This window comes from Kluyvera genomosp. 2, assembly GCF_036759865.1.
GTDB lineage: Bacteria > Pseudomonadota > Gammaproteobacteria > Enterobacterales > Enterobacteriaceae > Kluyvera > Kluyvera ascorbata_B.
Map to the genome: position 1 here is coordinate 229,545 of NZ_JAPKIA010000002.1, position 57,247 is coordinate 286,791.

Annotated in this window: 54 protein-coding genes (2 of these 54 only partly in view); 21 read left to right on the plus strand and 33 right to left on the minus strand. The window is 56.1% G+C overall.

Annotated features, from left to right (window positions below; all coding sequences use genetic code 11):
- The 3 genes from fimA to V6942_RS02930 form a co-directional block, all read right to left on the minus strand.
- Nucleotides 1–421: the 5' portion of a type 1 fimbrial major subunit FimA gene (gene fimA / locus V6942_RS02920; protein ID WP_106929741.1), read on the minus strand. The gene continues 131 nt to the left of window position 1, outside the view; the window shows 421 of its 552 coding nt (coding positions 1–421); it begins with the start codon at nt 419–421; its stop codon lies beyond the left edge, outside the window.
- A 1,342-nt stretch (nt 422–1,763) separates the two neighbouring features.
- Nucleotides 1,764–2,393 carry a deoxynucleoside kinase gene (locus V6942_RS02925; RefSeq protein ID WP_106929737.1) on the minus strand — a complete coding sequence of 210 codons (630 nt, stop codon included), beginning with the start codon at nt 2,391–2,393 and terminating at the stop codon, nt 1,764–1,766.
- A 48-nt stretch (nt 2,394–2,441) separates the two neighbouring features.
- On the minus strand, nt 2,442–2,783 hold the full coding sequence (locus V6942_RS02930; protein WP_106929735.1) for a DUF1971 domain-containing protein: 342 nt from the start codon (nt 2,781–2,783) through the stop codon (nt 2,442–2,444).
- Between the two features lie 191 nt (nt 2,784–2,974).
- Here V6942_RS02930 and murQ point away from each other — a divergent pair, with 191 nt between their 5' ends.
- The 5 genes from murQ to V6942_RS02955 are packed head-to-tail and all read left to right on the plus strand — an operon-like array spanning nt 2,975 to nt 6,772.
- Complete coding sequence (murQ, locus tag V6942_RS02935; RefSeq protein WP_106929733.1) at nt 2,975–3,889, plus strand: N-acetylmuramic acid 6-phosphate etherase; 915 nt, start codon at nt 2,975–2,977, stop codon at nt 3,887–3,889.
- Nucleotides 3,879–5,234, plus strand: coding sequence for a PTS transporter subunit EIIC (locus V6942_RS02940; protein ID WP_333500795.1), 1,356 nt, complete (start codon nt 3,879–3,881; stop codon nt 5,232–5,234). The genes murQ and V6942_RS02940 overlap by 11 nt, the downstream gene beginning before the upstream one ends.
- 58 nt (nt 5,235–5,292) lie before the next feature.
- On the plus strand, nt 5,293–6,153 hold the full coding sequence (locus V6942_RS02945) for a MurR/RpiR family transcriptional regulator (RefSeq protein WP_333500796.1): 861 nt from the start codon (nt 5,293–5,295) through the stop codon (nt 6,151–6,153).
- Nucleotides 6,150–6,485: a YidH family protein gene (locus tag V6942_RS02950; protein ID WP_106929727.1), complete on the plus strand. Its 336-nt coding sequence runs from the start codon at nt 6,150–6,152 to the stop codon at nt 6,483–6,485. The genes V6942_RS02945 and V6942_RS02950 overlap by 4 nt, the downstream gene beginning before the upstream one ends.
- Entirely contained in the window at nt 6,482–6,772 is a 291-nt protein-coding gene (locus V6942_RS02955; protein ID WP_106929725.1) for a DUF202 domain-containing protein, read from the plus strand. Before V6942_RS02950 ends, V6942_RS02955 begins: the two co-directional genes overlap by 4 nt.
- On the opposite strand, the gene V6942_RS02960 is transcribed toward V6942_RS02955, so the two are convergent.
- The 3 genes from V6942_RS02960 to gss form a co-directional block, all read right to left on the minus strand.
- Nucleotides 6,769–9,066 carry an FdhF/YdeP family oxidoreductase gene (locus V6942_RS02960; protein WP_182967023.1) on the minus strand — a complete coding sequence of 766 codons (2,298 nt, stop codon included), beginning with the start codon at nt 9,064–9,066 and terminating at the stop codon, nt 6,769–6,771. The two genes, V6942_RS02955 and V6942_RS02960, sit on opposite strands and share 4 nt — an antisense overlap.
- A gap of 464 nt (nt 9,067–9,530) precedes the next feature.
- Nucleotides 9,531–10,712 (minus strand): PLP-dependent aminotransferase family protein, encoded by a 1,182-nt coding sequence (locus V6942_RS02965; RefSeq protein ID WP_106929721.1) that lies wholly within the window; start codon nt 10,710–10,712, stop codon nt 9,531–9,533.
- A gap of 134 nt (nt 10,713–10,846) precedes the next feature.
- On the minus strand, nt 10,847–12,712 hold the full coding sequence (gss, locus tag V6942_RS02970) for a bifunctional glutathionylspermidine amidase/synthase (RefSeq protein WP_106929719.1): 1,866 nt from the start codon (nt 12,710–12,712) through the stop codon (nt 10,847–10,849).
- 252 nt (nt 12,713–12,964) lie between these two features.
- Here gss and yghU point away from each other — a divergent pair, with 252 nt between their 5' ends.
- The gene (gene yghU, locus V6942_RS02975; protein WP_106929717.1) at nt 12,965–13,831 is read left to right on the plus strand and encodes a glutathione-dependent disulfide-bond oxidoreductase; all 867 of its coding nucleotides are present in this window, start codon (nt 12,965–12,967) and stop codon (nt 13,829–13,831) included.
- 30 nt (nt 13,832–13,861) lie between these two features.
- Here yghU and V6942_RS02980 read toward each other — a convergent pair whose 3' ends face one another.
- Complete coding sequence (locus V6942_RS02980; protein ID WP_106929715.1) at nt 13,862–14,152, minus strand: DUF2623 family protein; 291 nt, start codon at nt 14,150–14,152, stop codon at nt 13,862–13,864.
- A 199-nt stretch (nt 14,153–14,351) separates the two neighbouring features.
- Here V6942_RS02980 and V6942_RS02985 point away from each other — a divergent pair, with 199 nt between their 5' ends.
- Nucleotides 14,352–15,392 carry an aldo/keto reductase gene (locus V6942_RS02985; protein WP_182930021.1) on the plus strand — a complete coding sequence of 347 codons (1,041 nt, stop codon included), beginning with the start codon at nt 14,352–14,354 and terminating at the stop codon, nt 15,390–15,392.
- Nucleotides 15,393–15,609: 217 nt separating this feature from the next.
- Here the strand turns inward: V6942_RS02985 and V6942_RS02990 are convergent, their stop codons facing one another.
- On the minus strand, nt 15,610–16,107 hold the full coding sequence (locus V6942_RS02990; protein WP_106929711.1) for a TIGR00645 family protein: 498 nt from the start codon (nt 16,105–16,107) through the stop codon (nt 15,610–15,612).
- Between the two features lie 70 nt (nt 16,108–16,177).
- Nucleotides 16,178–16,687 (minus strand): ESA_00282 family adhesion-associated protein, encoded by a 510-nt coding sequence (locus V6942_RS02995; protein ID WP_182928514.1) that lies wholly within the window; start codon nt 16,685–16,687, stop codon nt 16,178–16,180.
- Nucleotides 16,688–16,790: 103 nt separating this feature from the next.
- On the opposite strand from V6942_RS02995, the gene V6942_RS03000 reads away from it, so the two are divergent.
- Both V6942_RS03000 and V6942_RS03005 read left to right on the plus strand, forming a co-directional pair.
- The gene (locus V6942_RS03000) at nt 16,791–17,186 is read left to right on the plus strand and encodes a hypothetical protein (RefSeq protein WP_106929707.1); all 396 of its coding nucleotides are present in this window, start codon (nt 16,791–16,793) and stop codon (nt 17,184–17,186) included.
- Nucleotides 17,187–17,188: 2 nt separating this feature from the next.
- Nucleotides 17,189–17,632, plus strand: a complete 444-nt coding sequence (locus V6942_RS03005; protein WP_182930020.1) for a cytoplasmic protein — start codon at nt 17,189–17,191, stop codon at nt 17,630–17,632.
- Here V6942_RS03005 and V6942_RS03010 read toward each other — a convergent pair.
- The 5 genes from V6942_RS03010 to exbB all read right to left on the minus strand — a co-directional run bounded on the left by V6942_RS03010 (nt 17,605) and on the right by exbB (nt 23,567).
- Nucleotides 17,605–19,137, minus strand: a complete 1,533-nt coding sequence (locus tag V6942_RS03010; RefSeq protein ID WP_333500797.1) for a glycoside hydrolase 43 family protein — start codon at nt 19,135–19,137, stop codon at nt 17,605–17,607. The genes V6942_RS03005 and V6942_RS03010 overlap by 28 nt on opposite strands.
- A gap of 10 nt (nt 19,138–19,147) precedes the next feature.
- Nucleotides 19,148–20,566 carry a glycoside-pentoside-hexuronide (GPH):cation symporter gene (locus V6942_RS03015; RefSeq protein WP_182930018.1) on the minus strand — a complete coding sequence of 473 codons (1,419 nt, stop codon included), beginning with the start codon at nt 20,564–20,566 and terminating at the stop codon, nt 19,148–19,150.
- A gap of 153 nt (nt 20,567–20,719) precedes the next feature.
- Nucleotides 20,720–22,171, minus strand: coding sequence for a methyl-accepting chemotaxis protein (locus V6942_RS03020; protein ID WP_333500798.1), 1,452 nt, complete (start codon nt 22,169–22,171; stop codon nt 20,720–20,722).
- A gap of 232 nt (nt 22,172–22,403) precedes the next feature.
- The gene (gene exbD / locus V6942_RS03025; protein WP_106929701.1) at nt 22,404–22,829 is read right to left on the minus strand and encodes a TonB system transport protein ExbD; all 426 of its coding nucleotides are present in this window, start codon (nt 22,827–22,829) and stop codon (nt 22,404–22,406) included.
- Nucleotides 22,830–22,835: 6 nt separating this feature from the next.
- On the minus strand, nt 22,836–23,567 hold the full coding sequence (gene exbB / locus V6942_RS03030) for a tol-pal system-associated acyl-CoA thioesterase (RefSeq protein ID WP_106929699.1): 732 nt from the start codon (nt 23,565–23,567) through the stop codon (nt 22,836–22,838).
- A 250-nt stretch (nt 23,568–23,817) separates the two neighbouring features.
- On the opposite strand from exbB, the gene metC reads away from it, so the two are divergent.
- Complete coding sequence (metC, locus tag V6942_RS03035) at nt 23,818–25,005, plus strand: cystathionine beta-lyase (RefSeq protein ID WP_182928513.1); 1,188 nt, start codon at nt 23,818–23,820, stop codon at nt 25,003–25,005.
- Between the two features lie 243 nt (nt 25,006–25,248).
- Entirely contained in the window at nt 25,249–25,908 is a 660-nt protein-coding gene (gene yghB / locus V6942_RS03040) for a DedA family general envelope maintenance protein YghB (RefSeq protein WP_106929693.1), read from the plus strand.
- Between the two features lie 113 nt (nt 25,909–26,021).
- On the opposite strand, the gene V6942_RS03045 is transcribed toward yghB, so the two are convergent.
- Nucleotides 26,022–26,912 (minus strand): AraC family transcriptional regulator, encoded by an 891-nt coding sequence (locus V6942_RS03045; RefSeq protein WP_106929691.1) that lies wholly within the window; start codon nt 26,910–26,912, stop codon nt 26,022–26,024.
- Nucleotides 26,913–27,108: 196 nt separating this feature from the next.
- On the opposite strand from V6942_RS03045, the gene yqhD reads away from it, so the two are divergent.
- The 4 genes from yqhD (at nt 27,109) to V6942_RS03065 (ending at nt 30,767) form a co-directional block, all read left to right on the plus strand.
- Nucleotides 27,109–28,272: an alcohol dehydrogenase gene (yqhD, locus tag V6942_RS03050; RefSeq protein WP_182930015.1), complete on the plus strand. Its 1,164-nt coding sequence runs from the start codon at nt 27,109–27,111 to the stop codon at nt 28,270–28,272.
- A 102-nt stretch (nt 28,273–28,374) separates the two neighbouring features.
- Nucleotides 28,375–29,202, plus strand: a complete 828-nt coding sequence (dkgA, locus tag V6942_RS03055) for a 2,5-didehydrogluconate reductase DkgA (protein WP_182930014.1) — start codon at nt 28,375–28,377, stop codon at nt 29,200–29,202.
- An 81-nt stretch (nt 29,203–29,283) separates the two neighbouring features.
- A complete protein-coding gene (locus tag V6942_RS03060; RefSeq protein ID WP_106929683.1) occupies nt 29,284–29,760 on the plus strand; it encodes an HIT family protein in 477 nt (158 codons plus the stop codon).
- Between the two features lie 47 nt (nt 29,761–29,807).
- Nucleotides 29,808–30,767 (plus strand): DUF3828 domain-containing protein, encoded by a 960-nt coding sequence (locus V6942_RS03065; protein WP_182930013.1) that lies wholly within the window; start codon nt 29,808–29,810, stop codon nt 30,765–30,767.
- Nucleotides 30,768–30,791: 24 nt separating this feature from the next.
- On the opposite strand, the gene V6942_RS03070 is transcribed toward V6942_RS03065, so the two are convergent.
- The 6 genes from V6942_RS03070 to V6942_RS03095 form a co-directional block, all read right to left on the minus strand.
- The gene (locus V6942_RS03070; protein ID WP_182967013.1) at nt 30,792–33,008 is read right to left on the minus strand and encodes a YgiQ family radical SAM protein; all 2,217 of its coding nucleotides are present in this window, start codon (nt 33,006–33,008) and stop codon (nt 30,792–30,794) included.
- Nucleotides 33,009–33,144: 136 nt separating this feature from the next.
- Entirely contained in the window at nt 33,145–34,557 is a 1,413-nt protein-coding gene (gene ftsP, locus V6942_RS03075) for a cell division protein FtsP (protein WP_106929677.1), read from the minus strand.
- A 97-nt stretch (nt 34,558–34,654) separates the two neighbouring features.
- Nucleotides 34,655–35,392, minus strand: coding sequence for a 1-acylglycerol-3-phosphate O-acyltransferase (locus V6942_RS03080; RefSeq protein ID WP_106929675.1), 738 nt, complete (start codon nt 35,390–35,392; stop codon nt 34,655–34,657).
- A gap of 217 nt (nt 35,393–35,609) precedes the next feature.
- A complete protein-coding gene (parC, locus tag V6942_RS03085) occupies nt 35,610–37,868 on the minus strand; it encodes a DNA topoisomerase IV subunit A (RefSeq protein WP_333500799.1) in 2,259 nt (752 codons plus the stop codon).
- Between the two features lie 110 nt (nt 37,869–37,978).
- A complete protein-coding gene (locus V6942_RS03090) occupies nt 37,979–38,845 on the minus strand; it encodes an AraC family transcriptional regulator (protein WP_333500800.1) in 867 nt (288 codons plus the stop codon).
- A 73-nt stretch (nt 38,846–38,918) separates the two neighbouring features.
- On the minus strand, nt 38,919–39,314 hold the full coding sequence (locus V6942_RS03095; RefSeq protein ID WP_106929671.1) for a YgiW/YdeI family stress tolerance OB fold protein: 396 nt from the start codon (nt 39,312–39,314) through the stop codon (nt 38,919–38,921).
- Between the two features lie 149 nt (nt 39,315–39,463).
- Here V6942_RS03095 and qseB point away from each other — a divergent pair, with 149 nt between their 5' ends.
- The 4 genes from qseB to V6942_RS03115 all read left to right on the plus strand — a co-directional run bounded on the left by qseB (nt 39,464) and on the right by V6942_RS03115 (nt 42,502).
- A complete protein-coding gene (gene qseB, locus V6942_RS03100) occupies nt 39,464–40,123 on the plus strand; it encodes a quorum sensing response regulator transcription factor QseB (RefSeq protein WP_182930010.1) in 660 nt (219 codons plus the stop codon).
- A complete protein-coding gene (gene qseC / locus V6942_RS03105) occupies nt 40,120–41,469 on the plus strand; it encodes a quorum sensing histidine kinase QseC (protein WP_333500801.1) in 1,350 nt (449 codons plus the stop codon). The genes qseB and qseC overlap by 4 nt, the downstream gene beginning before the upstream one ends.
- Before the next feature lie 106 nt (nt 41,470–41,575).
- Nucleotides 41,576–42,157, plus strand: coding sequence for an NAD(P)H-dependent oxidoreductase (locus V6942_RS03110; protein WP_106929666.1), 582 nt, complete (start codon nt 41,576–41,578; stop codon nt 42,155–42,157).
- Nucleotides 42,158–42,187: 30 nt separating this feature from the next.
- On the plus strand, nt 42,188–42,502 hold the full coding sequence (locus V6942_RS03115; RefSeq protein WP_035896943.1) for a putative quinol monooxygenase: 315 nt from the start codon (nt 42,188–42,190) through the stop codon (nt 42,500–42,502).
- Between the two features lie 64 nt (nt 42,503–42,566).
- Here the strand turns inward: V6942_RS03115 and V6942_RS03120 are convergent, their stop codons facing one another.
- On the minus strand, nt 42,567–43,259 hold the full coding sequence (locus V6942_RS03120) for an HAD family hydrolase (RefSeq protein ID WP_182930009.1): 693 nt from the start codon (nt 43,257–43,259) through the stop codon (nt 42,567–42,569).
- 130 nt (nt 43,260–43,389) lie between these two features.
- On the opposite strand from V6942_RS03120, the gene V6942_RS03125 reads away from it, so the two are divergent.
- Nucleotides 43,390–44,274: a LysR family transcriptional regulator gene (locus V6942_RS03125; protein WP_182930008.1), complete on the plus strand. Its 885-nt coding sequence runs from the start codon at nt 43,390–43,392 to the stop codon at nt 44,272–44,274.
- A gap of 54 nt (nt 44,275–44,328) precedes the next feature.
- Here the strand turns inward: V6942_RS03125 and V6942_RS03130 are convergent, their stop codons facing one another.
- The 3 genes from V6942_RS03130 to V6942_RS03140 form a co-directional block, all read right to left on the minus strand.
- Complete coding sequence (locus V6942_RS03130) at nt 44,329–45,519, minus strand: glycoside hydrolase family 88 protein (protein WP_182967005.1); 1,191 nt, start codon at nt 45,517–45,519, stop codon at nt 44,329–44,331.
- 25 nt (nt 45,520–45,544) lie between these two features.
- The gene (locus tag V6942_RS03135) at nt 45,545–46,813 is read right to left on the minus strand and encodes an oligosaccharide MFS transporter (protein ID WP_106929661.1); all 1,269 of its coding nucleotides are present in this window, start codon (nt 46,811–46,813) and stop codon (nt 45,545–45,547) included.
- 96 nt (nt 46,814–46,909) lie between these two features.
- Entirely contained in the window at nt 46,910–48,748 is a 1,839-nt protein-coding gene (locus tag V6942_RS03140; RefSeq protein ID WP_420107830.1) for a DUF2264 domain-containing protein, read from the minus strand.
- Nucleotides 48,749–48,900: 152 nt separating this feature from the next.
- Between V6942_RS03140 and V6942_RS03145 the strand changes: the two genes are divergently transcribed.
- Nucleotides 48,901–49,809, plus strand: coding sequence for an AraC family transcriptional regulator (locus V6942_RS03145; protein ID WP_182930006.1), 909 nt, complete (start codon nt 48,901–48,903; stop codon nt 49,807–49,809).
- Here V6942_RS03145 and V6942_RS03150 read toward each other — a convergent pair.
- The 8 genes from V6942_RS03150 to nudF all read right to left on the minus strand — a co-directional run.
- Entirely contained in the window at nt 49,760–51,049 is a 1,290-nt protein-coding gene (locus tag V6942_RS03150; protein ID WP_106929656.1) for a TRAP transporter large permease, read from the minus strand. The two genes, V6942_RS03145 and V6942_RS03150, sit on opposite strands and share 50 nt — an antisense overlap.
- 12 nt (nt 51,050–51,061) lie before the next feature.
- On the minus strand, nt 51,062–51,610 hold the full coding sequence (locus V6942_RS03155; protein ID WP_106929655.1) for a TRAP transporter small permease: 549 nt from the start codon (nt 51,608–51,610) through the stop codon (nt 51,062–51,064).
- A gap of 57 nt (nt 51,611–51,667) precedes the next feature.
- Entirely contained in the window at nt 51,668–52,645 is a 978-nt protein-coding gene (locus tag V6942_RS03160) for a TRAP transporter substrate-binding protein (RefSeq protein WP_333500802.1), read from the minus strand.
- A gap of 291 nt (nt 52,646–52,936) precedes the next feature.
- Nucleotides 52,937–54,832, minus strand: coding sequence for a DNA topoisomerase IV subunit B (parE, locus tag V6942_RS03165; RefSeq protein ID WP_106929651.1), 1,896 nt, complete (start codon nt 54,830–54,832; stop codon nt 52,937–52,939).
- Between the two features lie 27 nt (nt 54,833–54,859).
- Nucleotides 54,860–55,435 (minus strand): esterase YqiA, encoded by a 576-nt coding sequence (gene yqiA / locus V6942_RS03170; protein WP_106929649.1) that lies wholly within the window; start codon nt 55,433–55,435, stop codon nt 54,860–54,862.
- Entirely contained in the window at nt 55,435–56,262 is an 828-nt protein-coding gene (gene cpdA, locus V6942_RS03175) for a 3',5'-cyclic-AMP phosphodiesterase (RefSeq protein WP_106929647.1), read from the minus strand. The genes yqiA and cpdA overlap by 1 nt, the downstream gene beginning before the upstream one ends.
- Nucleotides 56,263–56,354: 92 nt before the next feature.
- Nucleotides 56,355–56,780, minus strand: a complete 426-nt coding sequence (locus V6942_RS03180) for a DUF1249 family protein (protein WP_106929646.1) — start codon at nt 56,778–56,780, stop codon at nt 56,355–56,357.
- Nucleotides 56,777–57,247, minus strand: the 3' portion of a protein-coding gene (gene nudF / locus V6942_RS03185; protein ID WP_106929644.1) for an ADP-ribose diphosphatase. It continues 162 nt past the right edge of the window; 471 of the gene's 633 nt are visible here — the last part of the coding sequence; its start codon lies off the right edge, out of view; its stop codon occupies nt 56,777–56,779. Before nudF ends, V6942_RS03180 begins: the two co-directional genes overlap by 4 nt.

Sequence of the window (57,247 nt, forward strand, 5' to 3'; positions counted from 1 at the left end):
TTGCGCCATCCAGCGCCAGCGGCGTACCTTTGTTATCCAGGATCTGCACGCCTACGTTGGTCGCGCCGCCGGAGGCGGAGCCCTGCAGAGCCAGCACGGTGGTATTGGTGGTATCAATCGCCGTACCGGAGAAGGCAACGGACGCCTTGGTCGATACGTTGGTATCACAGTCGTTCAACTGGATATTGAAACCGACCGCCGAGCTGGTGCTGCCCGCCGTTGCCAGTTTTGCTGAACGCACCTGACCCATCTGTACGGTCTGATCAACAGAGCCCGCATCGACGGCGCAGGCCGCGTTAACCACTTCCCCTTTAAAATGAACGGTGCCGCCGTTAACGGTGGTAGTATCTGCCGCCAGCGCAGCCGCTGAACTCAGAGACAGCGCAGAAATAATTACCAGCGCAACTTTATGAAAGCCCATAAAACCTACTCCTTATTAATTGAGAATATTATTCTCAGCGTGTTACAAACAACGATGAAGGCGGGCACCAAAGGCTCCACCTGACGTACTAAATTTATTTATGTAAAAACGACTCGTTCCCAACAATAGGCATGATTATCCGGATGGCTGCAATAGCGCTACCATCGAGGGTTTAGCTTTGATATATTCAGATAAAACGAGATTGTCGCGGCACTATTCCCACGCAGACCAAACATCTTTTTGGTCTTCTGCCTCAAATAATAAATATGCTTTTCGCTGAGTCCTGCCAGTTTATTTATTTGTGAGACGGAATACCCTTCGCAGAGATAGCGAAAGACAATCATCTCTTGTTCAGAGAAACCTCTCTGGTCAAAAATAGTTTTACTCGCCTTGTACAGGCATGAGTAAAGCTCTGAAAAGCTAATCTTTTCAGAGACTAGCCAAGGAAACGGCCCCTGAAAAGCATAGCTGGAGGAAACATCCATCTTGTATAACAGTATAATTCGGCAATGAGACGTAGACGAAGCCAATAAGCCGAGTATCCGATGTCGCTCAACGATATCAGAAATATAAACAATAAAAATGTCGCTGATCGAGGTGCGTAAATAGCACTTCGACCGCAGCTGCCAGGAGTGGATTGTCGAAACGTTACCATCCTGAATAACTTCGTCGTCTTGCAATGCCAAAAGAAAAAAACTGTTATCCGAGATAATACACTGCCTCATATATTACCCCAACGACCATGTCCGAATTTTTTATTTAGTATCCATAATTCCTGATTCTAAAACTGAGTTACCTAAACTTCGGTTTAATTATATACACAGCCAATATATATCGTCAAAAACGATCAATTCATTATTATTGATAGATATCATCAATTGATTTTATGAATATAGATCGCCCTAATCGATCAATTGCTTAATAAAAACAAGAAGATCAATGAAATAGAGAATTTGTTTTTAGGATTTTTCTAAGAATAAGAAGTTATACGTATTGATATACGCCACGCGCAAATTGTAATTTTATGTAAAATTTATATCCTGATGCGCAATTTAACTTAATTTTTACAAACATATAAATTGATCCAGATCAATTAACGCCATTTAAACAAAAATACCATAATTGATTCGCAAGGGATTCGCGCTGCAGAATTTACCCCTGAAAGCGTATCTATTACGACAGCTAACTACCTGATAAAGAGTATAGACGTCGTTTTACGACCTGGATAAACGCGTGCAGGCTGGCGTGGCGATGCGGGAATAACAAAGAGGGGGGTTACAATCTAATAACAGAAATGACCAGGCATAGCGTCCCATGATAAACGCCACGCCTGAAGAAACGATTAGCGCAGTTGTTGCAGCACCTCGCCGGCCAGCGATTCCGGGTTGGCAAATCCTGCGCCTACCCGATGCGTCAGCAGTTTCGAACCGTACTGGCGGGTGATTTGCGGCAGACAGGCATCATGAAACGCCTTAAGATCGGCAAAGTAGTCCAGCGAATACTGGCTTTCTCCGGGTCGACCTCTTGCCCGGCAGGCATCAAAGCAGGCCCTTGCATCACGGTCGATATACACCACCAGATCGATCGGCGGGTAACACTTAAGATAATGCTTAATTTGATAAAAGTAGGACATATAGCGGGCCGACGGTTGCTCGGTGGTCAGAAAATTCGCGTGGCAGAACACAATATCGCTAAATAGCGAACGCTCAATCACATAATTTCCCTCCGCAATATTGCTCAACAGCGCCTGGCGGCTGCGAGTGATATATAGCTGAAAAGCCACCCGGGCATCCGCATCATTGGGGCTTTCCACAAAAAGCTGAAGCAGTTCCAGAAATACCGGGTCTTCATCGACAGGCTCCCGAACAACCGTCCAGACGCTACCCGTCTGTTTCGACAGCGCCTGGGCCAGCGGTTCAAGCAGCGTGGTTTTTCCTGCGGCGATATTCGCCTCAATGGCAACAATCTGCATTGCACTATCCTTAGGCAGGCTCCCCCTCTTTACAGGGGGAGCGTCGGGCTATGATTTTTTCGCGCTGTATACGTCTTCGCCGGAGAATGTCGGCTCGGCCCAGAAGTTGATATTAAACTGCGCATCGTCGGTCATCTCGATACGGTGCCAGTACTGCGGAGGACTGGTTGCGAAGCTGCCGGCGTTGATGACCACTTTCACTTCCGGCTCGGTTGCCTGCTCGTCGGCGAAACCATAGTAGGTCACGGTCCCTTCCATCACGCACAGCTGACCAAAAATGCCGGCGGCAGTATTGTGGTGGCTCAGCAGCGCCGCAGGAACATTATCTTTGGTAAAAAACGGGGTTGAACGTTTGATGGTCCAGTTTTTCGGGATTCTGCGATGGCTCATATTCACCTCCAGCTCTATAAGATGCATTTAAAATACATCTTATAATTTTGCCTGTAAAGCCATTTTGATAATAAATCTCATTATCAAATGAACAACATTCTTCGTCAGCCATCACACTTTTGCACATCGCCATTTGTCGACAATCGACATTTATATACAATTTAAATGTCGAAAAACAACAGAGGCTACGCATGAATCCGCTCGCTTTTACCATCTCGCAAGAACAGAACGTCGATACCTGCCACCTGGCTGACCTGCCGCTGGCCGAAATGCTGTCGCTGCTGAACGAACACGACGCTCGCGTACCGCAGGCCATTAGCCGCGTGCTCCCGCAGGTTGAACAGGCTGTACGGCTGATTGTCGCGCAGATGAAAAGCGGTGGCCGGCTGTTTTACGTCGGCGCCGGTACCAGCGGTCGCCTGGGCGTACTGGACTCCGCCGAATGCCCGCCAACCTTTGGCACCGACCCGGATCGGGTACAGTCGGTCATTGCCGGTGGGCTGGACGCCATGCTGCGCGCCGTGGAAAACGTCGAAGATGACACCGAAGCATCGGTAGCCGAACTACGTGCTCGCGGGCTGAACGCGCAGGATGTTGTTCTCGGTATTGCCGCCAGCGGGCGCACGCCGTTCGTGATGTCGGCGCTCGACTACGCGCGCCAGATTGGCGCAAAAACCATTGCCCTCACTACCCGTGGCCCAGGTCTCATCTCGCAGCAGGCAGATGTCGCGGTAGCCCCGGACGTCGGAGCCGAAGCGCTGGCCGGTTCAACACGGATGAAAAGCGGTTCCGCGCAAAAAATGCTGCTCGGAATGATCAGCACCGCCACCATGATTCAGCTGGGACGCGTTCACGGCAACCTGATGATTGACGTTAAAGCCTCCAACGAAAAGCTGCTGCGCCGGGCTGAACATATGGTGGCGCAGATTTGCGATGTCGATAATGCCGAGGCGCAATCGCTACTACGCCCGGTGAACTACAACGTACGTGCGGCGGTGCTGAGCAACCTGCTGAATCTCTCCCCGCAGGCAGCGCTGGCGTTAGCCGCTCAACCCTTTGTCGCCCTAAAAGATCAGCTATTATCAGGAGCCGCTCATGGCCAATAAAATAGAACATCTGGAGCATATCGCTGACGCCATTGAGGAACATATTGGCGGCTTCGACAACGTCGTCACGCTGACCCACTGTATGACCCGCGTGCGCGTGGTGCTGCGCGATCGCGGCCGGTTTAACGCCGAAGCGCTGCGTAAAACCGACGGCGTGAAGGGCGTGGTAGACGCCGGGGAGCAATTCCAGATTATTGTCGGTGCGGGTACCGCCTCGAAAGTGACCGGCATCCTGACCAAACGCCTGAATCACGCCGGCGTCACGCCAGCGGTAGACGACAATGTGCGTAAACCCTTCTCCATTCGCCGCAGCCTGAATATCCTGGCCGCCATTTTTGTCCCCACGATCCCCGCGCTGATCGGCTGCGGGCTGATCCTTGGGCTGGTCAACGTCTGCCGCTTGATTGGCCCCGAGTTTGTCGCCAGCCATCAGGATCTGTTTGCGCTACTGACGTTGATGGGTAAAGCGGTCTTTACCGTACTGGCGGTGATGATCGGCATGAATACGGCGAAAGAATTGCAGGCCTCCCCCGCTATCGGCGCGGTGATGGCGGCAGTGCTTGCCGCGCCGGATCTGGCCAATATTAAACTCTTCGGCAGTGCGTTGACGCCGGGCGGCGGCGGGATTTTCGCCGTGCTGCTGGTCTGCGTCTTTGCGGCAAAATTTGAGCTGTGGTTCCGTCGTTACTGCAAAGAGAGTCTCGATCTGATTTTAACGCCGATGGTCACGATCCTCGTGTCATCGCTCGCCGCGCTGTTGATTCTCCAGCCGCTGGCGCACGCGGTTAACCAGTGGCTGGGCGATCTGGTGGCGCTGTCTTTGCTGAATAACTCCGCGGGCTCGGTCGCCGTTGGCGCGCTGCTCGGCGGCGGCTTCCTGTTCCTGCTGTTGACCGGCTTACACCAGGGGCTGATTCCGATTCATGCGCAGATCCTCGACACGTTCGGGCTCAACTATCTGTTCCCGATTCTGGCGATGGGCGGCATGGGTCAGGTTGGCGCAGCGGCCTACGTTTATTTGAAAACGAAAAATCCGCGCCTGAAAAAAACCATCTCCGGCGCGTTACCGGTCGGCATCATCGGCGTCGGCGAGCCGCTGCTGTTCGGCGTCTCTCTGCCGCTGGGTAAACCGTTTATCGCCGGCTGCATCGGCGGCGCGGCGGGCGGCGCAGTGATGGCGGCCTGCAAAGTGGGCATTATCATTCCCTTCGGCACCGCCGGGCTGTCGCTGCTGCCGCTGGTTGGCGCCGGACAAATTCTGCCTTTCCTGCTGGCGGTACTCAGCGCATGGGTTGTAGGTTTCATCGCCGCCATGATCCTGGGCTTTACCGATCCGCAAGAATAGTCATAATCAGGCACTGGGCGCACCGCGCCCATTCCCACGACGAGAGATAAGGTACGTAATGGAATCGATCATCAGCAAAATTCAGGCCCTGGCAAATGCCAAAACCAGCGGCGATCGTCGTATCTCGACGTTCCTGATTGCACGAAATTTTGATATTTCCGATCTCAGCGCTACCCGTATGGGGCAAGAATTGGGCATCAGCGACTCGTCGGTTATTCGCTATGCCAAGGCGCTGGGCTGTAGCGGTTTCCCCGAGCTGAAGCTGCGGCTTGCCGCCGCCAGCCGCCCCCAGCAAAACGCTGGCCGGCAGGAAATCTATGAGGGTATTGAGGCGGACGATCCCACCGATCTGATGATTGAGAAGGCCAGAGTACTGTTCGCCAGTAAGATCGAACGGTCGCTGGATCTTCTCGACGCGCCCATTATCGACACCTGCGCCCGGAGACTGATCGACAGCCGTAAGATCGTGCTGGTCGGTATTGGCACCTCGGCGCTGATCGCACTGGATATCAACCACAAGCTGATCCGCTGCGGTCTGAACGTCCAGTTCAACTACGATTACCATACGCAGATTGTGCAGGCTTCTCTGCTACAGCCCGGCGACGTCCTGCTGGCGGTATCCGCGCGCGGCGAAACGGTGGAAGTGGTTGAGGCGCTAAGCCTGGCCCGCGAGCGCGGGGCGCACACGATGGCGATTACCCGCTACGGTAAAAACAAAGTTAGCCAGCTTGCTGAATATGTGATCCCCTATTGCTATAGCGAGGCGCACGAGAAGCTCGGCATGGTCACGCCGCAAATCTTACAGATGATCGCCTTCGATATTCTGTTCTTCCGCATCAACAGCCTGGTCTCGCCGGACAGCATGTCCACCGCGCTGCGCACCATCGATCGACGCCAGCAAAAAGGCGGCACGTCATGAAAATGGGCAAAGATCCCGACTACCGATTTTCGCTCGCCAATGAGCGCACGTTCCTCGCATGGATACGGACCGCGCTGGCGTTTCTCGCCACCGCAATCGGCGTCGATATCTTGCTGCGCGAGCATCATCTGGGGGTCATGCGTCACGGCCAGTGGCTGGTTATTCTGCTCGCGCTGGTCGCCATTTTCGCCGGTGGCTGGGCGTTTTTGCGCTGGTATCAAAACGAAAAAGCAATGCGGCTGGAACAGGCTTTTTGCTATAGCCGCAGCCTATCGCTATTGACTGGCGTACTGATGCTGCTGGGCGCGCTGGTGATTGGCCTGGCGCTATGATCTCGCGCGACCCAGGGTTACAAAAAGAGCGCACCCAGCTTTCCTGGGGGCGCAGCTCGTTGGTACTGGCGGCGATGGTGATGATGCTGGTCAAGCTCGGCGCGTTTTCTGCCTTTCAACTGGCGCTGGTCCTGATAGGGCTACGGCTGATTCTGGGCGCCGTCAGCGCCCGCAAAAAGGAGCTGGCCCAACCGGAAATCTGCGTCAACGCGCGAGTGATAGGCCGACACTTATGGCTGTCCCTGAGCGTGGTACTCGCCGGTATCTGGTTCCTGTTGCACCGCTAGCGAGCCGACGCTTTAGCAATCACCACCGGTACGCTTTTATACGCTGGCGTCAGGCTTTGGCTGTCTACCGCGTCCAGCGAGAGCAATACATTGGCTTCCGGCAGATAGGCGCCGAGCGATCCCGCGGCCATACTGTAAATCACCACGGTCAGACCGTACATCGCGCGATCGACGCTCGGCGTTCCGCTCTCATCCAGCGCCTGGATGTTAATCACGTCGCCTTCCGCCAGCCCGCGCGCGTCGGCTTCCTGCTGGCTTAAAAACGCCACATCGCGGCGGCCGCTAATACCCCGATAGCGATCGTTCATACCATAAATGGTGGTGTTGTACTGATCGTGGCTGCGCAGCGTTGCCAGCACTAAGGCTTCGGCGGGCTGCTGCTCGCGCTCGACGGCGCGCCGCTGGCTGACCACAAAATTGGCCTTGCCCGTCGACGTATGCCATTCGCGGCGCGATGCCGGCGTATCCATACGGAAACCACCCGGCGCGACAATGCGGGCATTGTAATCGGCGAACGCCGGAATCACGTCGGCAATCGCTTCGCGAATCAGGTCGTAGTTGCCCACCAGCGCTTCCCAGTTGACCGGCGAGTCCGGCAGCGTGGCCCGCGCCAGCCCGGCGACAATGGCCGGTTCCGACTTCAACCAGCGCGAGGCCGGTTTGAGCGCACCGCAAGAGGCGTGCACCATCGACATGGCGTCCTCCACGGTGACAGACTGAATGCCGCCTGCCTGTATATCGCGCTCGGTGCGGCCCAGCGCCGGTAGCAGATAGTTATGCTGTGCCATCAGCAGATGCGAGCGGTTCAGCTTGGTCGCCACATGAACCTGGAGATCCAGCTTTTTCATCGCCTCAAAAGTACGCTGCGGCTGCGGCATCGCCACCGCCAGGTTACCGCCCAAGCAGATCAGCGCCTTCGCCTCGCCGCGTTCAATCGCGCGAATGCTCTCTACGCTGGCGCGCCCGTGCTCACGCGATACCTGAATACCAAAGCGTGCTTCCAGACGCTGAAGGAAATCCTCTGAAGCGGCTTCGTTGATGCCTACCGAACGATCGCCCTGCACGTTTGAGTGGCCGCGCAGCGGGCAAATCCCCGCGCCGGGTTTGCCAATATTTCCCTTCAGCAGCAGCAGATTGATCAGCTGCTGAACGTTTTCGGTGCCGTTCTTATGCTGCGTGATCCCTAAGCCATAGCAAATGATGGTGGCGTTAGATTTATCATAGCGGTAGGCAAGATCCTCCATCTGGCTGCGGGTCAGGCCGGAATCCTGCTCCAGATCCGCCCACTGGCAGCGGTGCAGATCATCATACAGCGCCTGATAGCCGTGGGTATGCTCAACCAGAAACGCGCGGTCGAGGCACGGTTCCTGGCCAAGCAAAATACGGGCTTCATCCATTTCAATCAGCGCTTTCATCACCCCTTTTAGCAGCGAAGCATCGCCACCCATTTTGACCTGATAATAGTCATGGCTGAGCGCCGTGAAATGGCCTTTGAACATGTCGGTCGGGCTTTGCGGGAAACTAAAGCGTTCCAGGCCACGCTCTGCCAACGGGTTGATCGCGATGATGCGTGCGCCGCGCTGCGCAACTTCCCGTAAGGTGCTCAGCATGCGCGGGTGGTTAGTCCCCGGGTTATGACCAATACAAATGACCAGCTCGCAATGTTCAAAATCCGCCAGCTCAACGGTGCCTTTGCCCAGGCCAATCGCCTGCGTCAGCCCGACGCTGGTCGGCCCATGGCACATGTTGGAGCAGTCAGGGAAGTTGCTGCTGCCGTATTCCCGGGCAAAAAGCTGGTACAGAAACGCCGCTTCGTTGGAGGTACGCCCGGAGGTATAAAACTCGACCTGCTGCGCAGAGGCATAGCTGCGCAGGCGCGCGCCGATTTCCGCGAAGGCAACCTGCCAGTCAACCGGCTGCCAGGTATCGCTTTCACGATCGTACTTCATCGGATGGGTTAACCGGCCGCTGTTTTCCAGCTCATAGTCACTGTATTGCCACAGTTCAGCGACGGTATGCTGGCGAAAAAATTCCGCCGAGGCTTTCTTGCTGGTCGTTTCCCAGGAAACGGCTTTTACGCCGTTCTCGCACAGCTCCATCGGCGAACGATGGCCCGGGTCAGGCCAGGCGCAGCCGGGGCAATCAAAGCCCTTCACCTGGTTCATGCGGAACATGGCGATAATATCGCGCGCAACGGCCTTTTGTGAAAATACCGAAGCGGCGACCGCTTTCACCGCCCCCCATCCCCCTGCTGGCCCTTGATAACCGCTTACACCCGGAACGCCGTTGTTCATTTTTACCGCTTATTTTTTACGCCCTTTCAATAGCGAATACGGTAGCAAGTTCCCTTGCCTAATGATTTCCTCTTCACGGGGTACGGTGGGCGTACGCTCAACGGGTTAGTGCGCTGCCCCCAACGGGTGGCATAGTGCGCGCGTTTTTGCCTGGTCATGACGTAAAACACGCACGGACTCCACATGAAAAAAGGGGTTGATCTGATACGAACAACCTCTTATTTTCTTGTCTCTTTTTTCACTGGGCCCTGTGATGTCGACGATGATAAAATCGAACACGTTGGTAAGCAGCAGAATAATAATAAAAATAAGCTGAGGAATTTCTTATGTTGTTATTTATTGGCACCGCCGCCGTCGCCTTTCTGGCATCGCTGATGCTGATCTGGCTTGACGACAGAATTGCCGAACCGGAATAAATTCGGGGAGGGGGTTCCGCGCCAGCCATTGGCGCGGAATATCAAATACTACAGTGACTTAGCCAGACGTTCTACGGCGGTCATCAGCCCGTCTTGCGACACCGTTGAGTAGGATAAACGCAGCGTGCGGGTATCCGGATTGTCGTTATAGAACGCTTCACCCGGCACATACACCACGCCATTTTCCAGCGTTTTTTCCAGCCATTTCATGGTATCAAACGGATAGCGGAAACGCGCCCACAGGAACATCCCGCCTTTCGGACGACTGAATTCCAGATGCTCGCCCAGACGACTTTCCAGCGCGTCGGCCAGCGCATCGCACTTCTTACGGTAATCTTCACGAATCAGCGCGATCTGGCTTTCCAGGCGATTCATGGTGAGATACTCCGCGGTAATCACCTGTGACAGCATGTTGGTATGCAGATCCGCCGCCTGCTTCACGATCACCGTTTGCTGTGCCAGCCAGTCCGGCATCACGATCCAGCCGATACGCATTCCCGGCGCAAGAATTTTCGAGAAGGTTGAGGTGTAAACCACGCGATCTTCACAGCCCAATTCCAGCGCGTGCTGGTACAACGGGCGTTGCACTTCGTCCGTAAAGCTGATTTCACCGTACGGATCGTCTTCAATAATGACAAAGTCATACTGCTTCGCCAGCTCAACCAGACGGCGGCGGCGATCGTCACTCAGGGTTTTGCCGCCCGGGTTGCCGAAAGTGGGCACCAGGTACACGGCTTTAACCCGCGTGGTCGCCAGCCGTTCGGCGAGCTGTTCTACCAGCATTCCGTTGTCGTCGGTATCAACGCTCAGAATATTGGCCTGCGCCAGCTGGAACACCTGTAGCGCCGCCAGATAGGTCGGGCGTTCAACAACAATCGTGTCGCCCGGATCGAGCAGGGTGCGCGCCACGATATCGAGCGACTGCTGCGAACCGGAAGTGATGTAAACATGGCTTGCCTGACAGGCCACGCCGCGCGCCTGACACAGTTCGCTGACGGCCTGACGCAGCGGCGGATAGCCTTCGGTCAGCCCATACTGGAACGCATCGTTGAAGCGTTCGCGCATCACCTTCTGCACCGCCAGCTCCAGCCCTTCGGTATCAAAAAGCTCCGGTGCCGGAATGCCGCCGCCGAGCGAAATAACGCCGGGCAGTTTACTGTGTTTGAGGAGTTCGCGGACGGCGGAGGGTTTAAGCTCCCGCGCGCGGGCGGCGAGTCGCCTGTCGTGCATACTATGTTCCTTTTCTGTCTTGTTGTTGTGTTGATTGCAGGCTTTCTTTACGTCGGCCTGATAAGCGAAGCGCCATCAGGCAACCCAACACAGATTGCCGGATGGCGGCTCCGCCTTATCCGGCCTGCTTGCCTTTATTCGTTATCTTTAATGACCACCAGCGGTTCGATATCACTCTCTTTTTTTATCACCAGAGAATCATCGCCGCGCAGGCAGGTGCCGCCGTAGTTACCGCCGACGGTAAAGGTACATACCTGAATATATTTTCCGGCCACGTTTGGCAAGCACCAAAGTTGCTGGTAAATATTTTTCCGATCGACGAATTTCCCGCTGGTCTGATCCAGCAGCTGGTCGTGGCCGCTGACCAGATCGATATTGCTGCCGCAGCGCCCGGAAATCGGCTTAATGGCGTAGCCCGTTTTCGCCAGATGCTCGCTGACTTCAAAGTCGGTATCCAGCAGGTATGGGTGGTTCGGGAACAGTGACCACAGCACCGGGAGGATCGCTTTGTTGCCGGGGATCACCGTCCATAGCGGTTCAAAGACCATCACTTCCGGGCGTAGCAGCACGTCGATCAGGCGGACTTCGCCATCAGGGCTGCCGGTACGAATCGGCACCGCCGCGTACTCGTCTTCGCTGACCTCGCGCACCTGCTCAATGGCCGTTTCCCATGCCCAGGTTTTCCACACGCAGTTCACCAGCCGTCCGTCGCCGTCAATCAGCTGGCCGGCAGCATCCCAGTGCAGTTCATCAAGACCGTGAAGAATTTTGCTCTCAAAGCCCGCCTGCTCCAGCGCACGCTGCATAAACTGCGCGTGGTAGTTCTCTTCCAGATCCTTGTCCTGCATGATGTGCACGAACGGCCGTGCCAGGCTGTGCTTCCACGCGCCGACCAGCTCACCCAGCAGATCTTCCGCTGGGTTATGGCCGTTGCCGCGATAGCCAGTTTTCAGCCACTGTTCGAGGATCAGCCCGCCTTCGGTATGACAAGAGGCGGAGTCGGCGTTGTACTCGTACACCTTCAACCCGCGCTCATCCATGCAGAAGTCCATGCGCCCGGTAATCATGTCGTGGCGGCGGCGCTGCCACGAAAGGCGCAGACGCGGCCAAAGAATTTTCGGAATATCAAACAGCGCCAGCAGGTTATCGTCGCGCATGACTTTATCGGTGGCGTGGAGATACATCAGATGCATCTCGTTAGTCGCCTTGATGAGCTCCTGCTCCGCGCTCTCGGTCATGGTGAAGTACTGGTACGGATCGCGGTTAATCACGTGGCCGTTTGCCGCGATATAGGCCTGCTGGAGCGAGTCTTTTTCGTTCAACCATTCACCGTCGAACTGACCGTGGTTGTCGAGGCGTGCGCCGCCCAGCTTCAGCGCTTCACCGGCAATGGCCGGCTGGGGCAGGCTGTAACGCGCATCGTCGGTCTGGATCATCCAGCCCAGAATCGTCGTGTCGTCGAAGGTATCATGCAGCGTGTAGTGCCCGTCTTTTACTTCCAGCGTCAGCTCGCGCGTCCACTGCTGCCCTGCCGGCAGCGGCGAATGCAGCACGTTCTGTTCGGCGATACGCACCTTATTCCCCAGCAACTGGGTAATCACCGCCACGTGGCCGGTTTCGTTAAACTCGCCGCCTTTCTGCCAGATAAGCAGCGAGCCGACGAGCGGCGGGCGACGGGAGCCGTTGGCAAAAGCCTGTAGCGGCAGGATGGCGTCGTTCACCACCTGGCGCAGATAGCGCAGGGAGAAGATTTCATAGGCCATGCTGACGTCGGTGAAGACAAAACCGTAGGTGATAAACAGGAAGCGGCGGGCAAACTCAACGCACTGCCATTTGTGGCCCATGTATTCGTTATCAATGTAGCTACGAAACGAGGCGTCGTCAGGCATGTCGCCCGGTTTTAAGCTGCTGTAATTCGAAGAGTAAATCGCTACGCCACCCGGCGCATACCCCAACAACGTGCCAAATGGGGCGTCACTATTGGTACTTCCCGTGCTCATGAACCTTCCTCAAACGCGCGTCGCGATTTTTATCGCCCCGCACGTTGAAATTAATCCAACAAAAGTGGATTAATCATACACCCGTGCAGGCGAGGATGACCGCTGCGGAGGAAAAATATTCATCTGAAAAATGGGCATCCACAATACCTGGTGGTTTCAGTACGCGGGATGCGCGGCAGGTTGGCGCGGATTTTTGCCTGAGGCTGCTAAACTTGATTGTCCAAACACATCATCAATATAAGGCGAGCGATTATGTCAGAGAACACCTATCAGCCACCCAAAGTCTGGGAGTGGACGCAAAACAGCGGCGGCGCATTCGCCAATATTAACCGCCCCGTCTCCGGCGCAACGCATGAACAGACGCTGCCGGTTGGCCATCATCCGCTACAGCTATACTCCCTCGGCACGCCGAACGGTCAGAAAGTCACTATTATGCTTGAGGAACTGCTGGCACTGGGCGTTACGGAGGCTGAGTACGATGCGTGGTTAATCCGTATTGGTGAGGGCGACCAGTTCTCCAGCGGTTTTGTCGAGGTGAACCCGAACTCGAAAATCCCGGCGCTGCGCGACCACTCGACCACCCCGCCAACCCGCGTGTTTGAGTCCGGCAATATTCTGTTGTATCTGGCGGAAAAGTTTGGCCACTTCCTGCCAAAAGATCCGGCCGGGCGTACTGAAACCCTTAACTGGCTGTTCTGGCTTCAGGGCTCTGCGCCGTTCCTCGGCGGCGGCTTTGGCCACTTCTACAACTATGCGCCGGTGAAAATTGAGTACGCAATCAACCGCTTCACGATGGAAGCCAAACGCCAGCTCGACGTGCTGGATAAACAGCTGGCACGCGGTCGCTACGTGGCGGGCGAAGAGTACACGATCGCCGACATCGCCATCTGGCCATGGTACGGTAACGTGGTGCTGGGCAACGTGTACGGCGCGGCGGAGTTCCTCGATGCCGAAAGCTACAAGAACGTAATGCGCTGGGCAAAAGATATCGCCAGCCGCCCGGGCGTGCAGCGCGGCCGCATGGTGAACCGCACCAGCGGCCCGTTGAATGAACAGCTGCACGAGCGGCATGACGCTAGCGATTTTGACACCAACACGGAAGATAAGCGTCAGCAGTAGCGGCGTTAATCGGGCGCTCTGCGCCCGGTTTTATTGCCCTTCCAGACGGTATCCCGCCATAAAATAACGCACGGTAGTACTGGAATCGTGCTCTCTGAAAAAATCCATGACCATCTCTTTGTCGAGGCCATAGCGCCGCGTCAGAATTCCCGCTTCCCAGGCGCTCAGCTGGCGGTCCCCCGTCTTCTCAAACATCCGGTGCGAAAATCCCAGCACAAACCCGCGTTTATAATCGGTGCAAAAACCAATCACTTTTTGCGCGCTGTCGGCATAAGGCGCCTTCAGACCCGCGATTAACCCTTTGCCAAAATGGTTATCCATCGACGTCCCCCTCAATCGTTGTATATAAAATTATATAGCGATTTTTTAAGCGATGGCTAGCGCTATTTCGGCGCTACCCCCAAAGGGGAAAGCCGCGCCTTTTCGTGCGCCAATTCGCGGCAGTGTGATCGCGACGACGGGCGGCCTGGCGTAAAGCCAGTATTCTGGAAACAGCGTTTCAAAAAAAGAAGGAGAAACTATGGCCTGGCAAGCAAACCCAGCCCGTTATGAAGACATGCAGTATCGCTACTGCGGCCGCAGCGGTTTACAGCTCCCTGCACTGTCCCTTGGCCTATGGCACAGTTTTGGCCACATCCACGCGTTAGAAGGCCAGCGCGCGCTGCTGCGTAAAGCCTTTGACTGCGGGATCACCCATTTCGATCTGGCGAATAACTATGGCCCGCCGCCGGGCAGCGCCGAAGAGAACTTTGGCCGCCTGCTGAAGGAGGACTTCGCCAGCTACCGGGACGAGCTGATCGTCTCCACCAAAGCCGGATACGACATGTGGCCGGGGCCTTATGGTTCCGGCGGCTCGCGCAAGTATCTGCTGGCAAGCCTCGACCAGAGCCTCCAGCGGATGGGGCTGGACTACGTCGATATTTTCTATTCTCATCGCGTTGATGAGAAAACGCCGATGGAAGAGACCGCCAGCGCGCTGGCTCAGGCGGTACAGAGCGGTAAGGCGCTGTACGTCGGCATTTCCTCTTACTCATCTGAGCGTACGCAGGCGATGGTCGCGCTGCTGCGCGAGTGGAAAATCCCCCTGTTGATTCACCAACCTTCTTATAACCTGCTCAACCGCTGGGTCGATAAGAGCGGTCTGCTGGATACGCTAGCGGACAACGGCGTCGGCTGCATCGCGTTTACCCCGCTAGCGCAGGGGCTATTGACCGGCAAATACCTTAACGGCATTCCGGACGGTTCGCGCATGCAAACGGAAGGCAAAAAGGCGCGCGGCCTGACGGAAAATATGCTGAGCGAAAGCAACCTCAGCAGCCTGCGCCTGCTCAACGAAATGGCGCAACGGCGCGGGCAGTCGATGGCGCAGATGGCTCTAAGCTGGCTGCTGAAGGACAGCCGCGTGACATCCGTGCTGATTGGTGCCAGCCGGCCGGAACAAATCGAAGAGAACGTGAAGGCGCTGGCGAACCTGAGCTTCTCAGCAGAGGAACTGGCGCAGATTGACAAGCATGTCGCCGATGGGCAGTTGAATTTGTGGCAGGCGTCGTCGGATAAGTAAGCGCGCCCGGGAGTATCTGTAGGCCTGATAAGCATAGCGCCATCAGGCATTTCGGCGCACTCTGCCGGATGGCGGCGTGAACGCTTTATCCGGCCTACATGTCGTGCATATCACCACAGCCGCGCCGGGAGTATCTGTAGGCCTGATAAGCGTAGCGCCATCAGGCATTTCAGCGCACATTGCCGGATGGCGGCGTGAACGCCTTATCCGGCCTACATCACGACTTTTTCCCGCGGGTCAGGCTATCGAGATAGCCCATCACAAAGGCCGACAGAACAAAGGTCAGGTGAATAATCACGTACCACATCAGTTTGTTATCCGGTACGTTTTTAGCGTCCATAAACACCCGCAGCAGGTGAATAGACGAGATAGCAACAATCGACGCCGCCACTTTATTCTTCAGCGAAGTGGCATCCATTTTGCCCAGCCAGCTCAGCTTCTCTTTGTGCTCGCTGATATCCAGCTGCGAGACAAAGTTTTCATAGCCAGAAAACATCACCATCACCAGCAGGCCACCCACCAGCGTCATATCCACCAGCGACAGCAGCGTCAGGATCAGATCGGCTTCCGCCATGCTGAAAATGTTCGGCAGTACATGCAGAATCTCCTGAAAGAACTTCAGGGTCAGGGCCAGCAGCGCCAGAGAAAGACCGAAATAAACCGGGGCCAGAAGCCAGCGCGATGCGTACATCGCATTTTCCAGAAAGCGTTCCATAATATCCTGTTTTTGAGTCAGATTCGCCCTAGTATATCTCAATCAGGCAACATCACATCAACACTTCAGATCACACATCATGTGTGCGGACAAACGGTCGCTGTAAGTCCGGCCACACCAGCGCCACCAGCTCGGGATAGGCCTCCTCGGCAAACTCCTCGTAGCACTGCTGCAGGCCAAGCACCACCGGGTCAACGTCGGTGACCCGCTCGCCTTTCAGGCAGCGGCGCTTAATCTCATCGTAATATTCATAAACTGCGCCGTTGAGATTGCGACAGCGTTCCTGCGCTTCAAACAGGCCGGGGGTCTCTTTCAACCGTTCGGTGGACATACGCTTAATCGTCGACTGGACAAAATCGATATATTCATGATTAATACGCCAGTACCAGGCAGGCGTGATCCGACTCATCAGCGCGGCAAAATGGTTTTCGCCTTCGTCTTTGTCCAGCGGTGCCGCCGCCGGGGAGGGAACGGTTTCATTATTGGTTTCAGATGTTTCGTTATTTTGGCCATACATAAAAATTAAAATAACGACGGTAAGTAACAGCAACAGCATCACAAAATAAATAATACCGCTCATGGCTTTCTCCACTTTTTTTGATTTTAAAAGTGCACCATGTTAATGTCAACGAACCTCACTATAATAAAAAACACGCCCCAGCCATTCGACAAACGACGCCTATATGATTGCTGAAACCCTTATCCCAGCCCGTTTCTGCATACCGGCATTGGACGCAGAAAACAAGGATGCACAGGCCAGCCAGGGGGGCGAGCCTGAGAAAGTCTCGCTCGCGTTCTGGCAGGACGACGTCTTGATTGGCGGCGGCCAGTCACGTAACCCGCTGCTGGAAGAGCGCGATCGTCATATAAAAGACAGGTTATATCGTATTGCAAAAATTGAAGCTTTTGCACTTATGCTAAATAACCTGGTGGTTCAGGGGGAGATCTCCGCGCTGGAGCTAAGCCAAATTATGGAGATAAAAACCCAGGAGATAAATGAAGACGGTAATAAAATCTGGCTTAATTTAATGACCCAGGAAAGAACCGTTCCCTTATTTTATAATCTGACGGATAAGTGAACATGAAACTTGTCGATGTTAGTGCGGCTAATATACCGTTAAGCCCACAGATCAGTGATGAGACTATCCTTCAGCGTAATCTCCAGACGTTACGCGAGGAAAAAAACTCCGAAGGACGGCGTATTTCCGGCCTCTCTGAGCCTATCCCCGCAGCGCTGGTCAAGATGAAGTGGCAGCATCGCCACGAAATATACGCCTACCAGGTAAAAGAAGAGATTCTGGGCGCCGCGCTGTGTGAAGTGATGGCCCGCTACCCGCACCTGCGCGACAAAATTCTGGCACATACCGAATCCTGCTATCAGCACGTGCTGAACCGCGAGGCCGCGACCCTTGAGATCAGCCGCGGCCTTGCAGATGGTGATTACCGCACTTCAAACGTGATCCTGAAGACCGAAAAAGAGGGCGAAAAACGCCCGGATCAGCCGATTATCTCCATGGCGAAGTGATCGAACGCGCAGTGACCCCGACGCTCGTGTTCCTCCAGCGACACCGCCAGCAGCCCCACTTTTGCCCCCACCCATTTGCCCTTACCGGCGGCGAAAGGCTGAGACAGCGTCTGCCACGGGGAGCTTTCCTCACGCCAGGCAAAGCGACAAATGCCGCCGTAAGATACGTCGACTTTTAGCGCGCAGGCCGCAACCTCAAGCTGGGCCACCGTCTGACGATGCTCACGGACAACGCCCGCATCGCTCATCCAGCCCGTCACCCATAGCAACTGATACGCTGCACCGCGTTTTTCCAGCAGCAGCGCGGCATAGCGCTCACCGTAAACGATCAATCCACCGGCATCACCGCTGGCACCATCGCACAGCTTCAGCGAGGTTTCAGCGCTGAACCGCCAGGCCGGGAACTTTTGCAGCAGCAAATTGGGCTGCCAGTAGATGCTGCGTTTCGTTTCCGGCTGCGGCAGCGAGACGCAGCGGAGATTCAGCGTATTCGTCCCCGGCAGCAGCCAATGCGAGTTTGGGTTCGCCTGCCACTGCCACTGTAACCCGGGTAAACCAGCGGTAAAGTTATCGCTGGTTTGTGGCCTTATCGTCGGCGACGGCAACAGGCTGGCCGGGCGCGGCCAGCGTAGTACCGGCTGCCCTTCTCCATCGTCCCCCAGCGGTTCTCCCAGACGCGGCCAACCGTCAGCCGCCCAGCGCATCGGCTGTAAATGCACAACACGGCCATAAAGATGCGCGTCCTGGAAATGAACAAACCAGCACTCGCCGTCGTCGAGTTCAACCCAACCGCCCTGGTGCGGACCGTTAACCGACGTATTGCCCTGGAACAGCACATTCTTCGCCACCCAGGGACCGGTCATACTGCGAGCGCGCAGCACCGTCTGCCAGCCGGTTTCCACGCTGCCCGCCGGAGCGAAAATATAGTACCACTCGCCGCGCTTGTAGACCTTTGGCCCTTCCAGCGTCGGCTGGTCGCAGCAACCGTCGTAGATAATTTGCCCTTCGCCGCGCAGCGTTGTGCCGTCTGGCGCCATGGCAAAAAGTTGAAGCTGATGCTTGATTCCGCTGCGGCTATGGGCGAAAGCATGCACCAGCCAGGCGTCGCCGTTGTCGTCCCAGAACGGACAGGGGTCAATCCAGCCTTTGGCGGGCTGCACGCAGTGCGGCGCGCTCCACTGGCCCCACGGGTCATCGGTGTGACACATAAAAATGCCTTCATCCGGCGTGCTGAAAAAGACCCACAGCTTATGGTCATGCCAGCGAAGAGAAGGGGCCCATACCCCTTTTCCTGGCTGGTATTCATCATATCCGGCCAGCGGTAACGCCTGGAAAACGTGGTTGATAATCTGCCAGTTGATCAGGTCAGTCGAGTGCAGTATCGGCAGCGCAGGCATATGGTTAAAGCTGGATGAGACCATAAAGAAGTCATCGCCAACCCGTACAATGTCCGGGTCTGAATAATCAGCGCAGAGAATGGGGTTCTGGTAGTCATTCGGTATCATTTCATCTTCCTCAGGCTTTATGCAAAACGCCGCTGACGGTTTCAGGCTCAGCGACGGTCGCCGCCTGTTGGCGCGCGGAAAGATCGCGTTGGATGGTCGCCATTGCGCGGTCGTCCAGCGTATAGAAGCGCGACAGCCACCACAGCACCAGATAGGAAAGCGATGGCCCCAGCGTTAGCAGGCCAACAATGCCCATGGTCGCCATCGGCGTTTGTTCAGCCACGCCAGCCTGATAGCCAAACAGCCCCAGCGAAAAGCCGACCACCGCGCCCGCGACCGCCATGCCCATTTTGAGCGCAAACAGGTTGCCCGAGTACGAAAGGCCGGTGATGCGACGACCAAACTTCCACTCGCCGTAGTCGGCGGCGTTGGCCATCATGTTCCACTTAAACGGTTGATACATTTGATGGAAGAAGCCCACCAGGAAATACAGCGGGAACACCACCGGCAGCCAGGTCGGCGGCACAAAGAACATCACGACGCCCACCGCCACCAGCAGCAGGTTGATGTTTTTAAACAGCGACACCGCACGATAGCGCTTCGCCAGCCAGCCCGCCGCGAGGCTGCCGACAATGGTGCCGACCACGCTGGTTGACACAAACGCCGATTTCATCGCCGTACCGGCGGCAGACTCAACGCCGCCCATCATCAGGTAGGTGGCGTAATACAGCGTCGCCGCGCTGCGCATCACCCCAGCCATACTGGAAAAGAAGGTAATGATTGCCACGATCCGCCACTGATCGTTCGCCAACAGCGAGCGCAGATCTTCACGAATACTCCCCTGCTGTTCCACCGCAGGCGCCACGCGCTCGTTGGTGGAAAAGAAACAGAACGCCAGCATCACAATGGCGATCGCCCCCATAATGCCCATGGTGGCCTGAAAGCCGAACTGTTTGTCTTCTTTGCCCAGATAGTCCACCAGGAACAGCGTGGCGACTGAAACCATCAGCCCGGCGATCGACGAAATGGTAAAGCGGTAGGACTGCGCCGACAGGCGATCTTTTTCATCGCGGGTGATAACACCGCCTAACGCGCAGTACGGAATATTGATAAAGGTGTAACACAGCATGAGTAAGGTGTAAGTCAGGTAGGCGTAAACCAGCTTACCCGATGCGCCAAAGGCGGGGGTGGTGAAGGTCATCACCGCCAGCACGGCGTAGGGAATAGCGAACCAGATAAGCCAAGGGCGGAAGTGGCCCCAGCGGGTTTTCACCCGGTCGGCAACGATGCCGGTGAGCGGGTCGGTAATCGCGTCCAGCACGCGCGTTACCAGGAACATCACCCCCACCGCCGCCGCGGAGAGGCCGTAAATATCGGTGTAAAACCAGGTTAAAAACATCGTGACCGATGAATAGACGATGCCGCAAGCAGCATCGCCCATGCCGTATCCCAGCTTTTCGGTGAAAGACAATTTCCTCTCGTTTACCATGCGTAATTCCTCCTGAATTGAAGAGGCTTCAATGTAGGAGGATGAAAATGGCAATCCTATTGTCATTTTTCATACTGGCATTACGTTTTCTGGCAACTGCGAAAGTTGTCACATAACTGGACGATTTGTCATACACCTTTCGATTTTGTGAGCCTACACCAGCCTGAATACCGAAATCGCCGACTTCAGTTCCCCGGTTTGCTGCTGCTGCTGATGCGCCACCTGAATAGTTTGCGCCACGTGCTGTGCATTCTCCTGCACGCTGGCATCAATGTGGGCAATACTGCCCTTCATCTGGAGAACGCTGACGCGCTGCTGGTCGCTCATGGATGAAAGCACGTCGACGCAGGATTGCAGACTATCAATGTTGCTGATGATCGCCGCCATGGTTTTCCCGGCCCGCTCAACCTGCTCACTCCCCTGATGCGTACGCTCGACTGAGGCGGAAATGAGCTGGCGGATATCGCGTGCAGCGCCTTCACAGCGGAGCGCCAGCGTGCGCACTTCGGCAGCCACGACGGCAAACCCTTTGCCGTGCGCGCCGGCTCTGGCCGCTTCAACGGAAGCATTGAGCGACAGAATATTCGTCTGGAAGGCGATGCCGTCAATCATCTCCAGAATGCCGCTGATCTTTTGCGATTCATCACGGATGTGCGTCATGGACGCCATCGCCGCGCGGATATTCTCTCCCCCTTCTCGCGCTACGCCGCTGGCCTGCTCTGCCAGCGATCGCGCTTCGCTGGCCTTCTCGCTGGTGAGCGAGGCGGCGGCGGCGAGCTGTTCCATGGCGCTGGCGGTGACTGCCAACGAACGCGCCTGGCTGTCCGTACGTTCAGACAGCGCCGTATTGCGCTGCAGCAGCGTTTGCGATGCATCCAGCAGTTGAGAAACGTTGCCGCTTACCTGCTCCAGCGTCGTTCGCATGGCGTCGAGCGTCAGGCTAAAGGTACGGGCAAAAGGCGAACGGCTGGTTTTGCTGTCGCGCTCAAGCGTCAGGTAACCCGACTCGCGGTTAATCACCGCCGCCAGCTTCGCCACCTCGCTAGCCGAGCGAGCATCCTGCTCCATGCGTACTGCCAGAAAGACCAGGAATACCGTCTGCACGACCACAAACAGGCCGTGCATAATCACCATATGCAGGCCGGGGTGCATAAAGACGGCAATATGAAATAAGCCATATTGCTGTAAATAATTAAACACCAGATGATGCAGCGCAATCACCGCCGCGCCCATAATTAACGGCCGCCAATCACGCCAGGCCAGCAGCGCAGAGAGCAGTACAAATACCGAAAAATGATATTCAGTTTCCCCTTCACCAAGCTGAATAAGTAGCGCAGAGTAGGCCATCAAAATAACAGCATAAACCAGCCGGGCGATCAGTCTGCCGGAGAAAAGCAGCGTCATGATGGTGCCAAGGACAGTCAGACAGCTTGCCACCAGCAACGCCAGAGCAGGATTATCATGGCGCCATCCCACCGCGAGCGAAATAAACCACATAACCCAAACCAGCACCAACAGCAGGCGGTCCGCCCTCTGACGAATTGTCGATAACGAGATGAGGTCACGATGCGTACCTTTAGCTTGTCGCAAAGATATTATGGCCATGATAATGTCCGTCCGCTGCAGGTTTATATATTATTGTTAGCGTTCAGAATTAAGCGTAGAAAGGTTATTTCAGGCTAGCCACTCTAACGTTAAAAATATATAACGCGAATGAAGCACTGCTAAATAACATTTAAATATCAGCAGAAATGCCGTGCAGAAAATAAGACTTAAGATAAATATGATATTACCAGGGAGATATAACGGATGGCGCAGAGCGCGCCATCCGGTGTGATTATTTTTTCGCGACGGTCTCTTCGCCAACCAGGCCAATCTTCAGATAGCCCGCCTGATGAAGCGTATCCATAACCTTCATCATCGTTTCATAGTCCACCGTTTTATCGGCGCGGAAGAAGATGGTGGTGTCTTTCTTGCCTTCCGTCAGCGCTTCCAGCGCCGTGACCATGTTGTCATCGGTGATGGGATCATTACCGAGGAACATCGATTTATCCGCTTTCACCGACAGGTAGACCGGTTTTTCCGGGCGTGGCTGCGGTTGGCTAGAAGACGCCGGCAGATTCACTTTGACATCGACGGTCGCCAACGGTGCGGCAACCATGAAGATAATCAAGAGCACCAGCATGACGTCGATAAACGGCGTCACGTTGATTTCATGCATTTCGCCGGTGTCGTCCAGATTTTCATTAAGACGCATTGCCATGGGGCATTAACCTACTCGTAATTTCTGGGCGGTACGGACCGGATGCACGCCGCTGGCGCTGAGATCCAGATCGCGACTCTGCAGCAGCAGAACCTGGGCGGCCACATCGCTAAGGTTGGCCTTGAAGCCGCCGATGAGACGCGCGAAGACGTTATAAATCACCACCGCCGGAATCGCGGCAAACAGGCCAATCGCAGTCGCCAGCAGGGCTTCTGCGATACCCGGTGCCACCACCGCCAGGTTAGTGGTTTGGGTCTGGGCGATACCGATAAAGCTGTTCATGATGCCCCATACGGTGCCGAACAGGCCGACGAACGGAGAGATAGCACCGATGGTCGCGAGGAAGCCGTTACCGCGTCCCATGTGACGGCCTACCGCCGCAACGCGACGTTCAAGACGGAAACCGGTACGTTCTTTAATGCCTTCGTTGTCTTGCGAACCGGCCGAAAGCTCGAGTTCGTTCTGCGCTTCATTAATCAGCTGGCTGCTCAGGCTGCGGGCGTCGAATGCGGCGGCCGTTTCGTGCGCCTGATTGAGTGAACGCGCATCGGCTAACAGCTTCTGTTCGCGCTTGAGGCGGCGCTTGTGAGAAATGAGCTCGGCGCCCTTGCTGAAGAAAATAGCCCAGGTGACGACGGATGCCAGTATCAAGCCAATCATGACCACTTTAACCACGATGTCGGCATGATGATACATACCCCAAACGGAGAGATCCGCCTGCATCAAATTATTACCCACTGTGTATCTCCAGGACATAAATCACAAAATCTGAGACCAATAATATCAAAACAACGTCGAATTGATAGTAGTTCTCATTAGTATTTACATATTGACTCAAATCACACTTATTTTCCTTGCGCTTACGCAGTAAAAAAGTTTTCTGCGCGCTTTTTGGCAAAATTTTCTCCTGTATGCGTTTGCAACGCGCCATCGCATGAACAATCGTGATAGTTTAGACGTCCAGACGTATAAAACAGGTAGACCCAAGATGGCAGACAAGCACCTTGATACCGCGCTGGTTAACGCCGGACGCAGCAAAAAATACACCCAGGGATCGGTAAACAGCGTGATTCAGCGCGCCTCTTCGCTGGTTTTCGAGACCGTTGCCGCCAAGAAACAGGCAACCCGTAACCGCGCCAACGGCGAGCTGTTTTATGGCCGTCGCGGGACGCTCACGCATTTCTCACTCCAGGAGGCCATGTGCGAGCTGGAAGGCGGCGCCGGCTGCGCGCTCTTCCCCTGCGGCGCGGCGGCGGTCGCCAACACCATTCTGGCCTTCGTCGAGCAGGGCGATCACGTCCTGCTGACCAACACCGCCTATGAGCCGACGCAGGATTTTTGCACCAAAATTCTTGGCAAGCTGGGCGTAAGCACCGGCTGGTTCGACCCGTTGATTGGCGCCGACATTGCTGGCCTGATCCAGCCCAACACCAAAGTGGTGTTCCTGGAATCACCGGGTTCGATCACCATGGAAGTGCATGACGTGCCGGCGATTGTTGCCGCCGTGCGCAGCGTTGCGCCCGAGGCGATCATCATGATCGACAACACCTGGGCGGCGGGGATTCTGTTCAAAGCGCTCGATTTCGATATCGATATTTCCATTCAGGCCGGCACCAAATATTTAATTGGTCACTCAGACGCCATGGTCGGTACGGCGGTAGCCAATGAACGCTGCTGGGCGCAGCTGCGCGAAAATGCCTACCTGATGGGTCAGATGCTCGACGCGGATACCGCCTATATGACCAGCCGCGGCCTGCGCACGCTGGGCGTACGCCTGCGCCAGCACCATGAAAGCAGCCTGAAAATTGCCGAATGGCTGGCACAGCAGCCGCAGGTGGCGCGCGTTAACCACCCGGCGCTGCCGGGCAGCAAAGGCCATGAGTTCTGGCAGCGCGACTTCACCGGCAGCAGCGGCCTGTTCTCCTTCGTTTTGAATAAACGTCTGAATAACGATGAGCTGGCGCAGTATCTCGATAACTTTTCGCTGTTCAGCATGGCGTACTCGTGGGGCGGCTTTGAATCGCTTATTCTGGCCAACCAACCGGAAGAGCTCGCCAGCATCCGCCCTGAAGGTAAGATTGATTTTGAGGGCACGCTCATCCGCGTTCACATCGGCCTGGAGAACGTTGACGATCTGATTGAGGATTTAGCGGCAGGATTCGCCCGCATCGTGTAACATAGCCGGGCCCGGCATGGTCAGTGCCGGGCGGGTTAGCAATGTTTTTGGCGCAGCCTACGGCGGCGTCACCGATGTTGAGAACAGTCGGTTCCCGAGTGCCCTCGTCGCCAGGCGTAAACAAATTTCACGTGATTGTCAGCCTGGCTGAACAATACGGCTTCATTTGTTGCGCCCGGGATCAAGGTGTTCTTAAGAATTCGGGCGTACAATAAGTGAAAACGCTGTTCCACAGGAATGTCCATGGTCGTTATTCAAGATATAGTCGCCGCGCTTTGGCAGCACGATTTTGCTGCCCTGGCGAATCCGCACGTCGTGGGGGTTGTTTATCTGGTCATGTTTGCCACTCTGTTTCTGGAAAACGGCCTGCTCCCCGCCTCCTTCCTCCCCGGCGATAGCCTATTGCTATTGGCGGGCGCGCTCATCGCCAAGGGCGTGATGGGCTACGTCCCTACCCTCGTCATCCTGACCACCGCCGCCAGCCTCGGCTGCTGGCTGAGCTATATTCAGGGGCGCTGGCTGGGTAACACCCGAGTGGTAAAAGGCTGGCTCGCACAGCTGCCGGAAAAATACCATCAGCGCGCAACCTGTATGTTCGACCGCCACGGCCTGCTGGCGCTGCTCGCCGGGCGCTTCCTGGCATTCGTGCGCACCCTGCTGCCAACAATGGCGGGCATTTCCGGCCTGCCGAATCGTCGCTTCCAGCTGTTTAACTGGCTAAGCGCGCTGCTGTGGGTGGGCGTGGTCACCAGTCTGGGCTACGCCATCAGCATGATTCCGTTCGTGAAGCGCCATGAAGATCAGGTGATGACCTTCCTGATGATTCTGCCGATTTTCCTGCTGGTTGTCGGGCTGCTCGGCACGGTGATTGTGGTTATCAAGAAAAAGTATTGCGACGCCTGATCGCATAGCACACGTAGGCCGGATAAGGCATTTACGCCGCCATCCGGCAACGTGCGCCGGGTTTGCCTGATAGCGCTGCGCTTATCAGGCAAACCCCTTTATCCGGCTCCTGATTACATGCCACGCAGTCGTGCCGCATCCTCCCCCGGCGTGAGCCCGAAGTACCGCTTAAACTCCCTGCTAAACTGCGACGCGCTTTCGTAACCCACCTGCATGGCCGCTGCGCTGGCCTTCAGCCCATCGTGCGCCATCATCATCCGTGCTTTATGCAGCCGATAGGTTTTCAGATATTGCAGCGGCGAAGTGCTGGTGACTGACTTAAAATTATGGTGGAACGCTGACAGGCTCATGTTTGCTTCGGCGGCCAGCTGATCGACGCTCAGCGATTCGGTGTACTGGCTTTCAATGCGCTTCAGTACCCGGCCTATCTGGCTAAAGTGCGTCTGGCGGCTGACCAGCGCCATCAGCGCGCCGCCGCGCGGCCCGGTCAGCACGTGGTACAGCATCTCACGAATAATCTGTTTGCCGAGAATACGAGCGTCCAGCGGGCGTTCCATCACGTCCAGCAGGCGCTCAGCGGCGCAGAGGATCTCCTCAGACAGCGTCGCCGAGTTGATGCCGCTTTCCGCCACCGAGGGGCGAAACAGTGGGTCTTCGCCAATGTCCATCAGCAGCGCCTGAAGCTGAAACAGATCGACATCAAGCCGCAGACCGGCCAGCGGCGCATCTTCAGTCGCAAAAGTTTCACATTCGAAGGGTAAAGGTACCGTCAGCAGCAGGTATTCGTTCGCATCGTAGCGGAAGGTACGGTCGTTGATATAACCGATTTTATAGCCGGAAAAGAGAAAAACGATGCCCGGCCGGTACATCACCGGCGTGCGCCCGTTTGGCCGGGTGCCGTAGATAAGCTGAATCTCCGGCAGCAGCGCCTGAAGATTTTGTTCGTTATTTTTCAGCTGCTTAATTTTCTCTGTCAGCAGCGCACAGATTTCGTCACGGTTCATCAACGGGGGCTCCAGATGCCTTTTCCAACGCAATCATTGTGACCATGATTAACGTAATTCTCCAGCCATATGGAGAAATGGGCAAGACAAACGCAGAAATGTGCATTGAGAGGTACGGCGACGAGGACCACAATGATGTCATTCGGCGGCGACCTTTCGCCACCTTGTTTTTCACCCACCAAGAAGGGAACGAGCAATGTTTAATTTTGATCTTCACACCCCGACCCGCATCCTGTTCGGTAAAGGCGCTATCGAAAATCTGCGCGCTCAGATCCCGGCAGACGCCCGCGTACTGATTACCTACGGCGGCGGCAGCGTGAAAAAAACCGGCGTCCTGGATCAGGTTCTGGCCGCGCTGAAAGGCCTGGATGTGCTGGAATTCGGCGGCATCGAGCCAAACCCGTCCTATGAAACGCTCATGAACGCGGTGAAGATTGCCCGCGAGCAAAAGGTGACTTTCCTGCTGGCAGTCGGCGGCGGTTCCGTACTCGACGGCACTAAATTTATCGCCGCTGCGGCGCACTACGATGAAAGCATCGATCCGTGGGAAATTCTCGAAACCTACGGCAGCAATGTAAAAAGCGCTATCCCGATGGGCTCCGTCCTGACCCTGCCGGCGACCGGTTCTGAGTCAAATAAAGGCGCGGTCATCTCCCGTAAAACCACCGGCGACAAACGTGCCTTTATGTCTGCGCACGTCCAGCCGCAGTTCGCCATTCTGGACCCGGTTTACACCTACACCCTGCCGCCGCGCCAGGTCGCTAACGGCGTTGTCGACGCCTTCGTTCACACCGTTGAACAGTACGTGACCTACCCGGTTAACGGTAAAATTCAGGACCGCTTTGCCGAAGGCATTCTGCTGACCCTGGTCGAAGATGGCCCGAAAGCGCTTCAGGAACCGGAAAACTACGACGTGCGCGCCAACATTATGTGGGCCGCCACCCAGGCGCTTAACGGTCTGATCGGCGCGGGTGTACCGCAGGACTGGGCAACCCATATGCTGGGGCATGAGCTGACCGCAATGCACGGTCTGGATCACGCGCAGACGCTGGCTATCGTGCTGCCGGCACTGTGGAATGAAAAACGCGACACCAAGCGCGCTAAGCTGCTGCAATATGCCGAACGCGTATGGAACATTACCGAAGGCACAGACGATGCGCGTATCGATGCCGCCATCGCCGCAACCCGCAGCTTCTTTGAAAAAATGGGCGTACCAACCCGCCTGTCTGACTACGGTCTGGACGGCAGCTCCATCCCGGCGCTGCTGAAAAAACTCGAAGAGCACGGTATGACTAAACTGGGTGAAAATCAGGATATTACCCTCGACGTGAGCCGTCGTATTTACGAAGCCGCTCGCTAATCCATCCTCGCTTTACCTTTCGTTTTGGCATATTTAGACCAGACTTAATCCTACAAACCTTATCGGGGCACGCCCCGATAAGCTGATGAAAAGGAGAAATGCATGACACAACCAACCGTGATTAAACTGCACGATGGCAATGTAATGCCGCAGCTGGGCCTGGGCGTATGGCAGGCCAGTAATGAAGAAGTCGTGACCGCAATCCACAAGGCGATTGAGGTCGGTTACCGTTCCATTGATACTGCCGCCGCCTACAAAAATGAGTCAGGCGTGGGTAAAGCGATTAAGAGCGCAGGCATTGCGCGTGAAGATCTGTTTATCACCACCAAGCTGTGGAATGACTCCCATCTGCGCGCCGCCGACGCGCTGCAGGAAAGCCTGGAACATTTGCAGCTCGACTATCTCGATCTGTACCTGATCCACTGGCCAGTGCCCGCATCGGATCACTACATCGACGCATGGAAAGCGTTGATTGCGCTGCAACAACAGGGGCTGGTCAAGAGCATTGGCGTGTGTAACTTCCAGGTTCCGCATCTGCAGCGGCTGATTGACGAAACCGGCGTTGCGCCGGTGATTAACCAGATTGAACTGCATCCGCTGATGCAGCAACGCCAGCTGAATGCGTGGAACGCCACCCACAAAATTCAGACCGAATCGTGGAGCCCGCTGGCACAGGGGGGCGAAGGCGTGTTCGATCAGAAAGTGATTCGTCATCTTGCCGACAAGTACGGTAAAACCCCGGCGCAGATCGTCATTCGCTGGCATCTCGACAGCGGTCTGGTGGTGATTCCAAAATCAGTGACGCCGTCGCGCATCGCCGAAAACTTCGACGTCTGGGACTTCCGCCTGGATAAAGACGAGCTCACCGCTATCGCCGCGCTGGATCAACGCAAGCGTTTAGGGCCGGATCCTGACCAGTTCGGCGGTTAATCTCTCAAGCCCGGCTCACGCCGGGTTTTTTATTGTCTGCGTCTGCTACAGTAACGATTCTACGTTAACGGAGAGGATGCCATGAGCTGCATTTTTTGCCAGATAGTTGAAGGTAAAGCCCCCTGCCATAAGGTCTGGGAAGACGAACATCATCTCGCCTTTTTATCGATTTTCCCCAATACCGAAGGCTTCACCGTCGTGATCCCTAAAAAACACTACCCCAGCTACGCATTCGATATGCCGCCGCAGGCGCTGGCAGATTTAGTGCTGGCGACGCAGAAGGTCGCCAAATTACTGGATAACACCTTCGACGACGTGGGGCGCACGGGGATGTTCTTTGAAGGCTTCGGCGTCGATCATGTGCACAGTAAGCTCAGCCCGATGCACGGCACCGGCGATATGCGCCAGTGGCGGCCGATCGAAAACCGGCAGACAAAATTCTTCACGCAGTATGAAGGGTATTTATCCTCACACGATCATGAACGCGCGGATGACGAACAGCTGGCGGCGCTGGCAAAAAGAATCAGAGATATGCAGGAAAAATCGGAGAGCCGGTAACATTAAGGCGCGTCGGGATAACATGCATCATGCAAAGGAAATGCAGAATGGGAAAAATGATCCGTGGGTTGTTTTTACTGCCGCTCTTGTGGCTGAGCACCAGCGCCCTGGCGCAGCCGACGCTTTCACCACAACAAACCGTTGAACAGCTTTACCACGCCTATCTGAACGATGAGCAGTTCGTCTACTTTGGTGAAACGGGCGAAACGCGAATTATCTCTCAGCGCCTGGTCGAAGAATTAAACGAAAACGATCGCTATATCCTGCCGGGTGATGAAGGCTTTCTGGATTACGACCCGATGTGCGGCTGCCAGGATTTTGAATCCCCCTTTGTGGAAAGCATCCAGGCCACGCAAAGTGATGCCACGCACGCCGAGGTCACGGTGCGCTTTCATCCGCTAAAAAGCGATAGCGCGGTCCTCACGCTCATTACGCTGACGCTGATTGCCGAAGGCGATCGCTGGAGGATTGATGACGTAATCGATAGCGACAGCAATGGCGTTACGCTCTACCAAAGACTCCATGCCGAAAACCAACGGATGCGCGCCAGTCTCGTGGGATTACAGCATCCGCAGCCGCAGATTTTTGTCCAGCGCGTCTATGCGCAGCTTGCTCATTCTCCCGTCCCCTGGACGGCGATGGCGACTCCAACGCTGCTTCAGGCGCTCATCGATTATGAACATGCGGAAGGCAATAGCGGTAAAACGTTTGAAGATCCCCACACGCTGGAATATATCAATAGCAACCCATTATGCGGATGCAGCGAGGGCGACTTTCAAAAAATCATCGCCATGAACGTGGTGGAGCAAAATACCGGGCAGGCCAAAATTCACGTTGCGTATTGGCTCAACGAAAATACACCCGGCGAGCGCGATATCGTGCTAAGCAAAATAGAGAATAATTGGGTGATAGAAGATGTGATTCTTCCCGGGGAAGGCAGCCTTTTACAGCGGCTGCGCAGCGTGGCCGCTGAGGACAGAGCAACCCGCGGCACGCCATCAACCTGATGACACACCGCGAGTCTCAGCGCATTAACGCGCCGGTTTGGCCCGTTTTTTCATCGCGTCGGCCGATGGCCTACGCGGCTGTGCGGCAGGAGCTCTTTTCGCCGCTGTCGGCGTCTGGCGCTGATGTGCCACCGGCGTATGCTTGGTCAGCGCCGGGCGCGTATTGCGATTCTGGCGGCGCGCTTCGCGCATCTCATCCAGCGTTGGCGCCGGGACCAGGCAATCGCGACGGCTGCCGATCAGATGCTTTTTCCCCATCGCCTCTAGCGCGGTACGGATCAGCGGCCAGTTAGCCGGATCGTGATAGCGCAGCAGCGCTTTATGCAGACGGCGCTGTTTATCGCCCTTCGGCACCACCACGTCTTCACTCTTATAGCCAATTTTACCCAGCGGGTTCTTGCCGGTGTAATACATGGTGGTCGAGTTCGCCAGCGGCGACGGATAGAAGTTTTGTACCTGATCGAGGCGGAAACGGTGCTGCTTGAGCCACAGCGCCAGGTTCACCATATCTTCATCACGCGTGCCTGGGTGCGCGGAGATAAAGTAAGGGATCAGATACTGTTCTTTGCCCGCCTGCTTCGAATAGGTGTCAAACAGCTCTTTAAAGCGGTGATAGCTGCCCATCCCCGGCTTCATCATTTTCGACAACGGCCCTTCTTCAGTGTGCTCCGGCGCAATCTTCAGGTAGCCGCCGACGTGGTGCGTCGCCAGCTCTTTAATGTAGCGCGGGTCTTCCACGGCCAGGTCATAACGCACGCCGGAAGCGATCAGGATCTTTTTGATGCCTTTCAGGTCGCGGGCGCGGCGATACAGGTTGATGGTCGGCGTATGGTCGGTATCCATATGCGGGCAAATTTCCGGGTACACGCAGGAGAGACGACGGCAGGTCTGCTCGGCGCGCGGCGACTTACAGCGCAGCATGTACATGTTGGCCGTCGGGCCACCAAGGTCGGAGATAATGCCGGTAAAACCGGGCACCGTGTCGCGAATGGCTTCGATTTCGTTGATGATCGAATCTTCAGAACGGCTTTGAATAATGCGCCCTTCGTGCTCGGTAATCGAGCAGAACGAGCATCCGCCAAAGCAGCCGCGCATGATGTTGATAGAGAAGCGAATCATCTCATACGCCGGAATACGCGCCTTGCCGTATGCAGGATGCGGCACACGCTTATACGGCAGCGCAAATACGCTGTCCATCTCTTCGGTCGACAGCGGGATAGCCGGCGGGTTAATCCAGATATAGCGGTCGCCCTGCTTCTGCATCAGCGCACGGGCGCTGCCCGGGTTGGTTTCATGGTGCAGAATGCGCGAAGCGTGAGCGTACAGCACCTTATCGTTTTTCACTTTTTCAAACGACGGCAGCAGCACGTAGGTTTTTTCCCACGGTTTCGGACGCGGCGGCTGTACGGTAACCACTTTTGCTTCCTGCTTTTTCGGCGCTACCGGCTTGTTGTCGGCGCACGGCAGGTCTTCCCCGTACGGGTGCGGAATGGGGTCGATTTTCCCCGGGGTGTCGATACGGGTGGAGTCGACGCCGGACCAGCCCGGCAGCGCTTCTTTAACGATAATCGCGGTGTTGCGCACATCGCGAATTTCAGTGATTTTTTCGCCCAGCGCCAGGCGGTGAGCCACTTCCACCAGCGGGCGTTCGCCGTTGCCGAACATCAGCATATCGGCCTTGGCGTCGATCAGCACCGAGCGGCGCACGGTATCAGACCAGTAGTCATAGTGGGCGGTACGACGCAGGCTGGCTTCAATACCGCCGAGGATCACCGGCACATCTTTCCACGCTTCTTTACAGCGTTGGGTATACACCAGCGTCGCGCGGTCCGGGCGCTTGCCCGCCACGTTGTCCGGGGTGTAGGCGTCGTCATGACGCAGCTTCCGGTCGGCGGTGTAGCGGTTGATCATCGAGTCCATGTTACCGGCGGTAACCCCGAAGAACAGATTGGGTTTGCCCAGACGCATAAAGTCGTCTTTGCTGTTCCAGTCCGGCTGGGCGATGATCCCTACGCGGAAGCCCTGCGCTTCCAGCATACGGCCGCAAATTGCCATCCCGAAGCTCGGGTGGTCGACGTAGGCGTCGCCGGTTACCAGAATGATGTCGCAGCTATCCCAGCCAAGTTGATCCATCTCTTCACGTGACATCGGCAAAAACGGCGCCGGCCCAAAGCAGGCGGCCCAGTACTGCGGCCAGGAGAAAAGGTCGCGATCCGGTTGGATCAGGGAGATAGCGCTCATGTTGCTTCCAAAAAATGGTAAAAAAATAATCAAAGGTCGGGGATTATAAGCCCGATTGACGTTCTATGAAACGGGATTTTTTAACGCGTTGATAACCCCGGCGTCGCGACGCTCGGCCGGGTTGTTTAGCGATGTCTTACGGCGCGGGGTTCACCAGAATCTGGCCAATGGAGCCGCGATCGGCCAGCTCCAGCGTCTGGCTGGCGAACTGGAACGGGAAGTGCGGCCACGACGGCTGACCGTAGTAGACCAGCAGCTCGACCTGGCCGTCAATCCAGACGGTGTCTTTCCAGCCGCGATCTTCCGGCAACGGCATCGCGCCGTTGACGTTACGAATCTGGAACATCACACCTTCAATATGGAACGACTGCGGCGCGTCCGCGCGCACCGTCCAGCGCTCCCAGGTGCCCTGCTGCGCGGTAATATCAATACGCTGCGGGTCCCACAGCTGACCGTTGATACCAGGATCGTCGCCCAGTCGAATATCACGGCTGCGCAGCGGCGTACCGCTGAGTATTTCCGTCGGCAGGATACGCATCGGTAAGTTATCGGTCACTAACGGCAACAGGCCCGTCGGGCGTAGGGTTAGCACCAGCGTGGAAACCAGTATGCTCGATGGCTCAAAGAAGCCGCGGATGCGATCCATAATGCTGGCAGACTCGCCGCAGGTGATGGACACTTCATCACCGTTGGTCATATCGACCAGCACTTCGCGGCGCTCGCCCGGCGCCAGCGACAGCTGGGTCGTCGAAACCGGTGCCGGCAGGAAGCCCTGATCGCTGGAAATCACGTGCAGCGCGCGCCCGTCGCTCATACGCAGCATATAGCGGCGTGAGTTTGAAGCGTTGAGCAGGCGCAGGCGCACCCAGCCGCGAGAAACCTCGACGTAGGGGCCCTGCACGCCGTTCACCAGCAGCGTGTCACCCACAAAACCGCCGCTGCCCGGTTCGCTATAAACGGGCGTACCGAAGTTATCCAGCCGTTTGTCCTGAATGATGATCGGAAAGTCGTCCACGCCGTAGTGGCTGGGGAACGGTAAGGACTTACTTACTTCATCTTCCACGAGCCACATGCCCGCCAGGCCGTTATAGACCTGCTGCGCCATATGGTTCGGCGTGTTGGCCTGATACCACAGGGTCGCCGCACTTTGGCGGATCGGCAGCACCGGCGCCCAGTCGGCATTAGGCGTCATCATGCGCGCCGCGCCGCCAATCAGCGGACCCGGCACCTGCAGGCCGCGCACGGTCATGGCGACATTTTCGGTGAGGCGGTTACTGTAAATGAGCTTAACGTCATCGCCGTTCCAGACGCGGATAGTCGGCCCAAGGTAGCGGCCGTTGACGCCCCATACCTGCGCGCGGGTGCCCTGGCTAAAAGACCAGTGCGCACGCTGTAGCGTTAAGAAAAGGGGCTGTCCGCGACGAGACTCCAGCAGCGGAGGTACCGGCAGCGCGGGCTGCTGCCCTGCGGCCTGCGCCTTCAGCGGCACCGCGCCTGCGCAAAGCGCAACGCCCGAAGCCTGAATAAACTGACGCCGACTGAGTGACATATAAGCTCCATCAAAACTGACAAATCAAACGTGGGAAATCACTTTCCCAACAGCAAAACGGCATACGGCAAGCGCGTTTGCGCGCCGCCGACGGTCATTATTTTTTAGCGGCAGACTCGCGCGCGGCCACTTCCTGGTCCAGCTCGTCAATTTTCGCCTTCATCACTTCGCGGCAGTGTTTCGCCAGCTCGCGTACCTGATCTTTGCCCCACGCGCTGGTGTCGATCGGGTCCAGCATTTCCACAATCACCAGGCCATTGTTCCAGCGGTTGAGCTTGATTTTGTTCGAGGTGTTCGACACGCAGACCGGAATAATCGGTACGCCGGAGGCGATAGCCGCGTGGAACGCGCCGGTTTTAAACGGCAGCAGGCCACGGCCGCGGCTGCGGGTGCCTTCCGGGAACATCCAGAAGGAGATTTTGCGTGTCTGAAAACTGTTCACCACTTCAGAGATCGTACCGTGCGCTTTCGCGCGGTTGTTACGGTCAATCAGCAGGTTACCCGTTAGCCAGTACAGCAGGCCGAAGAACGGAACCCATACCAGACTTTTCTTCCCAACCGTAACGGTAGGCGGCAGCACGATATTGGCCGCAGTCACCATGTCGTAGTTGTTCTGGTGGTTAGCGATGTAGATAGCGTTGCCAAAGCTGTCGGCATTGGCCGGCTTGCGGGTTTCCACTTTTAAACCGAAGACCGGTGCCAGTCGGCCGAACATGTGGCCAAAGGTGGCAACGTGTTTTGGGTTACGCGGGCTGAACAGACAGTAGATACAGCCAAAGATGCATACCAGAATGCAGTAAATGACAACAATAATGACACGTAAAATAAATAGCATAGCGTCCTCTGAACCCTGAACCGCTTAGAATTATACCCGTCGATGCACCGCTGATATGTACGTAAAACGCACATTTTCAGCCCGCCTGACGGGGCACGTATACCGGACAGGGCTTGGTTACTTGCAGACCCCTGCAAAGGGGTATTGTTAATCGCAATGGTTGAATTAACAACGGTTTTGCAGCAATTTTTCCCCCGCCCGATGACGGGGGAAACGCTTACTCTTCGCTGTCGGCCGACTGCGCGCGCTGCGGCGAATCAATGTCGACACGGTCGATTTTCTGCAGGCCGCGCATCAGCGTCCCACGGCGGCCGCGCTCGCCGGTCACTTTTTGCAGCTCTTCCGGGCGCAGTTTGATCTTACGCTTGCCGACGTGGAAGGTCAGCGTGCTCTGCGGCGGCAGGATGTACAGGTGCGCCAGACTATCGGTACCGCTGGCGGCTTCCGCCGACGGAATATTGATAATCTTGTTGCCCTTACCTTTCGACAGCTGCGGCAGATCGCTCAGCGGGAACATCAGCATACGGCCCGCGGCGGTAATGGCCAGCAGCATATCCGACTCGTCTTCAATCACCAGTGGCGGCATCACGTGCGCGTTATCCGGCAGTGAAATCAGCGCCTTACCGGCACGGTTACGCGCGACAAGGTCATTGAAGGTGCAGATGAAACCGTAGCCCGCGTCGGAAGCCATCAGCAGCTTCGTGTCGTCGCCTTCCATCAGCATATGCTCAACGGTCGCTCCCGGCGGCAGCGTTAGCTTGCCGGTGAGCGGCTCGCCCTGCCCGCGCGCGGACGGCAGCGTGATCGGGTCGATGGCGTAGCTGCGCCCGGTAGTATCAACAAACACTACCGGCTGGTTGCTCTTGCCTTTCACCGACGCCTTCCAGCTGTCGCCGGATTTGTAGCTCAGGCCCTGCGCGTCGATATCGTGGCCTTTGGCGCTGCGCACCCAGCCCATTTGCGACAGCACGATGGTGACCGGCTCAGACGGCAGCATGTCGTGCTCACTCATCGCCTTCGCCTCTTCACGCTCGCGCAGCGGTGAACGACGGTCGTCGCCGAAGGCTTCGGCGTCGGCCTGCAGCTCTTTCTTCAGCAGATTGCTCATCTTACGCTCGGAGGCAAGGATGGCCTGCAGATGATCGCGCTCTTTAGCCAGTTCGTCCTGCTCGCCGCGAATCTTGATCTCTTCGAGTTTGGCGAGATGGCGCAGCTTCAGCTCAAGGATCGCTTCCGCCTGGGTTTCGCTGATGCCAAAGCGCGACATCAGCGCGGGCTTCGGCTCATCTTCGTGGCGGATAATCTCGATAACTTCATCGATGTTGAGAAACGCCACCAGCAAGCCTTCGAGGATATGCAGGCGCTTGAGCACTTTCTCCAGACGGTAGTTCAGACGACGGCGCACCGTGTCGCGGCGGAACGCCAGCCACTCGGTGAGGATTTCCAGCAGATTTTTCACCGCTGGGCGGCCGTCAAGGCCGATCATGTTCAGGTTAATGCGGTAGCTTTTTTCCAGATCGGTGGTGGCGAACAGGTGATGCATCACCGGCTCCATGTCCACGCGGTTGGAGCGCGGTACGATCACCAGACGGGTCGGGTTCTCGTGGTCAGATTCATCGCGCAGGTCATCTACCATCGGCAGCTTTTTATTGCGCATCTGGGCGGCAATTTGCTCCAGCACCTTCGCGCCGGACACCTGGTGCGGCAGCGCGGTAATCACCACCGCGCCGTCTTCTTTCGTCCACACCGCGCGCATACGCACGGAGCCGCGACCGTTCTGGTAAATTTTGCGGATTTCCGCACGGGAGGTGATGATTTCCGCTTCGGTCGGGTAGTCCGGCCCCTGGACGATATCCAGCACCTCGTCGAGGGTGGTTTGCGGTTTTTCAATCAACGTAATCGCCGCTTTCGCCACTTCACGCAGGTTGTGCGGCGGGATATCCGTCGCCATGCCCACGGCAATACCGGTGGTGCCGTTCAGCAAGATGTTTGGCAGACGCGCAGGCAGCATTTTCGGCTCCTGCATCGTGCCGTCAAAGTTCGGCACCCAGTCCGCCGTGCCCTGGCCCAGCTCGCTGAGCAGCAGTTCGGAGTACTTCGACAGGCGCGATTCGGTGTAACGCATCGCGGCGAAGGATTTCGGGTCATCCGGCGCCCCCCAGTTCCCCTGACCATCAACCAGCGGGTAACGGTAGGAGAACGGCTGCGCCATCAGCACCATCGCTTCATAGCACGCGCTGTCGCCGTGCGGGTGATATTTACCCAGCACGTCGCCGACGGTACGGGCGGATTTTTTGAATTTGGCGCTGGCGTTCAGGCCCAGCTCCGACATCGCGTAAACGATGCGGCGCTGAACCGGCTTCAGGCCGTCGCCAATAAACGGCAACGCGCGGTCCATGATGACGTACATGGAGTAATTTAAGTAGGCGTTTTCCGTAAATTCATGTAGCGCAAGGCGCTCTGCCATATCGCTCATTAACAGTGGATCCTCAATCTGCATGCTGACCGTTCGGACGGCAATATTGCCGCAGATAATACCCTATCTCACGGTCTGAGTCACAAACCGTGAGATAGGTTGCGAGGAAGTTAACGCAGCGGCAGATAGATGTCCGTTATCAGCGCGTGCTCGGGGACTTCATGGACGAAATTGCGGTACTGGAAGAAGACCGGGAAATCGCGCGGCGTTTCACCGCTGCCCGGTAGCCATTCGCGGAACAAGTACCAGACGCTGTCAGACAGTGAATCCAGCGAGCCCTGATGACGCACCACCGCGCAGCGCCCGCCGGGGATTTCAGCGTTAACCACGCCAAACGCGTTCTCCGGTATCGGTGCTGCGACGCTGCCGCAGATATCAAAGCGAAACTGCTCCGGCGGCGTCGTTTGCGGGTCGTGCCAGGCAATGCCGTAAGTTTGGCTGCTTTTCACCGGAGAAAACCCGGTGCTGCGTCGCCATTCAATAAAGGTTGCCGCGCTGTCGTTCACCCGATCCGGATGCCCTTGATGGGTCAACATGGCGACGTTGGTATGCGGAAATTCAACGATTTTCACGTCCATTACGTTCTGCTCCTGTAATGCCAGTTTAGGTACGCGTTGGTGCCAGGCCGCCCAGTTCGGTTTTTGACGGAACTGGCGCGGGCTCTGGCCAAACGCGGTTTTAAAGGCACGAGTGAACGACTCCGGATTCTGAAACCCGGCATCCAGCGCAATATCGATAACCTTATCCTGCGGGTTAAACGCCAGCCGCCAGGAAGCGCGGCGCAGACGTAACCACTGGATATAGCGATACAGCGGCAGGCCGCACCAGGCGGTAAACTGCCGGTGGAAATGAAACGGCGAGCTGTGCGCCATCCGACTTAACGCCTCAATCGATAGAGGCTCATCCAGATGACGCTCAATGTGGTCGCAAACGCGCCGCAGGCGTTTGGCATAAGCCGCGCTAATCAGGTCATTCATCACTGCCTCCATGTGGCCCATTTTGCCCTCCGGGCGGCAGCGAATCCTGACCGATCTTGCGCAGTATTGTCGATTATGGATTCACTTTACGAATCTGCTTCACATCAATTTCCACGGAGTTCCAGTCTTTGTCCACTTCACCCTGGATTTCAACAAGATCCTGAGGAGAGATGGTCTGGCCGTTCCAGCGCTTGTGGTCGATATCCACGTTGATGGTGCCGCTGGCATCTTTAAAAATATACAGGTCGTCGGAAATACGCTCGGTAATATTGCCGCGCAGCGTTACCCAGGTATCGTCACGCATTGATTTGGCGTTTGCCGCCGTGGTTACCGTCCCGCTAGGCCCGGTAAAACCGCCGGTTTGCGCGCTAGAAGTGCTGGTGGGGCCGGAAAAACCACCCTGGTTGGCCGCGAAGGCCGGTGCGGATGCCAGTGCCAGAATGGCAGCGAAAGCAGCAAGTTTCTTCATGATGATGTCTCCTTTTTATTGTCTGTGCTCGCTATTACACCGTGCAATTCTTAACAACTTCTTAAGCGAAAAAAAGAATTATTTTTGCTGTACAGCAGCAGCAAAGGCGCGGTTTACTTGGCATTCACGGTGTCGGCAAGGAGCAAAAGATGCGCATTTTGTTGGTAGAAGATGACAAGCTTATCGGCGATGGTATCAAAGCCGGGCTGGGGAAAATGGGCTTTACACTCGACTGGTTTACCCGCGGTGAAGAAGGGAAAATTGCGCTCTATAACGCCCCCTATGACGCGGTCATCCTCGACCTGACGCTCCCCGGCATCGACGGGCTGGATATCCTGCGCGAATGGCGCGAAAAATCCCGCCGTGAGCCGGTGCTGATCCTCACCGCCCGCGATGCGCTCAGCCAGCGCGTAGAGGGGCTGCGCCTCGGGGCTGATGATTACCTGTGCAAACCGTTCGCCCTGATCGAGCTGGCCGCCAGGCTGGAAGCGCTGATTCGCCGCGCCCACGGCCAGCCCAGCAGCACGCTGCGTCACGGCGATGTCGAACTGGACCCCGGTAGCCTCACCGCGACGTTAAACGGTGAACCGCTGGCCCTCAAACCTAAAGAGTTCGCCCTGCTGGAGCTGCTGCTGCGTAACGTCGGGCGCGTACTGCCGCGTAAGCTTATCGAAGAGAAGCTCTATAGCTGGGATGAAGACGTTTCCAGTAACGCCATTGAAGTGCATGTCCATCATCTGCGCCGCAAGCTCGGCAGCACGTTTATACGCACCGTTCACGGTATCGGCTACACCCTGGGTGACCAATGAATCTATTCCGCCGCCTCAGTCTGCGCGTTCGTCTGACGCTCCTGTTTATGCTGCTTTCCGCCATCACTTGGTGTTTTGCCAGCGCGATTGCCTGGAAGCAAACCACCCATAAGCTGGATAAACTCTTCGATACCCAGCAGATGCTGTTTGCCAAGCGCATCAGCGCCATGGATTTTGCCGATTTAACCACCTCACGCCAGTGGGTACGCGCGCCGAAAAAGGTCAAGCACGGCCATCTCGACGAAGATGCCATCGCCTTCGCCATCTACACGACCGATGGGAAAATGGTGCTGCACGACGGCGAGAACGGGCCGTATATTCCTTATCACTACCGGCGCGAAGGCTTTGACGACGGCCAGCTTAGCAATGATGACGACAGCTGGCGCTTTCTGTGGCTGACGACCGCCGATAAAAAGTACCGTATCGTGGTCGGCCAGGAGTGGGATTATCGCCGGGAGATGGCGCTGGATATCATCACCGGTCAGCTGACGCCATGGCTTATCGCCCTACCGATCATGTTTTTGCTGCTGATTGTCCTGCTCAGCCGCGAGCTGGCACCGCTGAAAAAATTGACCCGGACGCTGCGCCAGCGCGACCCGGACGCCGGTGAAGCGCTCAGCACCGACGGCGTGCCTAGCGAAGTTCGTCCGCTGCTGGACGCTCTTAATCAGCTGTTCCGCCGCACCCATGACATGATGACCCGCGAGCGACGCTTTACCTCTGACGCCGCGCACGAGCTACGTAGCCCACTGACCGCGCTGCGGGTACAGGCCGAAGTGGCAGAACTCTCGCAGGGCGATCCGTCGGGCCAGCGTCGGGCGCTGGCACAGCTGCACGCGGGCATCGACCGGGCGACCCGCTTAGTCGAACAGCTGTTGACCCTTTCACGCCTGGATTCGCTGGAACAGCTGGCGGACGTGCAGACCGTGGTGCTCGACGATCTGCTGCAATCTTCGGTCATGGACATCTACCACACCGCACAAAAAGCGGGCATTGAAGTCCGCCTGCATACCGGCGAGCCACCGGTATCGCGCACCGCGCAGCCGCTGCTGCTTGGGCTGCTGGTGCGTAATCTACTCGATAACGCGGTGCGCTACAGCCCGGCCGGCAGCGTGGTCGACGTCACGCTGACGCCTGAGGGTTTTAGCGTGCGCGACAACGGCCCCGGCATCAGCCCGGAGGCGCTGGCGCGCGTCGGTGAACGGTTCTATCGCCCACCGGGACAGGATGAAACCGGCAGCGGCCTGGGGCTGTCTATCGTGCAGCGCATCGCCGCGCTGCATCAGATTTCGGCCACGTTTCACAATGCCCCCGGAGGCGGATTCCAGGCTGATATTCGCTGGTAGACCGATTATTGCTCTTTTAGCAAAAGACTTTGCACATTTTGCACATTTAACCTCTTCGGCACGCCGAGTATTATGGCTGACAAAAGCATTTTATTGAGGATAAATAATGAGCAACATTCTGATTGTTAACGGCGCGAAAAAATTCGGCCACTCCAACGGCCAGCTGAATGACACCCTGACCGAAGTCGCGGAAACCTTCCTGCGCGACCTCGGGCATGATGTTAGAGTGGTTCGCGCCGACGGCGACTACGATGTCAAAGCCGAAGTGCAGAACTTCCTGTGGGCCGATTCCGTTATCTGGCAGATGCCGGGCTGGTGGATGGGCGCACCGTGGACCGTCAAAAAATATATCGATGATGTCTTCACCGAAGGTCACGGCACGCTGTATGCCAGCGATGGCCGTACCCGTTCCGATGCCAGCAAAAAATACGGCTCCGGCGGTCTGATTCAGGGCAAGACCTATATGCTGTCTCTGACCTGGAATGCCCCAATGGAAGCCTTTACCGATAAAGACCAGTTCTTCCACGGCGTGGGCGTTGACGGCGTTTACCTGCCGTTCCACAAAGCCAACCAGTTCCTGGGAATGGAAGCGCTGCCGACCTTTATTGCCAACGACGTGATTAAAATGCCTGACATTCCACGTTATGTTGCAGAATACCGCGAGCATCTTGCGAAGATTTTTGGTTAACTGGTCACCTGGAATTAGAAGGAGTTAATCATGTTGACAGTTATTGCTGAAATCCGTACTCGTCCGGGCCAACATCATCGTCAGGCGGTACTGGAACAGTTCACCAAAATTATCCCAACCGTACTGAAAGAAGACGGCTGCCACGGCTACGCGCCGATGGTGGACCACGCCGCAGGCGTTAGCTTCCAGACCACCGCGCCGGACTCTATCGTGATGGTTGAAGTGTGGGAAAGCGTCGCGCACCTTGAAGCGCACCTGCAAACCCCGCACATGAAAGCCTGGAGCGAAGCGGTGAAAGGCGACGTGCTGGATACGACCATTCGTATTCTGGAAGCGGGCGTTTAAACGCATAGCTTTTGAGCCGGGTGCTTTACTTGCCCGGCTCTGCCTCAGGCCTTGTGCATGATGCTCATGGCCTGCTGGTCGCTATACTCAGCGCATATTCAGCGCCAAATGACATCACCACCTCATCCTCCCCTCTTGCGGCTACCGCCACGCCGGTAAAGTCAGCGATGGCGATCGTGGTGCCAAATTCTGTTAATGCTTTCCCGCCAATACCAATGCAACACGCCCCTGCGGAAACGGCTGCGCTAATACCGCTCGGCGAATCCTCAAAGACCACGGTTTGTTCGGCAGGCACCGCCAGCCGCCGTGCCGCCAGCAGATAAGGGTCCGGATGCGGTTTGCCACGCGCCACATCATCGCGTTCAACAATAACCGAGATACAGTGCGCTACCTGTAGCATGGCGGTGACGCGATCGATTTTCTGCCGCCAGCCGCTGGTGACAATGCCCACGGGCACGCCGGCGGCGTGTAACGCGCTAATCAGTTTCCCCACGCCGGGAATGGGATCGTAGTCAGCCGTATTTTCAGCATCAATAATATATTGCTGAACCCGTTGCCGATCGGCCAACGGCAGATCGCCGAACAGCGCCTTAATCGTATGCGGGCCGGGCTGACCGTGAATATGCTTCGCCATCTCGTCATCGGAAATGGTCTTGCCATACAGGCCCGCCGCCTCGCGCCACGCTCGCTCAATCACCGCATTTGAATCAATAAGCACACCGTCCATATCAAACAGTACCGCGACAGCCTTTACCATAGAGATTCCCTCACTGAATGTGTCTTGCGCTGCGGCCTGAAAAGGCTGGCTCAGCGCTCTTTTAGCCGTTACAGTGATCGTGGCCTTGTTGGCGGGGAATGTATAATTCCATTGTGTTCAGGTGCGATAAATGAAAGGAATCGATGTCAAGCTGCTGCGCGCGTTCGTCGTGCTTGCGGAAAAGGGAAGCTATCACCAGGCGGCGGATGCGTTGTACCTCACGCAACCCGCATTATCCAAGCAAATAAAAGCGTTAGAGTCTCTTGTTGGCAACCCGCTATTTCACCGTGGTCGCCACGGGGCGCAGTTAACCGAGACCGGAAATAAACTGCTCGACAGAGCCCATCAGCTCTTACACTCACACGCTGATTTTATTCATTACGCGAAAAGTATTAATAAAGAAGCCGAAAACACATTAACGCTGGGCGTTGGCATATCCTCATTCCAGTGCGTTCCCCGGTGGATAAATGCGTTCCGGCAAAAACACCCTGACTGCCATGTGACGCTGCGCCACCTTCCTTCGAGTACCCAGATAAACATGCTGCATGAGGGCCAACTGGACGCGGGCTTTCTGCGGCTACCGGTACCTGATACGCTCGCGTTCACGCTTATCGATGAGGAGCAACTCATTCTGGCGCTGCCGGATGACAGGTCTCAGGATGATCTTCAGCGGCTTCTTTCGTCATCGCCGCTGTTACAAATTCATCCCGATGCCAGCCCGTGCCTGGCACAGCAAACCCGCGACGTTTTGCAAAACACATATCCAGAGGCCAGCCCCATCTCTGCGGCCGATGATATCCCGTCGCTGCTGGCGCTGATTGCCGGAGGGAACGGCGTGGCGATTCTGCCCGCCAGCGTCCGGCACTTTCTTCCTGCCGGGGTCACGACGCGCAGCCTGCCAGGGACTCAGACAAATTGGCAGATTGGAACGGCATGGAACCCACGCCGTGATAATACGTTTAGAGATGCCTTCTTGCAGATAGTCGCCCTGAATCCATACGACAAGGGCGTTTAAAACAGCAGACCGGATAGCGTTTTTCAGCGCTATCCGGTGGGATCTCACCCTGAACTACCAGTACAGCTTCCAGCTCTGCGTCATGCGCACCAGCGCTTCCACATAGAAGTAATCCCCCCAGCTACAGCATTCATCCACGCCCTTATCGCTGGCGAAGTGATAGACCGAATGCTTCAGCACGCCGGTACCCGGCTCATCAATGCCCATCAGATAATGTTTCGACAGCGAGGACATAATGCCCATCGCCCACTGCTGATAGCGCTCACGATCCGGATCGGTGGTCGGCAGATGCTTCACCAGCTCCAGCAAGCCGCACACCGCAATCGCCGCCGAGGATGAATCCCGCAGCGCGTCGGTGCCCACCAGCGCCAGATCCCAGTGGCATACGTGGTCTTCCGGCAGGCGGTTGAGGAAGTAGTTGGCCAGTTTTTTCGACAGGCTAATCAGTTCTTTATCGCCGGTATAGAGGAAGCTCAACATAAAGCCGTAAATGCCCCACGCCTGCCCGCGCGACCAGCAGGAATCATCCGCATAGCCCTGCTGCGTTTTGCCAAAGCGCGGCGCACCGGTCTGCACGTCCATGTAGTAGGTGTGGTAGGTCGAGGCGTCTTCACGCACCAGATACTTCGCCGACTGGCGTACGTGAGCGCGTGCGGCGTCGGCGAATCTTGGATCGCCGGTTTGTTCAGTCGCCCAGTAGAGCAACGGCAGGTTCATGGTGCAGTCGATAATCATGCGCCCCGCCTGCTCCGGGTCGGTCAGTACGCCCCAGGCCTGGATAATTTCCGCTTTACGATGGAAGCGCTCCAGCAGCGCTTCCGCTGCCTGCAAAGAGAAGCCGCGCGCATCGCGATTGCCGGTCAAGCGCCACGCTGACACGCAGGAAAGCGTGTACAGGAAGCCCAGGTCATGCGTGTTGGTGTCGCAGCGGCCCGCAATACGCAGGCCGAACGAGCGCACGTGTTTTTCCGCCAGCGCCCGGTATTTCTCCTCACCGGTCATCTCCCAGGCCAGCCACAGTTGACCGGTCCAGAAGCTGGTGGTCCACTCAACGTTTTCGGTGAGCGGATAGTAGCCGTTCACGCAGGCCTCGCCCGGGAATTTATCACCGAAATCCGTTAAATGACGGCTAATCAGCTTAAGGACATGGCTACGCGCCGAGCACAGCTCATCGTCAAACGTCTGAAGATTAACGGGTGCACCCGGAAATTCGCGCAGGGTTTCCTCAACGATAGGGTTTAACATATTCGGTTCCTTCATTCAGTCATACTTATTTAGAAATACCATTCTCAGCAACATCAAGCGCAGGCTGACGATGATTCTGACGTTTACAGGCAGATAAGGTAAATGCGGATATCAACGTAAAGAACAGCGCAATACCCCCCATGATCATATAAGTCTTTTCAAAGCCGATGCGGTCGTACAATAATCCTGCCGGAGAAGACACCACCACGTTGCCGATATACAACATGGCCTGATAACCCAATAAATACATGGTCGCATTGACGCGTTTATCGAAATGCTCGGCAATATATTTAAAGACCGATACCAGCAGCAGGCAAATTTCCAGACCGTACAGCGGTTTAATCACCGAAATAAGCAGATGCGAGTCGCACAGGCCGGAAATCACCAGGCGAGCACCAACAAGCGCCCCGACAATGATCAGGCCGCGTTTTGCGCCAATATAGTTAACGAACATCGGCATAAAGATGTACATCACAAACTCGGTGCCGGACTGTACGGTTCCCAGTAAACCAAAGATAGTGTTGCCTTCGTGCACATCGCTAAAGAAGGTGACGAAGTAGCGGGAGAACTGCTGCTCAGCCACAAACATCATCCACGCTACGCCTGCCACATACAGGCAGAAAGCCCAGAACTTGCCGCTTTTCAGCAGGTCGAATACGTCTTTCAGGACAATCTTATCCTTCGAGATAACCGCGCTGGCGTTGCTGGTTTCAGTATCCACTTTCAGGCTGATTAACACCGCCAGCATGACCAGCGATGCCACGCTGCCGAGAATAAAGTTGTAGGCCGGAGAGATATTAAACAGCAGGCCGGAGAACGACGACGCCACCGCCCAGCCGAGCGAGCCCCACATACGAATCTGGCCAAACTCCATGTTGTTCAGACGGCTGTAGCGATCGGCATAGGATTCACAGGCTGCCACGCCGGCATACCACGCAAAGCTCAGATAAATAGCACCAACAATAATCCCCACGGTGGTGTAGGAGAGCAGCAGCGGTTGGTAGACATAAATAAAGAACGGCGCCATCAGGGCGGACATCACGACCACAAAATAGAGCAGATATTTACTCATCCCTATTTTATCGAGAATGTAGCCGTAAATCGGTTTAAGGATAACGGAGAAGATGCCGTTTACGGCAAACACGGTACCAATTACCGCACCGCTGAGTTCTGCTTTTTGCCCAAGCCAGATAGCAAATAAACCAATACTGGCAGACCAGGTAAAGAAATATAAAAAGATAAATGAGCTTATTTTGTAATATTCCAGCCTGTTTGTTGACGATAGTTTTTCCATACGGTCCTCGACAAGACGATGTAGGGGTACAAACTCTGCATCATGGTGAGGCAGAGTTTGTCAGGAGGTATTCCGGTTTAATTTTTATCCGGGTATTTAAAAATTCAGCGTTGTTATTTTTCCGCTGATGTTATCCGTCACGTTCAGCGTATTATTTTGAATATGCAGCGTGGGCAATGCGGGCAACAGCATATTGTGGTTAGCGCTTGCCACCACGGCGCAGCATAGCCAGTGTTCACCGGGTGCTATCTCACCCGTTAACGTTGGGATCGCCGCGCACTCAGCAAACATCACGCTGCTGTTCGGCGGGGTAATGACGCTATCGGCAACGCGAACGGCCAACGGCGAGAGATCCACCACCGCGCTCACGCCGTTGGCCGCGTTCACCAGGCTCTGGCGCACGGTCAGCTCCGCCTCGGCTTTCATCACCGCAAAACCCCCTTCCACCGTCTGCAGGCGACGCGCCGTATTCAGGCGGTGAACGCGCACGTGCCAGTCGCCGCATGGAATAAGCCAGGTATCCACCTGCACGTCGTGCCACGGCAGCCAGCGTGAGTAAATCGCGCCGTCCAGCATCTCAACGCTCTCGCATTCGCGGCGGCCGCGCCAGTAGTTGTCGTTATCCGACAGCAGCAGCATCGAGTCACAGGCCGCGTGCTTAATACCGTAACGCCCCCGCTCGATGGTGAAGCCAAAGCGCGTGGAGTAGGCAAATTTAGTGTACTTGGCCTCGGTGTTGACGTAGTTGTTCAGCTCGAGCTGACCGGAAGTGAGCATCACCACATGCTGCGAGTTGTCGCTGTGCTGCAAAATTTGCTGGGCAGGTACAATCGCATGCACCGGCGCCAGGCTCGGCAGCGGCAGCGCTTCCGCCTGCCAGAAAGCATGGGTTTCCGGCAGCGCCATGATCAGGAATACCTTCAGCGCCCAGTACGGCGAGCCCGGCGAGTTGTAGTCTTCGCACATCGCCAGATTCGGGTAGGCAAAGCCCAGCGTCAGGATGCCGTCGCGGTCGAAAATCGGCTGTTCAAGCCACCAGCGCAGGTGACGCAAGATAATGCCTTTCACCACACCAGGCGAGAACACGTCGAGCCCGGCGAAGGCCACGCCGCTCCAGAAAGCGACCATCGCAAAGCGGTAGGTCAGGCTGCGGCCAAACGGTACAGATGCCCCGTCGGCGGCGGAAAAATAGATAAAATCTTTGGCAAACAGGCAGGCACGTTCACGCAGCGTCGCGGCGCGCGTTGGGTCATCTTCCGCGTTCAGCGTGGCGTAAATCAGGCCGTAAAAGTGGAACGCCATCGAGATGTAATAATCCTTCGGACGCCCCGGGCCATCGGAGTACCAGCCACCGCCAAGATAGTAGGCTTCCATCATCGTAAAGCGGCGGTCGATAGCGGCCTGGTCATACGGTAGCCCGGCACGCTTAAAGCCCAGCTGCACGATAATCGCGAAGTAGTTCCAGTTGCTGTCCGGCATCTGGGCATCGGTGATTTGGTTCAACCAACGGTGCAGGTTTTCAAGCTCGGTGGCGCTAAAGTGACGGGTCAGCTTGTCCTGCAACAGCGCCAGACCGAGTCCGTAGGCCGCCATCTCAACCAGACGCTGGTCGTACGGCCCGGTTTCGCCCCAGTAAGCTGGGCTGTGCGGGTCGGTGCCGAGCTTAATGGCGGTGATGTACTTCTCGCTGAATGGTACCTGCGCGCCGCCCGCCAGCAGCGGGAACAGCCCCCAAAGCGCTCTCGATAAGCCCTCCATCTCCGCGATATCCTGGGTGTAGTGCGCGCAGGTATTACCCAGCGAGAACTGCGCCGCATGGGCGGGAAATTGTTTATCGAGAGCGCTCAGCATCGTCACCAGCGTCGCCGTAACGTCTTCACGTGATGACAATATTTTTGATATTTCAGTCACTGTCCTGACCCCTAATTTAACCATCCTCGAAAGTGGCTAAAGCATAGAGAATCCGGGTAATGCAGAAATGTTAACCAGGTCACAACTGATTGTATTATCTGAACCCGCGCTTGATAAAATTTAAAACAGTGGTTTAGTAGTAAGATTAAACCGGTAAAAATTTAAAAATATTGCACATGTCGTCGTCCTGGAATGCCGAACATCTGGAGCTCATCACGCTGAATGACGCCGTAGCGTCATTCAGTCGTCTGTTTGCTAACACCGTGCGCTATCACCACTGGCACCAGTGTCTGGAGATCCTCTACGTTGAGGAAGGTTTTGGCGTGGTCATTGTCGATAATCGGCAGTACACCATGCGCCCCGGCCGGCTGTTTTTCTTCCCACCGTTTACGCTGCATAAAGTCATGGTCGATGAGAAAGCCCAGGACCGTTATCGCCGGACGATTATTCATGTCGATCAGCACGCAATTGCTAAACTTCTCCGCCATTTCCCGGAAAATTACCGCCGTTTGCTGGCGCTTTCTGCCCGTGGCCGCCCGGCATTTGTTGCCGATCTGGCCGAAATACACCCGCATATCGATCATCTGTTCAGCCTGTACGCACGCGCGGCGCAGGTTTCAGCATTGAGCAGCGAGCAGATTGCCTGCATGTTGATGACCTTATTCAATATGCTGCCGCCGGTGCAGGAGGAGATGACCGATACATCACGCGGCATTGCCAGCCCGGTGATGTTCTGGATTGAAGAAAACTATCAACACAAATTCAGCCTCGATGCGCTGGCGGCCGAGCTGGGAAAATCGCGCAGCTACCTGTCGCGCCGCTTTCGCGCCGAGACCGGTGAACATATTCACGACTACCTGAATACCCTGCGCCTGCGCCGCGCCTGTGAACTGTTGCTGCACAGCACGCTGCCGGTGAATGAGATTGCCGGACAGGTCGGGTTTGCCGAAGTGACCTACTTTATTAGTTCATTTAAAAAGGGGATCGGCGAGACCCCCTTGCAGTATCGAAAAAATCACGCCTCGCGTCGGCAGGCTAGCGGAAATGCGCCGGCAGCCACAGCGAAATCATCGGAATATAGGTGATGATCACCAGCACGAGGAACAGCACGCAGTAGAACGGGACCATCGCTTTCACCACGGTTTCGATCTTCTGCCCGCTGACGGCGCTGGCCACGAACAGCACCGATCCCACCGGCGGAGTAATAAGACCAATCCCTAAGTTCATCATCATAATGATGCCGAAATGCACCGGATCGATGCCCAGTTCCACCACCACCGGCAGTAGAATAGGCGTCAGGATCAGGATCAGCGGCGCCATGTCCATCAGGCAGCCCAATAGCAGCAGCATAATGTTGATAATCAACAAGATGACGTACTTGTTGTCCGACAACGACAGCAGTGCAGCGGAGATCTCCTGCGGCAGCCCCACCAGCGTCATCACCGAGCCAAACGCAGCGGCGAACGCGATCAGCACCATCACCATGGTGACGGTTTTGATAGTGCGGTGAATCAGCTTCGGGAAATCCTTCAGCTTGTATTCGCGATAGATAAAGAACGTGACGAACATCGCCCAGATGCAGGCAATTGCCCCCGACTCGGTTGGCGTAAAGAAGCCGGAAAGGATACCGCCGGAGATGATCACAATGGTAATCAGCCCCCAGATGGCGTCCGAGGCAATCTTGATCTTGCGCTTAAGTTCAACTCGCTCTTCTTTGGGATAGTTGTTTTTACGCGCGGCAATCAGACACATCACGATAAGCGTCAGACATAGCACCAGCGTTGGGATGATCCCTGCGAGGAACATCGCCGGGATGGTCACCGCCGCGGTGTTGGCCACGATCGCAAACAGCACCGAGTTATGGCTTGGCGGCACGAGGATCGCCTGCACCGAGGCGCTGGCGGTGAGCACCGCACCAAACGAACGTGGATACCCCTTGCGCTCCATCTCCGGGATCAGCACCGATCCGATCGACGCGGTATCGGCGACCGACGATCCGGAAATGGCCCCGAACAGCGTAGACGCCAGAATGTTAACCAGCGACAGCCCACCGCGGATCCATCCCACGAACAGCCCGGCAAAATCCACCAATCTTCGCGCCATTCCCCCTTCGGCCATAATGGCCCCCGCAAACACAAAAAACGGGATGGTCAGCAGGTTGACGTTATCGGTACTGTGGAAAATGGTGATGATCAGCCCGTCGAGAGAAAAGTCGGCAAATGCCGTCACCACTACCGCAGTCAGACCCACGGCGTAGGCAACCGGCATACCGATAGCCATCAGCACCACGAAGGTCGTCACAAAAATAATCAGCGTTAAATCCATTGCGTTCGCTCCTCAGTGACCGACTTTCGGCGAGCCAAACTGCACCAGCTCGCGGTGCGTTTGCGGGCCGCACAGCAGTTTTTCCACCACAAACAGCAGCGTAAAGAACGAGCCCAGCGGAATAGGCAGATGGGTGATCCCTGACGTCAGGAACGGCAGCGACGGCACCACGTCTTCCCAGGCATCCATGCAGCCAACGATCCCCCAGTGGATGATAAACAGGCAGGTCGCGAGCATCGCCAGATCGACAAACACCGCCAGCCCTTTTTTCATCACCGGGTTGATGCGATCCACCAGCATCGTGATAGCAATGTGGCTGCCCGCACGATAGGCCGCTGCCGCTCCCACGAATGAGAAGGTGATCATACAGATCTGCGACAGCGGCTCCGGCCAGCTGGTTGACGCATGCGGCAGAAAGCCAAGCCATTCGGGAAAATCAGGGCGAAAACGCGCGTAAATCCCCACCAGATAAATAAACGTCATAAATAACAGGCTGATCCCTGACAGCCAGATGCAGATCCGATACACGCCATCCATGACCAGGACATAGATATTTTTCATTGTTATCTCCAGATCAAAACGGACAGGCCAGCCCGTGCCAGCCTGCCGCTGTGCGTCTTACTTGGTGTCCTGAATTTCCTGCATTAACTCGCTGAACTGCTTACCGTATTTCTCACGGACCGGCGCGGTAGCATCAACAAACGGTTTCTTGTCGACCGGAAGGAATTTCACGCCCTGGCTTTGCAGGCGCTGTTTGGATTTCTCGACATATTCAGCCCACAGTACGCGCTCTTCGGCCTGAGCTTCCTGCGCCAATTTCGTAATCAGCGCCTGATCTTCGGCAGACAGCTTGCTCCATTTGCGCTTTGAGAAAGCGAGCACTTCCGGGATCATAAAGTGTTCGGTGAGATCAAAATACTTCGTACCTGCCACGACGTAGTTTTCGGTGTCAAAGGTCGGCTCGTTGTTTTCCGCGGCATCGATCACCCCGGTTTGCAGACTGGCAAAAACGTCGCCAACCGGCAGCACGATGGGGTTCGCGCCCAGCGCTTTGAAGGTATCAAGGCCAATCGGGTTATTTTGCAGTCGGATCTTCACCCCTTTCAGATCCTCAAGCGTGGTAATCGGTTTTTTGGTGATCAAGCTGCGCGAGCCCGCATCCATCCAGCCAAGGAAGACCAGCCCGAGCTTACTGTCGGTGATCTCTTTCGCCAGCTTGCTGCCAACATAGCCATCCAGCACCTTATGCTGATGATCGGTATCGCGGAATACGAACGGCATGTTAAAGACGCTCACCTGCGGCAGGATGCCGCCAACCGGTGACATAGAGACGCGAAGAATATCAATAGCGCCCGCACGGGTCTTTTCCAGCGTGGTGCTTTCATCCCCCATCTGGCCGCTCGGGAACATACGAATGGACAGCCGCCCGTCGGTCTGTTGACTGAGCTTTTCCCCCATATGAATAACCGCTGCGGTAGTCGGATAATCCGCCGGATGCACATCTGAAGCAATAAACACCGTTTTGGCCATTGCCGCCGCGGACCCCATCAGTAACGAGAAAGTTAAAGCGCTTACTGCCAGTTTTCTTCTTAACATAGACGATTCTCTTTTGATTAAAGATAAATTTCCCTATGCGAATCACTTGCCAGCATAGATTGACGTCCATGTTCAAAAGTGTGTGTTATATCCAGCGGAAGAATATGGTAGAAGTCATACAACTAAAGTGTGACCTGTCATACCAAATTTTAAAATGGCATTTCAGAAAGTGCAGAAGTTAGAATTGAATCGATTAATTGACCCATTCAAAGGGTCGGTGAGGCGCGCGGCGGGTCATAAAAAAAGAGACGCAAGCGTCTCTTTTTTATTATCGCGGGTAGAGGCTGAGCATCAGGCTTCCAGATCGGCCATGTCACCTTTTTCCTGCAGCCAGTTACGACGATCTTCCGAACGCTTCTTGGCCAGCAGCATATCCATAGTGGCATCGGTTTGCTGTTCATCTTCATCGTTGATGATCAGCTGCACCAGGCGACGGGTGTTGGGATCCAGCGTAGTTTCGCGCAGCTGCATCGGGTTCATTTCCCCCAAACCTTTAAAGCGTTGCACGTTTGGCTTGCCCTTCTTACGCTTCAGCTGTTCCAGCACGCCCGCTTTTTCCTCTTCGGTCAGGGCGTAGTAAACCTCTTTCCCCAGATCGATACGGTACAGCGGCGGCAGCGCCACGTACACGTGGCCTTCTTTGACCAGCGCGCGGAAGTGCTTCACAAACAGCGCGCACAGCAGCGTGGCGATGTGCAGACCATCGGAGTCCGCATCCGCGAGGATACAGATTTTGCCATAGCGCAGCTGGCTGAGATCCGAACTGTCCGGGTCGATGCCAATGGCCACGGAAATATCGTGCACTTCCTGCGAAGCCAGCACTTCATCGGATGACACTTCCCAGGTGTTGAGGATCTTACCCTTCAGCGGCATGATCGCCTGATATTCGCGGTCACGAGCCTGTTTAGCAGAGCCGCCCGCCGAGTCACCTTCCACAAGGAACAGTTCGGTGCGGGCCAGATCCTGCGCGGTACAGTCAGCCAGTTTACCCGGCAGCGCCGGGCCGCTGGTGAGCTTTTTACGCACGACTTTTTTCGCCGCGCGCAGACGACGCTGGGCGCTGGAAATGGCCATTTCGGCCAGCAGCTCGGCGGCCTGCACGTTCTGGTTCAGCCACAGGCTGAAGGCATCTTTCACCACGCCGGACACGAAGGCCGCGCACTGACGTGAGGAAAGGCGTTCTTTCGTCTGCCCCGCAAACTGCGGATCCTGCATTTTTACCGACAGCACGTAGGCGCAGCGATCCCAGATATCTTCCGCCGACAGCTTCACGCCGCGCGGCAGAATGTTGCGGTATTCGCAGAACTCACGCATCGCATCCAGCAGTCCCTGACGCAGGCCGTTTACATGAGTACCGCCCTGCATGGTCGGAATCAGGTTGACGTAGCTTTCGGTCAGCAGCTCGCCGCCTTCCGGCAGCCACAGCAGCGCCCAGTCGACCGCTTCGCTGTCGCCGGAGAAGTTACCGACAAACGGTTTTTCCGGCAGCAGCGGCAGGCCGTTTACGGCCTCGCACAGATAGTCGTTCAGGCCGTCGGCGTAGCACCAGGTCTGTTCGGTGTCGTTAACCTTGTCTTTAAACACAATTTCAACGCCCGGGCACAGCACCGCTTTCGCCTTCAGCAGATGGCTGAGGCGGGAGACGGAAAAGCGCGGGCTGTCGAAGAAGCTTTCGTCCGGCCAGAAGTGGACGCTGGTCCCGGTATTGCGTTTACCGCAGGTGCCGGAAACGTGCAGCTCTTCAACCTTGTCGCCATTTTCAAAAGCGATAGTGTAGATCTGACCATCGCGGCGAACGTTTACCTCAACGCGCTTCGACAGGGCGTTAACCACCGAGATCCCCACGCCGTGCAGGCCGCCGGAGAACTGGTAGTTTTTGTTGGAGAACTTGCCGCCCGCGTGCAGGCGACAAAGGATCAGTTCTACCGCCGGTACGCCCTCTTCCGGGTGAATGTCGACGGGCATGCCGCGACCGTCGTCGATAACTTCCAGCGACTGATCGGCATGAAGGATAACCTCAACACGCTTTGCGTGCCCGGCCAGCGCTTCATCCACACTGTTATCAATAACTTCCTGACCCAGGTGGTTTGGACGTGTGGTATCTGTGTACATCCCCGGACGGCGGCGAACCGGCTCAAGCCCGGTGAGTACCTCAATGGCATCAGCGTTATAAGAAGATTGCGTCATGATCTATTCGTAGGTAGTTGGCGCTGCTTAATGCAACCCCAGAAAATCGATAATCTGTGTGAAGTGATCTTCAAAGCCGGTAAATGCGTGATTACCGCCCTCCTCTACCGTTTGCCGGCAGGAGGCGAAATAGTCCACGGCCTGGCGGTAATCAAGCACTTCGTCGCCGGTTTGCTGAAGCAGCCAGATGAGATCGGGCGCCTCAAGGGGGTCGACTTGCATCACTTTGAGATCGTAAATATGGCGAGACTCTAGCACATATTGCTGCCCGGTGTAGGGATTCTCGTTCGGGCCGAGGAAATTCACCAGCAGCTCAAACGGGCGTACCGCCGGGTTCACCACCACTGCGGGCAGCATAAAGCACTGCGACAGCCAGGTGGCGTAATAGCCCCCTAGCGATGAGCCCACAATGCCGAGCGTCTCGCCGCCATGCTCAAGCACCAGCGCTTCGAGCATTTCCGCCGCTTCCGCCGGGTAGGCCGGCAGCTGCGGGATCAGCATGTTGACGTCAGGATAGTGCTCTGCCAGCCACTGCTTAAGCGCCGTGGCCTTAGCCGACCACGGTGAGCTGTTAAACCCATGCAGATAAAGAAGCGTCGACATCAATAGCCTTCAGATGCGGTATCAGGGTGGAATTTCACCCCGGCAAGACGGCACACGTCGGTGGTTAATGAACCATCGGCATGTAGCTCAAGCCAGCGCCAGCCGGGAGAAACGGTGTCCAGCGTAAAGTTAGCGCAGTGCGGTTTAAACTGCACGCAGGTTGACGGTGTCGCCATAATGCGGCGGCCGTTCCACTCGACGTCCAGCTCCTGATGAATATGGCCGCAGAGCAGATGTTTCACCCGCGGATAGCGCACCAGCACGTTATCAAGCGACGCGGCGTTACGCAGGCTGTGCTGATCGAGCCAGCTACAGCCAGCCGGCAGAGGATGATGGTGCAGTAGCAGCAGCGTATGACGCTCCGGTGCTTCCGCCAGCCGTTTTTCTAACCATTCCAGCTGAAAGTCGCTCAGCTCGCCGTGCGGCACGCCAAAAACCTGGCTGTCGAGCAGCAGGATCTGCCAGTGTTCGCCGACCAGTACGCGCTTCGCCGGCGAGATACCCGCATCCTGCAAGGTGCTGTACATGGAGGGCTGGAAATCGTGATTACCCGGAAGCCAGACGCAGGGCGCAGTAAAGCTCGCGATGCCCTCAGCGAAGTGCTGATAGGCCGCGGCGGAGTGATCCTGTGCTAAATCGCCCGTCGCAACGACAAGGTCAACGTCACGCGCCGAGGCATGGATGGCCTGCAGTACAGCGTGGTAGCTTTCCCAGGTATTGACGCCCAACAGCGTTTCATTTTTTTCAGCAAACAGGTGAGTATCAGTAATTTGCAGTACCCTGACACTGGCCCCACCAGCCAGAGGAAGGTTTAAAAGGCTTTCCAAATGGTGTCCTTAGGTTTCACGATGCAAACATACACATCATCCTTTCAGGCAGCATCGTCGCTGGCAGCGCCTCAGTGGCAGCCTGAACGGTTCTATGTACAAACCGGAATCGCCATCGCTCCATGTGCTAAACAGAATCTAAGCCAGTCGGCCAGAAACTGATTAATTTGATGCTTTTCGTCGCGTTGATGCAACTTTTTATTTGGATAATCATATCGTGCTTTGAAGCGAAAGATCTGCTGAGTCGAACACACTTCAGCCACCATCGCGTCATGATACAGCCGCACGGTCATCGTTGGCAGGCTCCAGTAGCTCACCGCCGGGTGCGTTTGCTCAACCGTTACCAGCGTAGTGTAACGAGTCGATTCAACTATCGTTAAGCGATATTGCGCGTTGGCCACCTGATAGTTCACCGTTTCGCCGGCTTCGTCTACGCGCGGTAGCAAGCGGCGTAATTGTGCGAAGTTGGTTTCGCACAGACGCATCATTTCTGGGAAGTCAGGTGTATAGCGCTTCATTTTGCCCACTCTTTTCGTAAGTCCTGATAATGCAGCTGTAGCCATTGCAAAGCGATGACAGAAGCGGCGTTGTCAATTTTTCCCTCTTCTACACATTGATAAGCGTACTCCCGGCTTACCACATGAACGCGAATGTCTTCGTGTTCTTCCGCCAGGCCATGAATCCCCGTGGCCGTTGTTGCATCCACTTCGCCCACCATAATGGTCAGACGCTCGCTGGTGCCACCGGGGCTTGCCAGATAGCTCAGGCACGGTTTGATGCGGCCCACGGAGAGGCCCGCCTCTTCCTGCGATTCGCGACGGGCGACGTCTTCCACGCTTTCGCCCTCTTCAATCATGCCAGCGACCATTTCCAGTAAATAGGGTGTCTCACTGGTGTCGTAAGCCGCAATGCGAATTTGCTCAATGAGCACAACTTCATCACGCACTGGGTCAAAGGGTAGCAAGACTGCGGCGTGACCGCGCTC

Excerpts from the sequence above, each read along its gene's own strand:
- V6942_RS02925 (WP_106929737.1), bottom strand. The coding sequence starts at position 2,393 with ATGCAGATTGTTGCCATTGAGGCGAATATCGCCGCAGGAAAAACCACG.
- V6942_RS02930 (WP_106929735.1), bottom strand. The coding sequence starts at position 2,783 with ATGAGCCATCGCAGAATCCCGAAAAACTGGACCATCAAACGTTCAACC.
- murQ (WP_106929733.1), top strand. The coding sequence starts at position 2,975 with ATGAATCCGCTCGCTTTTACCATCTCGCAAGAACAGAACGTCGATACC.
- V6942_RS02940 (WP_333500795.1), top strand. The coding sequence starts at position 3,879 with ATGGCCAATAAAATAGAACATCTGGAGCATATCGCTGACGCCATTGAG.
- V6942_RS02945 (WP_333500796.1), top strand. The coding sequence starts at position 5,293 with ATGGAATCGATCATCAGCAAAATTCAGGCCCTGGCAAATGCCAAAACC.
- V6942_RS02950 (WP_106929727.1), top strand. The coding sequence starts at position 6,150 with ATGAAAATGGGCAAAGATCCCGACTACCGATTTTCGCTCGCCAATGAG.
- V6942_RS02955 (WP_106929725.1), top strand. The coding sequence starts at position 6,482 with ATGATCTCGCGCGACCCAGGGTTACAAAAAGAGCGCACCCAGCTTTCC.
- V6942_RS02960 (WP_182967023.1), bottom strand. The coding sequence starts at position 9,066 with ATGAACAACGGCGTTCCGGGTGTAAGCGGTTATCAAGGGCCAGCAGGG.
- V6942_RS02965 (WP_106929721.1), bottom strand. The coding sequence starts at position 10,712 with ATGCACGACAGGCGACTCGCCGCCCGCGCGCGGGAGCTTAAACCCTCC.
- gss (WP_106929719.1), bottom strand. The coding sequence starts at position 12,712 with ATGAGCACGGGAAGTACCAATAGTGACGCCCCATTTGGCACGTTGTTG.
- yghU (WP_106929717.1), top strand. The coding sequence starts at position 12,965 with ATGTCAGAGAACACCTATCAGCCACCCAAAGTCTGGGAGTGGACGCAA.
- V6942_RS02980 (WP_106929715.1), bottom strand. The coding sequence starts at position 14,152 with ATGGATAACCATTTTGGCAAAGGGTTAATCGCGGGTCTGAAGGCGCCT.
- V6942_RS02985 (WP_182930021.1), top strand. The coding sequence starts at position 14,352 with ATGGCCTGGCAAGCAAACCCAGCCCGTTATGAAGACATGCAGTATCGC.
- V6942_RS02990 (WP_106929711.1), bottom strand. The coding sequence starts at position 16,107 with ATGGAACGCTTTCTGGAAAATGCGATGTACGCATCGCGCTGGCTTCTG.
- V6942_RS02995 (WP_182928514.1), bottom strand. The coding sequence starts at position 16,687 with ATGAGCGGTATTATTTATTTTGTGATGCTGTTGCTGTTACTTACCGTC.
- V6942_RS03000 (WP_106929707.1), top strand. The coding sequence starts at position 16,791 with ATGATTGCTGAAACCCTTATCCCAGCCCGTTTCTGCATACCGGCATTG.
- V6942_RS03005 (WP_182930020.1), top strand. The coding sequence starts at position 17,189 with ATGAAACTTGTCGATGTTAGTGCGGCTAATATACCGTTAAGCCCACAG.
- V6942_RS03010 (WP_333500797.1), bottom strand. The coding sequence starts at position 19,137 with ATGATACCGAATGACTACCAGAACCCCATTCTCTGCGCTGATTATTCA.
- V6942_RS03015 (WP_182930018.1), bottom strand. The coding sequence starts at position 20,566 with ATGGTAAACGAGAGGAAATTGTCTTTCACCGAAAAGCTGGGATACGGC.
- V6942_RS03020 (WP_333500798.1), bottom strand. The coding sequence starts at position 22,171 with ATGGCCATAATATCTTTGCGACAAGCTAAAGGTACGCATCGTGACCTC.
- exbD (WP_106929701.1), bottom strand. The coding sequence starts at position 22,829 with ATGGCAATGCGTCTTAATGAAAATCTGGACGACACCGGCGAAATGCAT.
- metC (WP_182928513.1), top strand. The coding sequence starts at position 23,818 with ATGGCAGACAAGCACCTTGATACCGCGCTGGTTAACGCCGGACGCAGC.
- yghB (WP_106929693.1), top strand. The coding sequence starts at position 25,249 with ATGGTCGTTATTCAAGATATAGTCGCCGCGCTTTGGCAGCACGATTTT.
- V6942_RS03045 (WP_106929691.1), bottom strand. The coding sequence starts at position 26,912 with ATGAACCGTGACGAAATCTGTGCGCTGCTGACAGAGAAAATTAAGCAG.
- yqhD (WP_182930015.1), top strand. The coding sequence starts at position 27,109 with ATGTTTAATTTTGATCTTCACACCCCGACCCGCATCCTGTTCGGTAAA.
- dkgA (WP_182930014.1), top strand. The coding sequence starts at position 28,375 with ATGACACAACCAACCGTGATTAAACTGCACGATGGCAATGTAATGCCG.
- V6942_RS03060 (WP_106929683.1), top strand. The coding sequence starts at position 29,284 with ATGAGCTGCATTTTTTGCCAGATAGTTGAAGGTAAAGCCCCCTGCCAT.
- V6942_RS03065 (WP_182930013.1), top strand. The coding sequence starts at position 29,808 with ATGGGAAAAATGATCCGTGGGTTGTTTTTACTGCCGCTCTTGTGGCTG.
- V6942_RS03070 (WP_182967013.1), bottom strand. The coding sequence starts at position 33,008 with ATGAGCGCTATCTCCCTGATCCAACCGGATCGCGACCTTTTCTCCTGG.
- ftsP (WP_106929677.1), bottom strand. The coding sequence starts at position 34,557 with ATGTCACTCAGTCGGCGTCAGTTTATTCAGGCTTCGGGCGTTGCGCTT.
- V6942_RS03080 (WP_106929675.1), bottom strand. The coding sequence starts at position 35,392 with ATGCTATTTATTTTACGTGTCATTATTGTTGTCATTTACTGCATTCTG.
- parC (WP_333500799.1), bottom strand. The coding sequence starts at position 37,868 with ATGAGCGATATGGCAGAGCGCCTTGCGCTACATGAATTTACGGAAAAC.
- V6942_RS03090 (WP_333500800.1), bottom strand. The coding sequence starts at position 38,845 with ATGAATGACCTGATTAGCGCGGCTTATGCCAAACGCCTGCGGCGCGTT.
- V6942_RS03095 (WP_106929671.1), bottom strand. The coding sequence starts at position 39,314 with ATGAAGAAACTTGCTGCTTTCGCTGCCATTCTGGCACTGGCATCCGCA.
- qseB (WP_182930010.1), top strand. The coding sequence starts at position 39,464 with ATGCGCATTTTGTTGGTAGAAGATGACAAGCTTATCGGCGATGGTATC.
- qseC (WP_333500801.1), top strand. The coding sequence starts at position 40,120 with ATGAATCTATTCCGCCGCCTCAGTCTGCGCGTTCGTCTGACGCTCCTG.
- V6942_RS03110 (WP_106929666.1), top strand. The coding sequence starts at position 41,576 with ATGAGCAACATTCTGATTGTTAACGGCGCGAAAAAATTCGGCCACTCC.
- V6942_RS03115 (WP_035896943.1), top strand. The coding sequence starts at position 42,188 with ATGTTGACAGTTATTGCTGAAATCCGTACTCGTCCGGGCCAACATCAT.
- V6942_RS03120 (WP_182930009.1), bottom strand. The coding sequence starts at position 43,259 with ATGGTAAAGGCTGTCGCGGTACTGTTTGATATGGACGGTGTGCTTATT.
- V6942_RS03125 (WP_182930008.1), top strand. The coding sequence starts at position 43,390 with ATGAAAGGAATCGATGTCAAGCTGCTGCGCGCGTTCGTCGTGCTTGCG.
- V6942_RS03130 (WP_182967005.1), bottom strand. The coding sequence starts at position 45,519 with ATGTTAAACCCTATCGTTGAGGAAACCCTGCGCGAATTTCCGGGTGCA.
- V6942_RS03135 (WP_106929661.1), bottom strand. The coding sequence starts at position 46,813 with ATGGAAAAACTATCGTCAACAAACAGGCTGGAATATTACAAAATAAGC.
- V6942_RS03140 (WP_420107830.1), bottom strand. The coding sequence starts at position 48,748 with ATGGTTAAATTAGGGGTCAGGACAGTGACTGAAATATCAAAAATATTG.
- V6942_RS03145 (WP_182930006.1), top strand. The coding sequence starts at position 48,901 with ATGTCGTCGTCCTGGAATGCCGAACATCTGGAGCTCATCACGCTGAAT.
- V6942_RS03150 (WP_106929656.1), bottom strand. The coding sequence starts at position 51,049 with ATGGATTTAACGCTGATTATTTTTGTGACGACCTTCGTGGTGCTGATG.
- V6942_RS03155 (WP_106929655.1), bottom strand. The coding sequence starts at position 51,610 with ATGAAAAATATCTATGTCCTGGTCATGGATGGCGTGTATCGGATCTGC.
- V6942_RS03160 (WP_333500802.1), bottom strand. The coding sequence starts at position 52,645 with ATGTTAAGAAGAAAACTGGCAGTAAGCGCTTTAACTTTCTCGTTACTG.
- parE (WP_106929651.1), bottom strand. The coding sequence starts at position 54,832 with ATGACGCAATCTTCTTATAACGCTGATGCCATTGAGGTACTCACCGGG.
- yqiA (WP_106929649.1), bottom strand. The coding sequence starts at position 55,435 with ATGTCGACGCTTCTTTATCTGCATGGGTTTAACAGCTCACCGTGGTCG.
- V6942_RS03180 (WP_106929646.1), bottom strand. The coding sequence starts at position 56,780 with ATGAAGCGCTATACACCTGACTTCCCAGAAATGATGCGTCTGTGCGAA.